Origin of the sequence: Scytonema hankhaensis NUACC26, assembly GCF_045865695.1 — a bacterium.
In the GTDB taxonomy this organism is placed as follows: domain Bacteria; phylum Cyanobacteriota; class Cyanobacteriia; order Cyanobacteriales; family Nostocaceae; genus Scytonema.
The window spans coordinates 114012-171682 of sequence record NZ_BAACAP010000253.1 but is presented as its reverse complement, the minus strand read 5'-3'; the positions used below and the strand labels follow the sequence as shown (position 1 = coordinate 171682).

At 41.3% G+C, this 57671-nt stretch carries 53 protein-coding genes, 1 tRNA gene and 1 pseudogene (1 of these 55 only partly in view); 30 read left to right on the top strand and 25 right to left on the bottom strand.

Annotated elements, in window-relative coordinates:
* Nucleotides 1-191: 191 nt before the first annotated feature.
* From upp to ACKTT2_RS50120, 3 genes are all read left to right on the top strand, one after another.
* On the top strand, nucleotides 192-842 hold the full coding sequence (upp, locus tag ACKTT2_RS50130; RefSeq protein ID WP_407900630.1) for a uracil phosphoribosyltransferase: 651 nt from the start codon (nucleotides 192-194) through the stop codon (nucleotides 840-842).
* Between the two features lie 168 nt (nucleotides 843-1010).
* On the top strand, nucleotides 1011-1364 hold the full coding sequence (locus tag ACKTT2_RS50125; RefSeq protein ID WP_407900600.1) for a ssl2009 family thylakoid membrane protein: 354 nt from the start codon (nucleotides 1011-1013) through the stop codon (nucleotides 1362-1364).
* 151 nt (nucleotides 1365-1515) lie between these two features.
* Nucleotides 1516-1788, top strand: a complete 273-nt coding sequence (locus ACKTT2_RS50120) for a YggT family protein (RefSeq protein ID WP_407900599.1) — start codon at nucleotides 1516-1518, stop codon at nucleotides 1786-1788.
* 197 nt (nucleotides 1789-1985) lie between these two features.
* On the opposite strand, the gene ACKTT2_RS50115 is transcribed toward ACKTT2_RS50120, so the two are convergent.
* Complete coding sequence (locus tag ACKTT2_RS50115; RefSeq protein WP_407900629.1) at nucleotides 1986-2420, bottom strand: hypothetical protein; 435 nt, start codon at nucleotides 2418-2420, stop codon at nucleotides 1986-1988.
* 167 nt (nucleotides 2421-2587) lie between these two features.
* Here ACKTT2_RS50115 and ACKTT2_RS50110 point away from each other — a divergent pair, with 167 nt between their 5' ends.
* A complete protein-coding gene (locus ACKTT2_RS50110) occupies nucleotides 2588-3199 on the top strand; it encodes a hypothetical protein (RefSeq protein ID WP_407900598.1) in 612 nt (203 codons plus the stop codon).
* A gap of 145 nt (nucleotides 3200-3344) precedes the next feature.
* Here ACKTT2_RS50110 and ACKTT2_RS50105 read toward each other — a convergent pair whose 3' ends face one another.
* A complete protein-coding gene (locus ACKTT2_RS50105) occupies nucleotides 3345-5075 on the bottom strand; it encodes a DUF1565 domain-containing protein (protein ID WP_407900597.1) in 1731 nt (576 codons plus the stop codon).
* 255 nt (nucleotides 5076-5330) lie between these two features.
* Here ACKTT2_RS50105 and ACKTT2_RS50100 point away from each other — a divergent pair, with 255 nt between their 5' ends.
* Nucleotides 5331-6452, top strand: coding sequence for a thiamine phosphate synthase (locus ACKTT2_RS50100; protein WP_407900596.1), 1122 nt, complete (start codon nucleotides 5331-5333; stop codon nucleotides 6450-6452).
* Complete coding sequence (gene thiS / locus ACKTT2_RS50095) at nucleotides 6445-6657, top strand: sulfur carrier protein ThiS (protein ID WP_407900628.1); 213 nt, start codon at nucleotides 6445-6447, stop codon at nucleotides 6655-6657. The genes ACKTT2_RS50100 and thiS overlap by 8 nt, the downstream gene beginning before the upstream one ends.
* Here thiS and ACKTT2_RS50090 read toward each other — a convergent pair.
* Nucleotides 6654-7892, bottom strand: a complete 1239-nt coding sequence (locus ACKTT2_RS50090) for a glycosyltransferase family 4 protein (RefSeq protein WP_407900595.1) — start codon at nucleotides 7890-7892, stop codon at nucleotides 6654-6656. The two genes, thiS and ACKTT2_RS50090, sit on opposite strands and share 4 nt — an antisense overlap.
* Before the next feature lie 894 nt (nucleotides 7893-8786).
* Between ACKTT2_RS50090 and ACKTT2_RS50085 the strand changes: the two genes are divergently transcribed.
* On the top strand, nucleotides 8787-9770 hold the full coding sequence (locus ACKTT2_RS50085; protein ID WP_407900594.1) for a DUF1517 domain-containing protein: 984 nt from the start codon (nucleotides 8787-8789) through the stop codon (nucleotides 9768-9770).
* A 336-nt stretch (nucleotides 9771-10106) separates the two neighbouring features.
* Here the strand turns inward: ACKTT2_RS50085 and ACKTT2_RS50080 are convergent, their stop codons facing one another.
* Both ACKTT2_RS50080 and ilvA read right to left on the bottom strand, forming a co-directional pair.
* Nucleotides 10107-11882, bottom strand: coding sequence for a bifunctional serine/threonine-protein kinase/formylglycine-generating enzyme family protein (locus ACKTT2_RS50080; RefSeq protein ID WP_407900593.1), 1776 nt, complete (start codon nucleotides 11880-11882; stop codon nucleotides 10107-10109).
* 113 nt (nucleotides 11883-11995) lie between these two features.
* Nucleotides 11996-13507, bottom strand: a complete 1512-nt coding sequence (ilvA, locus tag ACKTT2_RS50075; protein WP_407900592.1) for a threonine ammonia-lyase, biosynthetic — start codon at nucleotides 13505-13507, stop codon at nucleotides 11996-11998.
* 307 nt (nucleotides 13508-13814) lie between these two features.
* On the opposite strand from ilvA, the gene ACKTT2_RS50070 reads away from it, so the two are divergent.
* The 3 genes from ACKTT2_RS50070 (at nucleotide 13815) to ACKTT2_RS50060 (ending at nucleotide 16155) form a co-directional block, all read left to right on the top strand.
* Nucleotides 13815-13994, top strand: a complete 180-nt coding sequence (locus tag ACKTT2_RS50070) for a hypothetical protein (protein WP_407900591.1) — start codon at nucleotides 13815-13817, stop codon at nucleotides 13992-13994.
* Nucleotides 13995-14145: 151 nt separating this feature from the next.
* Nucleotides 14146-14445, top strand: a complete 300-nt coding sequence (locus ACKTT2_RS50065) for a hypothetical protein (protein ID WP_407900590.1) — start codon at nucleotides 14146-14148, stop codon at nucleotides 14443-14445.
* Between the two features lie 9 nt (nucleotides 14446-14454).
* A complete protein-coding gene (locus tag ACKTT2_RS50060; RefSeq protein ID WP_407900589.1) occupies nucleotides 14455-16155 on the top strand; it encodes a tetratricopeptide repeat protein in 1701 nt (566 codons plus the stop codon).
* A 58-nt stretch (nucleotides 16156-16213) separates the two neighbouring features.
* Here ACKTT2_RS50060 and ACKTT2_RS50055 read toward each other — a convergent pair whose 3' ends face one another.
* Nucleotides 16214-17818, bottom strand: coding sequence for an alpha/beta hydrolase (locus tag ACKTT2_RS50055; RefSeq protein WP_407900627.1), 1605 nt, complete (start codon nucleotides 17816-17818; stop codon nucleotides 16214-16216).
* A 206-nt stretch (nucleotides 17819-18024) separates the two neighbouring features.
* Between ACKTT2_RS50055 and ACKTT2_RS50050 the strand changes: the two genes are divergently transcribed.
* Entirely contained in the window at nucleotides 18025-18453 is a 429-nt protein-coding gene (locus ACKTT2_RS50050) for a hypothetical protein (RefSeq protein ID WP_407900626.1), read from the top strand.
* A 457-nt stretch (nucleotides 18454-18910) separates the two neighbouring features.
* Nucleotides 18911-19321 (top strand): peptidoglycan-binding domain-containing protein, encoded by a 411-nt coding sequence (locus ACKTT2_RS50045; protein WP_407900588.1) that lies wholly within the window; start codon nucleotides 18911-18913, stop codon nucleotides 19319-19321.
* Here ACKTT2_RS50045 and ACKTT2_RS50040 read toward each other — a convergent pair.
* Nucleotides 19307-19429 carry a family 1 glycosylhydrolase gene (locus ACKTT2_RS50040; RefSeq protein ID WP_407900587.1) on the bottom strand — a complete coding sequence of 41 codons (123 nt, stop codon included), beginning with the start codon at nucleotides 19427-19429 and terminating at the stop codon, nucleotides 19307-19309. The two genes, ACKTT2_RS50045 and ACKTT2_RS50040, sit on opposite strands and share 15 nt — an antisense overlap.
* A gap of 136 nt (nucleotides 19430-19565) precedes the next feature.
* Here ACKTT2_RS50040 and ACKTT2_RS50035 point away from each other — a divergent pair, with 136 nt between their 5' ends.
* Both ACKTT2_RS50035 and ACKTT2_RS50030 read left to right on the top strand, forming a co-directional pair.
* Nucleotides 19566-19772: a hypothetical protein gene (locus tag ACKTT2_RS50035; protein ID WP_407900586.1), complete on the top strand. Its 207-nt coding sequence runs from the start codon at nucleotides 19566-19568 to the stop codon at nucleotides 19770-19772.
* Nucleotides 19773-20020: 248 nt separating this feature from the next.
* Nucleotides 20021-20182 (top strand): hypothetical protein, encoded by a 162-nt coding sequence (locus ACKTT2_RS50030; protein WP_407900585.1) that lies wholly within the window; start codon nucleotides 20021-20023, stop codon nucleotides 20180-20182.
* Nucleotides 20183-20246: 64 nt separating this feature from the next.
* Here the strand turns inward: ACKTT2_RS50030 and ACKTT2_RS50025 are convergent, their stop codons facing one another.
* Entirely contained in the window at nucleotides 20247-20561 is a 315-nt protein-coding gene (locus tag ACKTT2_RS50025) for a hypothetical protein (protein WP_407900584.1), read from the bottom strand.
* 279 nt (nucleotides 20562-20840) lie between these two features.
* On the opposite strand from ACKTT2_RS50025, the gene ACKTT2_RS50020 reads away from it, so the two are divergent.
* Together ACKTT2_RS50020 and ACKTT2_RS50015 are read left to right on the top strand one after the other, a co-directional pair.
* Nucleotides 20841-22058, top strand: a complete 1218-nt coding sequence (locus tag ACKTT2_RS50020) for an FG-GAP repeat domain-containing protein (RefSeq protein WP_407900583.1) — start codon at nucleotides 20841-20843, stop codon at nucleotides 22056-22058.
* Nucleotides 22059-22953: 895 nt separating this feature from the next.
* Nucleotides 22954-24837, top strand: a complete 1884-nt coding sequence (locus ACKTT2_RS50015; protein ID WP_407900582.1) for a cyclase family protein — start codon at nucleotides 22954-22956, stop codon at nucleotides 24835-24837.
* A 160-nt stretch (nucleotides 24838-24997) separates the two neighbouring features.
* On the opposite strand, the gene ACKTT2_RS50010 is transcribed toward ACKTT2_RS50015, so the two are convergent.
* On the bottom strand, nucleotides 24998-25162 hold the full coding sequence (locus ACKTT2_RS50010) for a hypothetical protein (protein ID WP_407900634.1): 165 nt from the start codon (nucleotides 25160-25162) through the stop codon (nucleotides 24998-25000).
* 336 nt (nucleotides 25163-25498) lie between these two features.
* On the opposite strand from ACKTT2_RS50010, the gene ACKTT2_RS50005 reads away from it, so the two are divergent.
* Entirely contained in the window at nucleotides 25499-26995 is a 1497-nt protein-coding gene (locus ACKTT2_RS50005; RefSeq protein WP_407900581.1) for an aldehyde dehydrogenase family protein, read from the top strand.
* Between the two features lie 25 nt (nucleotides 26996-27020).
* Here the strand turns inward: ACKTT2_RS50005 and ACKTT2_RS50000 are convergent, their stop codons facing one another.
* Nucleotides 27021-27791: an alpha/beta hydrolase gene (locus ACKTT2_RS50000; RefSeq protein ID WP_407900580.1), complete on the bottom strand. Its 771-nt coding sequence runs from the start codon at nucleotides 27789-27791 to the stop codon at nucleotides 27021-27023.
* Nucleotides 27792-28448: 657 nt separating this feature from the next.
* Here ACKTT2_RS50000 and ACKTT2_RS49995 point away from each other — a divergent pair.
* The 6 genes from ACKTT2_RS49995 (at nucleotide 28449) to ACKTT2_RS49970 (ending at nucleotide 34021) form a co-directional block, all read left to right on the top strand.
* Nucleotides 28449-29804: an acetyl ornithine aminotransferase family protein gene (locus tag ACKTT2_RS49995; protein ID WP_407900579.1), complete on the top strand. Its 1356-nt coding sequence runs from the start codon at nucleotides 28449-28451 to the stop codon at nucleotides 29802-29804.
* Between the two features lie 233 nt (nucleotides 29805-30037).
* Nucleotides 30038-30952, top strand: a complete 915-nt coding sequence (locus ACKTT2_RS49990) for a DUF1338 domain-containing protein (RefSeq protein WP_407900578.1) — start codon at nucleotides 30038-30040, stop codon at nucleotides 30950-30952.
* Between the two features lie 150 nt (nucleotides 30953-31102).
* Nucleotides 31103-31402: an ArsR/SmtB family transcription factor gene (locus tag ACKTT2_RS49985; RefSeq protein ID WP_407900577.1), complete on the top strand. Its 300-nt coding sequence runs from the start codon at nucleotides 31103-31105 to the stop codon at nucleotides 31400-31402.
* 171 nt (nucleotides 31403-31573) lie between these two features.
* On the top strand, nucleotides 31574-31840 hold the full coding sequence (locus ACKTT2_RS49980) for a hypothetical protein (protein ID WP_407900576.1): 267 nt from the start codon (nucleotides 31574-31576) through the stop codon (nucleotides 31838-31840).
* Nucleotides 31841-32082: 242 nt separating this feature from the next.
* Nucleotides 32083-32973 (top strand): ribosome biogenesis GTPase YlqF, encoded by an 891-nt coding sequence (gene ylqF, locus ACKTT2_RS49975; protein WP_407900575.1) that lies wholly within the window; start codon nucleotides 32083-32085, stop codon nucleotides 32971-32973.
* 583 nt (nucleotides 32974-33556) lie between these two features.
* Nucleotides 33557-34021 (top strand): Hpt domain-containing protein, encoded by a 465-nt coding sequence (locus tag ACKTT2_RS49970; RefSeq protein WP_407900574.1) that lies wholly within the window; start codon nucleotides 33557-33559, stop codon nucleotides 34019-34021.
* A gap of 17 nt (nucleotides 34022-34038) precedes the next feature.
* On the opposite strand, the gene cobA is transcribed toward ACKTT2_RS49970, so the two are convergent.
* The 4 genes from cobA to ACKTT2_RS49950 form a co-directional block, all read right to left on the bottom strand.
* Complete coding sequence (gene cobA, locus ACKTT2_RS49965; RefSeq protein ID WP_407900573.1) at nucleotides 34039-34824, bottom strand: uroporphyrinogen-III C-methyltransferase; 786 nt, start codon at nucleotides 34822-34824, stop codon at nucleotides 34039-34041.
* Nucleotides 34821-35576 carry a sirohydrochlorin chelatase gene (locus tag ACKTT2_RS49960; RefSeq protein WP_407900572.1) on the bottom strand — a complete coding sequence of 252 codons (756 nt, stop codon included), beginning with the start codon at nucleotides 35574-35576 and terminating at the stop codon, nucleotides 34821-34823. The genes cobA and ACKTT2_RS49960 overlap by 4 nt, the downstream gene beginning before the upstream one ends.
* A 93-nt stretch (nucleotides 35577-35669) precedes the next feature.
* The gene (locus tag ACKTT2_RS49955; protein WP_407900571.1) at nucleotides 35670-36350 is read right to left on the bottom strand and encodes a manganese catalase family protein; all 681 of its coding nucleotides are present in this window, start codon (nucleotides 36348-36350) and stop codon (nucleotides 35670-35672) included.
* Between the two features lie 352 nt (nucleotides 36351-36702).
* A complete protein-coding gene (locus ACKTT2_RS49950; RefSeq protein ID WP_407900570.1) occupies nucleotides 36703-37083 on the bottom strand; it encodes a DUF4359 domain-containing protein in 381 nt (126 codons plus the stop codon).
* 111 nt (nucleotides 37084-37194) lie between these two features.
* On the opposite strand from ACKTT2_RS49950, the gene ACKTT2_RS49945 reads away from it, so the two are divergent.
* Both ACKTT2_RS49945 and ACKTT2_RS49940 read left to right on the top strand, forming a co-directional pair.
* Nucleotides 37195-37267: transfer RNA gene (locus ACKTT2_RS49945), tRNA-His, on the top strand.
* A gap of 813 nt (nucleotides 37268-38080) precedes the next feature.
* Nucleotides 38081-40501, top strand: coding sequence for a sucrose synthase (locus tag ACKTT2_RS49940; RefSeq protein ID WP_407900569.1), 2421 nt, complete (start codon nucleotides 38081-38083; stop codon nucleotides 40499-40501).
* A 71-nt stretch (nucleotides 40502-40572) separates the two neighbouring features.
* Here the strand turns inward: ACKTT2_RS49940 and ACKTT2_RS49935 are convergent, their stop codons facing one another.
* The 5 genes from ACKTT2_RS49935 to cax all read right to left on the bottom strand — a co-directional run bounded on the left by ACKTT2_RS49935 (nucleotide 40573) and on the right by cax (nucleotide 44171).
* A complete protein-coding gene (locus ACKTT2_RS49935; RefSeq protein WP_407900568.1) occupies nucleotides 40573-41163 on the bottom strand; it encodes a peptidoglycan-binding domain-containing protein in 591 nt (196 codons plus the stop codon).
* A gap of 220 nt (nucleotides 41164-41383) precedes the next feature.
* Nucleotides 41384-41605, bottom strand: coding sequence for a peptidoglycan-binding domain-containing protein (locus tag ACKTT2_RS49930; RefSeq protein ID WP_407900567.1), 222 nt, complete (start codon nucleotides 41603-41605; stop codon nucleotides 41384-41386).
* Nucleotides 41606-42202: 597 nt separating this feature from the next.
* Nucleotides 42203-42457 carry a peptidoglycan-binding domain-containing protein gene (locus ACKTT2_RS49925; protein WP_407900566.1) on the bottom strand — a complete coding sequence of 85 codons (255 nt, stop codon included), beginning with the start codon at nucleotides 42455-42457 and terminating at the stop codon, nucleotides 42203-42205.
* A 103-nt stretch (nucleotides 42458-42560) separates the two neighbouring features.
* Nucleotides 42561-42863 (bottom strand): peptidoglycan-binding domain-containing protein, encoded by a 303-nt coding sequence (locus ACKTT2_RS49920; protein WP_407900565.1) that lies wholly within the window; start codon nucleotides 42861-42863, stop codon nucleotides 42561-42563.
* A 231-nt stretch (nucleotides 42864-43094) separates the two neighbouring features.
* Entirely contained in the window at nucleotides 43095-44171 is a 1077-nt protein-coding gene (gene cax, locus ACKTT2_RS49915) for a calcium/proton exchanger (RefSeq protein ID WP_407900564.1), read from the bottom strand.
* Between the two features lie 539 nt (nucleotides 44172-44710).
* Here cax and ACKTT2_RS49910 point away from each other — a divergent pair.
* Nucleotides 44711-47443: a DUF3536 domain-containing protein gene (locus ACKTT2_RS49910; RefSeq protein ID WP_407900563.1), complete on the top strand. Its 2733-nt coding sequence runs from the start codon at nucleotides 44711-44713 to the stop codon at nucleotides 47441-47443.
* 153 nt (nucleotides 47444-47596) lie between these two features.
* Here ACKTT2_RS49910 and ACKTT2_RS49905 read toward each other — a convergent pair whose 3' ends face one another.
* The gene (locus tag ACKTT2_RS49905; protein ID WP_407900562.1) at nucleotides 47597-48118 is read right to left on the bottom strand and encodes a KGK domain-containing protein; all 522 of its coding nucleotides are present in this window, start codon (nucleotides 48116-48118) and stop codon (nucleotides 47597-47599) included.
* Nucleotides 48119-48788: 670 nt separating this feature from the next.
* Nucleotides 48789-48986: pseudogene (locus tag ACKTT2_RS49900) on the bottom strand (hypothetical protein); the annotation flags it as partial.
* Between the two features lie 423 nt (nucleotides 48987-49409).
* On the opposite strand from ACKTT2_RS49900, the gene ACKTT2_RS49895 reads away from it, so the two are divergent.
* Nucleotides 49410-49871: a PPC domain-containing DNA-binding protein gene (locus ACKTT2_RS49895; RefSeq protein WP_407900561.1), complete on the top strand. Its 462-nt coding sequence runs from the start codon at nucleotides 49410-49412 to the stop codon at nucleotides 49869-49871.
* Between the two features lie 24 nt (nucleotides 49872-49895).
* On the opposite strand, the gene ACKTT2_RS49890 is transcribed toward ACKTT2_RS49895, so the two are convergent.
* The 4 genes from ACKTT2_RS49890 to fni all read right to left on the bottom strand — a co-directional run bounded on the left by ACKTT2_RS49890 (nucleotide 49896) and on the right by fni (nucleotide 54548).
* On the bottom strand, nucleotides 49896-50855 hold the full coding sequence (locus ACKTT2_RS49890) for an RsmB/NOP family class I SAM-dependent RNA methyltransferase (RefSeq protein WP_407900560.1): 960 nt from the start codon (nucleotides 50853-50855) through the stop codon (nucleotides 49896-49898).
* 310 nt (nucleotides 50856-51165) lie between these two features.
* The gene (locus ACKTT2_RS49885) at nucleotides 51166-51417 is read right to left on the bottom strand and encodes a hypothetical protein (RefSeq protein WP_407900559.1); all 252 of its coding nucleotides are present in this window, start codon (nucleotides 51415-51417) and stop codon (nucleotides 51166-51168) included.
* 133 nt (nucleotides 51418-51550) lie between these two features.
* Entirely contained in the window at nucleotides 51551-53386 is a 1836-nt protein-coding gene (gene sppA, locus ACKTT2_RS49880) for a signal peptide peptidase SppA (RefSeq protein WP_407900558.1), read from the bottom strand.
* 97 nt (nucleotides 53387-53483) lie between these two features.
* Complete coding sequence (fni, locus tag ACKTT2_RS49875) at nucleotides 53484-54548, bottom strand: type 2 isopentenyl-diphosphate Delta-isomerase (protein WP_407900625.1); 1065 nt, start codon at nucleotides 54546-54548, stop codon at nucleotides 53484-53486.
* Nucleotides 54549-55327: 779 nt separating this feature from the next.
* Between fni and ACKTT2_RS49870 the strand changes: the two genes are divergently transcribed.
* From ACKTT2_RS49870 to ACKTT2_RS49860, 3 genes are all read left to right on the top strand, one after another.
* Nucleotides 55328-55960 carry a hypothetical protein gene (locus ACKTT2_RS49870; RefSeq protein ID WP_407900557.1) on the top strand — a complete coding sequence of 211 codons (633 nt, stop codon included), beginning with the start codon at nucleotides 55328-55330 and terminating at the stop codon, nucleotides 55958-55960.
* 85 nt (nucleotides 55961-56045) lie between these two features.
* Nucleotides 56046-57293: a hypothetical protein gene (locus ACKTT2_RS49865; RefSeq protein WP_407900556.1), complete on the top strand. Its 1248-nt coding sequence runs from the start codon at nucleotides 56046-56048 to the stop codon at nucleotides 57291-57293.
* A gap of 309 nt (nucleotides 57294-57602) precedes the next feature.
* A protein-coding gene (locus ACKTT2_RS49860) for a glycosyltransferase family 2 protein (protein WP_407900555.1) crosses the window boundary here: on the top strand, nucleotides 57603-57671 show its start. It continues 903 nt past the right edge of the window; the window shows 69 of its 972 coding nt (coding positions 1-69); the start codon lies at nucleotides 57603-57605; the stop codon falls past the right edge of the window.

The window sequence follows — 57671 nt, the reverse complement described above, 5'->3', positions numbered from 1 at the left end:
CCGTTTGCCGATCCTTAAAGAGAGGAGAACACTGAATAACAATATACCCTTGATTGAGAATTCTTGTCAACTACTAATGCAATTAATTATCAATAAATTTAAAGCAGTTGTCATACTGGAAACTTGCTATCGGCAAAAAGTATTATGATGTTTCAGTCGTTAACTATTACAAAAAGCGGCTATTTCCGGCTATGACGCTACAATTGCGCGTATACGTTCCCCCTCATCCTCTCATAAAGCACTGGTTGGCAGTTGCTCGCGATGCTGGAACTCCCTCAGTGCTGTTTCGCAGTGCTATAACGGAGTTAGGAAGGTGGTTGACTTATGAAGCAGCTCGAGAATGGTTGCCTACTCAAGAAACAACAGTACAATCTCCTCTAGATGCCTGTCCGGCAACTTTGATAGATCCAACGGTACCTGTGGCAGTTGTACCAATTCTACGAGCCGGATTGGGGTTGTTGGAAGGGGCGCAAACAGTTCTGCCTCTGGCATCGATTTATCATTTAGGCTTGGTACGAAATGAAGAAACTCTACAACCTCAGTGTTACTTAAATAAGTTGCCACAAAAATTTCAACCCCAAACACGAGTGTTGGTTACCGATCCAATGCTTGCAACGGGTGGATCTATGATGGCAGCTATGGCAGAATTAACACAACGGGGTGTCGATCCAACTCTGATTCGGATTATTAGCGTAGTGGCAGCTCCACCAGCTTTGCAAAAATTAAATGATGCTTATCCCGGCTTAATTGTTTACACTGCTACTATCGACCCAATGGTTAACGATCGCGGCTTCATTGTACCTGGTTTGGGCGATGCTGGCGATCGTATTTTTGGAACTTAAGCTAGTATGCACGTAGGGGCAGCGACCAGTAACCAGTGACCAGTAACCAGTGACCAGTGACCAGTGACCAGTGACCAGTGACCAGTGACCAGTGACCAGTGACCAGTGACCAGGGAATAATAATAAATGATGACTGATAACTGTAAAGGAGTATGAGGTGGTAAAGATATGAGTCAGCGAGATGGTTTTGCAAGTGGTTTTTTAACTGGAGCAATTGTTGGTAGTCTAGTAGGAGGGCTTGTGGGTGCGCTTGTTGCTTACAAGCGAGAACCTGAAGAATTACCAGAAGAAGAGCGTCAGTTAACTTCTAGTGCAACAGAAGTTAAAAAAGCAGCGAAAAAGCGTCCTATCAAAGCTTCTGAGGAAGACAATATGGAGATGGAGATGGCACGGCGCTCTCTAGAAGATAAAATTGCTCAACTCAATGCCACAATTGATGAAGTGCGTCAGCAATTGGGTCAGGTGAATGGCAATGTCCATCAATCTCCACACGATCGCTCTTCTCGCGCTGAGATACAGTGACCAGTGACCAGTGACCAGTGACCAGTTGGTTAACGACTTAAAACTGGGAAATAAGGTTGATTGTCGTATTATCTGCACCCGTTGTGGCAAGCGCTAAATTAGAATCAAAGATAAGACTGCTTTTAACACTTAATAGGAATCTAAGCCATCCATGAATCTACTGATTACCACGCTCTATCAATTCGTACAGATTTATAGTATCCTACTGATTATCAGAGTTCTCTTGTCATGGTTCCCTAACATTAGTTGGGGTAGTCAGCCATTTGCAGCCCTCAGCCAAATTACAGATCCTTACCTCAATCTGTTCCGTTCTATAATTCCCCCTTTAGGTGGAATGGATTTTTCTCCAATACTGGCTTTCCTACTGCTAAACGTCTTGAGTTCTTTACTCATGTCTCTAGCACGCCTTCCCATAGTCGGTTAAATTTGGTCGTTGCTTCAATAATCGTCTTAAAAGAACAATGTAGAGACGAGCCATGGCTTGTCTCTACAGAAATTGTCTACAATCCACAATCTACAATTAATTTAATTTCTGTAAATTTTTATTAGAGACGATCGCTAAAAAACCGTCTCTACTTTTTTGCTAATGGTCACTGGTTACTGGTTACTGGTCAGTGTGAATTACTTCCGAATTTGAGCGCTGAATCCTGATGCCTTAAATTGCTTGAGTTTTAAAGGCAAAGGTTGATTCGCTGCTACGGAAATTCGCAATTCAAAATCACTTACACCGGGCGGAATTTCATCAATAGATCCAAGGCGCGTGCGGTTTTGCATCACTGGATCGTTGTTAGCGTCATAAATACGACCAAAAATATCCGCATCATAGACAGTCTTATTAGTGTCATTTTTAGCTTTACCTGTCACGAGAAAGCAGTTGGCTGCCATAGTCGTTCCACCACTTGTTACTGCACCTTTTGCTAGTTCTGGCGGACATTGTTGGTAAGTGAGATCGTATAGCTTAACTTGTGTCAGTGCTTCAGCAAAAGGGGAAAATGCTGATGATAGTACCCAAATGATACAGGCAATAAGAATAACTGTGAGCGCTCGCAACTGCATAAAAGACATCGTGGATAAATAGAATCATAAGCTACACTTACCTCAGCTTACAGGAATTTCGCTCTATAGGTATGGAAGACTTCTTTTTTAATTTTGTAATAATTATTAAATAAAGCTCTCAGCAACTTGCTAAGAGTTCAATTTAGTCCTCAATTGCTGTACCACCTATGAGTCCAGATGAGATTCAAGTAGCTTTGCAAGCGGCGTTCTACCGTTGCGATGCAGTTAGCTGTCCTCTCAACGATACACAAAAGGAGATCCTCCTACAAGTCGTAGAAAAACTTAAGGAAAACTCTCAACTAGAAGTATCAGATGTTTTAAATCCATTAGACGAACTGATTCAAGAGGAAAGACAAGCACTGTTAGAATTTGTCAAAGCCCAAGAAGCGCAAAACCTTTCGTGGAAAGCACAGCTACTGAACGATTGGCTGCTTGAACAGGACTCAGGTGCAGTACAGTTTATTCGCGATCGCTATGGCTTACAATGGCTCAATCGCGTTGAAGAGCGTCATTTCCAAAAGTATACAAGTGAGTCCGTGCCAAAGTTAAAAGTTGGCGATCGTATTGAAGTATGTAATGCTTTGTGGGAGTGGGTACAAGACGATGGTCCGTGCAGTCGTCAATGGTACAATTGTATTGTTATCGGATTAGATGAAACGCATCACAGTAGTGGGTCGTCAACCAACTGCATTATTCGCTTCAACACTGGAGAAGAATACGAAATTCAAGGAATGTATGAATGGAATCGGTATTATTGGCGATTGGGGACTGGGGATTAGGGACTAGGGACTGGGGATTGGGAATTGGGGATTGAGCAATAGGAGAAAAAGGAAAAATTAATAGTAACTTATTTCATAATCGCCAATTGCTAATCGCCAGTCCCCAATCGCTAATCGCTAATCGCCAATCCCCAATCGCTAATCGCTAATTAACTGGCTCAACAGAGGCTCTTAACCCATTGTTGTTAAATATATTTACCATACTATCGGCATTGTAACGGGTGCTGAAAATACCTGCTTGCATAACATTACGACCTCGCCAGAGAGTCCGAAAAGCACCGGGTGCAAGAAATTTTATGAGTTCTTGGTCTTTCTCATTCTGTATTTCAACAATAACTCGATAACGTAAATTAATGCCTTCTTGCGCTGATGATACTGATGCTGTGTTATAAACTGTCGCTGATGAATTTTGAGGGCGTGTTTTTTGCCTACCGCGACTGTTACCTAAAGGAATAGTGGCGTCGGGAACTGGTAGAAGGGCTGACTCACCTACAGGGGCTGCTTCTAAACTAGGTATTGATGCTGCTTGAGACCGGGCTCTTTGTACTGGCGCGGGTGCCAGTATGGTATTTGACACTTGAGAATTGGCTTGGGGGGCGGCAAACTCGATAGTATCAGGAGAAATTTGCGTAGAATTTGATTGTAAAGACTCTGAAGAATTACTGATTGGGAGTTGAGTGGCTCTGCTAGGAAAAGGTACCCTTTGACGTAAGATCGTTCTGTTTGGTAATGGTTGTCCTCGATATGCTGTCCTGGAAATAGGGGTTAGGGGGTAGGGAGTAGGGGGTAGGGAAGAGAAATTTTCATACTTATGATTTACTTCTCCTCCAAGACCTGATGCGATCGCGACATTACCTGTAAAATCGACTTTACCAGCAATACGGTTTTGATTTATTTTGTTACCAAAAGCTGGAAAAATTTCTTTGGCAGCACTAGCGTTGATATCGTGACGAGTGTTGTTGCGAAACTCGTTACCGCCCGGTTCGGAAGAACTTCCCAAGTTGGGAAATGCTAAGGCAAGAGCAACTAAACCATCTTCTTTGCTACCCTGAATCAGATTATTTCGCAATACTGGACGAGCTTTGGCTTGTACGACAACACCAACCCTGTTGTACTGAATCTGGTTACCCACTATGAGTGGCTGGGAGTTTTGAGCAACGTTAATGCCAAAACCTGTTTGTTGAAATACGTTTTCTCGTACTTCAGGACGCGAGGAGCCAGAAATTGTAATTCCGTTGGCTCCATTTTCATAAAAGAAATTATTACGAATAACAGGTGAACTGTTACCTGTGACAATAATCCCATCTTGGGTACTGCCAGTAAAAGTATTTTCTACAATTAACGGATTACTATATTCAATCCACAAACCATAACCGCGTGGATTGGGATTGCTGAGAGTTACTCCAGTCAAGCCTGCTTGGTTTGCACCCACGATAGTGACGTTCTGACCTCCAAAAGTACGGCTGAGGTAATTACCTCCTCCGGTAATTACGATACCACGACCTTTGTTGCGATTGTCTCCTTGAATTGATACATTTGGTTTGAGAACTAAAGGAAATTTTTCTCCTGTCTCAGTACTGTAGGTTCCTTTTGATAACATAATAACTGTATTGGAACCAGCGACTTGTAATGCTTGAGTAATTGTTTTGAAAGGAGCGTTTTCACCACCGTTTCCTACTTTGTCATCTCCGATACCTGGGTTGACAAAGAGTACATTTACCTGAGACATTGTTTTGACACCGGGTTGTTCTCCATTTCTAATTTCGGTGGAGGGTAACTGACCGAAAGCGGCGTTCCGGCTTGCATCTAGCAATCCTGTTAGTGCCACTCCTAGGCTAACGGTACACAATAAAATTGAAGAACGAAGTAATGACATTATTGATACATGAATGAAAGAATTTGACTTGTAGCTCTCATTCATTAATTTTGCCGACAAGGCATAGATCCAACAAGGCTTGCTTATAACGTGGGGGCAATTCACTTTGGCAAACTCCTTTAACTAACTAGCATTTTCTATACTTTTTTAGATGTAGATATGGCCATAATATGACTCGTATGTCAATCGACTGGGGATTATCGGTCCAACGTAATTTAAGAAAAAACTTATTGAAATACCAAGATTCTTACGAATATGAAAGAGGCAGGCTGTTACGATGAAAGCACGAATGGGGTTGTTGTAATGGTCGGAGCCTATAGCCAAAAGGAACATATTCAGCAGGTGGTTTACCGGATACTAGATGCCAATTTGGATCGCGCTCGCGAGGGCTTGCGTATCATTGAAGAATGGTGTCGGTTTGGCTTAAATAGTTCCCAACTGGTTGAGGAATGTAAGAAAGAGCGACAAGAACTAGCAACCTGGCATACTCCAGAATTACGGGTGGCGCGAAATACTCCTGATGACCCCGGAACAGATCTGACTCACCCTCAAGAGGAACAGCGCACCGATATTAAGTCGTTGTTACAAGCAAATTTTTGCCGAGTGCAAGAAGCTTTGAGGGTTTTGGAAGAGTATGGCAAGCTTTATAACCCAAATATGGGTAAAGCTTTTAAGCAGATGCGCTATCGTATTTATACCTTAGAAAGTCGTCTGATGGGATATCAGAGGCAGCAACTTTTATTGCGATCGCATTTGTATCTAGTGACCTCCCCAAATGAACGGTTACTCGATACTGTGGAAGCTGCTCTGAAAGGAGGATTAACTCTAGTGCAGTACCGCGATAAAGTAGCAGATGATACTAAGCGTCTGGAGCAAGCCAAGAAATTACGGCAGCTATGCAACTCCTACGGTGCTATTTTTATTGTCAATGACCGAGTGGATTTGGCTTTGGCAGTAGATGCAGATGGAGTTCATCTCGGACAACAAGATTTACCTATTGCTGTTGCCCGTCAGTTACTCGGACCCCACCGCTTGATAGGTCGTTCTACCACAAATTTGCAAGAATTGCAAGCCGCTATTGCTGATGGTGCAGATTACGTCGGTGTCGGACCCGTTTATGAAACTCCGACGAAGGAGGGCAAGGCAGCTGCCGGGTTAGAATACGTTAGCTATGCTGCTAAAAATTGTCCTATCCCTTGGTTTGCCATAGGTGGAATTGATACGAGCAATATCAACGACGTTATCGATGCAGGCGCAAATCGCGTAGCTGTGGTACGCAGTCTCATACAAGCGGAACAACCTACCTTGGTAACACAATTTTTTATCTCTCAGCTGACAAATCGCGTGAGGCCAGAACATGGTAAATCCTATATCTGACCCAATTACACTTCAAGTGAATGGCGAAACCCGCAATTGCCCGCCTCAAACTGCTTTGCCAGACTTACTCCAACAATTGGGGTTTAATCCCCGTTTAGTTGCAGTAGAATATAATGGTGAAATTTTACACCGTCAGTTTTGGTCTGAAACGAGAATTGAAGAAGGCGATCGCATTGAGGTAGTGACTATAGTTGGTGGGGGCTAAGTCAATACACTCGAATAGTAGGACTCGGAAGAGTAGAGCGATCGATGGAGAGTTTTTTGACCTGCTAACTGTTTCCCTCGACGCCCTAATGCTTCGCGCAAATTTCGATCCTGACAAAGACGCTTAAAGGCTTGGAAAACATCATGCCCAGAGTTAGGAGCGACGAGAATACCATTTTCCTCATGGTAAATGATATCTGATACGCTGCCAAAATTGGAAGCGATCGCGGGCTTACCAAAGTAACCTGCTTCCAAGCAAGCCACACGACTATCATCAAAAGAAGAAAGTTTCTTATTATCGCACAAACTCACCATTGCAAATATATCGCAAGCGGCATAATAACTTGTTAATTCTTGGTCAGAGAAACACTGGGCAAAATGAACTCTTCCCTGTACCCGTAAGCGATATGCCAAAGATTTCAGTTCGGACTCATAAGAACCCCGCCCACACAAGATGTAATGTACGTCAATCCCACAAGTTAGCAGGAGTGTTAAATTTTCAATAACACGGTCAAAGCCCTTACGCTTTGTTAAGTGTCCTACTGAAAGAATAACCACTGCCGTCTCTGGAATTTTATATCCAACTCGAAGGTTAGCGCGTAAATCCCTGATACTATCTGGAGTTCTCGCACCAAATTTCTCTCCTCTAACAGCAGGCTTAATGGTGTGGGTAGGTGTATTAAAATTAAAATGAGTCGCCAAAAAATCTCGTGTATGAGAACTGCTACATACAATCCCTTGGACTCTGTTTAATGTAAGTTCAAACAGAGGACGCAATATAGGGTGACGCGATCGCCCAATAATATCCTGACCGTGTAGGTAGATGAAACAACGAATGGGTAGAAGGTAGCTTAAGAGCAACAGAGAAAGAAAATGGTAGCCATGACCCCATTCAATGTAGCGGTAGTGATAGCGAAAGTAGAGTTTAATGGCTAGTACAAATGACCAAATGGTATTGAAGAAAGTTTGTACTAGATTTCCCATAAGACGATGGCACCACAAATGGAAAATAGGCCAACGATATATGGGAAACTGTTGAGCTTTATCAAACAAGCGATCCCCGGTGCAACTAGCAGCTAAAACAATCACTCGTTCTGGATCTTGCAGACAACGATTGTAAACGTACTCTTCAATCCCGCCCTCTTGAGGTTGAAAGGAACGAGATATGACTAGGATGTCCGGGTAAGATGCAGCTTTAGCTCTAGTGGGAGCACTGATTCGTGAAATATTGTCCATCAGACATCTGAATAATTCAACATCAGGAAAGCTGAAAAACGAAATATTATCAATAAAATTGAAAAATGTATTTTTAGCTTGCTGGGTAACGTTTAGCTCAAACTAACCACTAGTTTAGTGAGTTCCCGAGAAAATTCCGTTCTATCTAAAGGATTAGTTCGAGAGTTCATAGGTTATCCCTTGCCCTTTAGTCGATATTAAAGTACTAGCTGCTGGATAGTCGTTTTATGGATTTAAACCAAAAAAACGATCCTAAATTGTATAATATACGGCAACCAACTTATGTTGAAATTACCTTAGTTAGCTACTGTTCTTAGAATATATGAATACCACTAAAATGTTATGCCAAAATGCCGAAAAGCTATCTTTCTTAATTATCTCTATCTAAAAAATAAAGAAATTATTTGATTTTTCTTGGTAGAATTATGTGCTGCTTTAAAAAACCAGATTTTGCACAAAAAAATTTATAATTACTAGAGATATTTAACTATAGCGCTCAAAATTTATTTTGTAGGGTGGGCACTGCCCACCATTCGCGCTTTGGTGGGCAGTGCCCACCCTACCTGAAATTTTTAATGAAGAATTTAGAATCTTAAAAGAGAAGTAAAAAAATCACTGGTGAAGAACAAGTAGATGTAAGATATAGAACCAAAATCATACTTAGATTCCCCAATACCCAATGCCCAATTCCCGATCCCCAAATAGTTCGGTTATCAACTCCAGAAATCCGCCCAAGGTTTGCTGTTGAGTTGATAGGGAAAACAGTACATTGGAAATGTACCTTGTTATCAAACCAGCAACCCCTTAGAAGATCGGGCTGACATCACCCACAGACCTCCATAATTTAGGATTGGGAGAAAAGATAACCAATACTGTTTTTCAAGTGACTGGATTATGCATAAAAAATTACAACAAGCTATCAAACCTGTTTTACAATCCCTATTCCTCCTAAGCCTTGTGTTCGCATTAGCATTCGGTCAAGCTAATGGAGCGTTAGCTGCAAGCGGAGGTAGAATCGGAGGCGGTTCTTTTAGAGTACCGTCAAGCCGTCCTTACTCATCTCCTCGGACTTATGCACCTCCTGGTGGAGGATATTATGCTCCATACCCTGGTGGTGGTTTTGGTGGTGGTTTTGGCTTTCCTTTCCTGCTTCCCTTCTTTGGATTTGGGGGTGGAATAGGTACTTTGTTTAGCGTTCTGATATTTATAGCGATCGCAAACTTTTTTGTTCAAACCTTCCGACGCATCGGTGGTGGTAGTGAAACAGAAGTTGGTAGCAACCCAGATGTTTCCGTTACTCGCCTGCAAGTTGGTTTGTTAGCTAGCGCTCGTGGTTTGCAAAACGAACTCAACTACATTGCCGAAACTGCTGACACCAACTCTCCTGAAGGTAGAGCAGAAGTTTTACAAGAAGCAAGCCTCGCCCTATTACGCCATCCAGAATACTGGGTTTATGCTGGTTCGGGGACGCAACAAGCGCGTTTAAATGCTGCTGAGGCACAGTTTAATCGTTTATCAATAGCAGAACGCAGCAAATTTAGTGAAGAAACTCTCACTAACGTCAATAACCAACTCAAAGCAGCAACACCTAAAGATGCTTTACCTGCTGCAGGGGGTGAACTCGACAATCCCACTAAGTTGATTACAGAAGGTCCTGGCGAATATATTATCGTTACCTTACTAGCTGCAACGCTGGGTAAATTCCAACTTCCAGAAGTTAATAGCCCTGACGATTTGCGTCAAGCTTTACGTGCAATGGGTAGTATTCCTGGGGAACAACTACTAGCAATGGAAGTACTTTGGACACCACAAGCCTCTGGCGATACCCTCACCTCTGATGACATCTTAGCTGAGTATCCAGATTTGAAATTGGTGTAAAGATTTTTATAGTCTGAAGTATGACTTCTTCATTAGGTGGGCAGATTGCTCACCTTTTTTGTTTTATCAGATCCTTTATGTCCTTTAGATCCCCGACTTCTCAAAGGATACCGTTGGCGAATGATGGGTCAGACCCCACACCTCGTTCCCAGGTTCTACCTGGGAATGCCTTACCGGAGGCGGAGCCTCCTGATTAAGTTCGCACGCGAGGCGGAGCCTCGCAGCCTGCGTTCCCAGGCTCCGCCTGGGAACGAGAGACGATCGAGTGAGGGGTGTCACCCCCCATTGACCAGCTGTATCCTCAAAGAAGTCGGGGATTTGAGAATTAGTAACAACTCAAGTTAACGAAGATAACGCAACTCGAAACCCACAAGTTCCATATTCTCCTGACTCATTTTTACGACGATTGGCACTGCGACATTTTGCAGGATGATCTGACCAAGAGCCACCACGAAGCACCCAGCGATCGCAATCTCCACCTAATTCCCAAACACTGCCATCATTGGGCGCACCAAGATAATTTTCATGCCAAGGATCGGCACACCATTCCCAAACTAACCCATGCATATCATACAAACCAAATGCATTGGCAATGTTGAAGCTACCTACTGGTGTTGTTTGCTTGCGGTGTTTACCAGTTGTTGACTTTTTAAAAGTATGAATTCCAGCGTAAACATAATCTCCATTATAGTTAGCTAAATGAGTCGTTATCGTCTCGCCAAAATGGAAAGGTGTTGTTGTTGTAGCACGACAAGCATATTCCCATTCGGCTTCGCTAGGTAAACGGTAATTTCGTTTAGTTATTTGCAATAGTCTAGCGCAAAATTCTTGAGCATCATACCATAAAATATTTTCTACAGGTCTATTAGCACCTTTAAAACTTGATGGATCTGGATTTAATTGCTTATTAACTGAAGGTAAAGCTGCAACAGCTTGCCATTGTGCTTGAGTTATGGGAAATTTACTCATAAAAAAAGGTTCTACCGTAACAATATGTTGCGGATATTCATCATGAAATCCCTCATTTTCAGGCGCTCCCATCATAAAGCTACTGCCAGGAATTGCCACCATTTCTAAAGTGGCTTCGTTACCCAAGTCTTGAACAAAAAAGTTTGCATTATGGAGAGCGCGACTAATTTCTTGACCTCGTGGATCTACATTCACTACATAAAAATCAAAGGATTTGAATTCAAGTTTTTGTTTTCCTTGTAAATGCTGTAAAGCTTCTTTAGCAGATTGATACCTATCTTTAGCAAAATGTTGCAGCAACTTATCTAAAACTTCCCCTAAATCCTTGCTAATGCTAATACCTTTTTCTTGCAAATATTCCCGCCACAACCATTGAGCATTATACGCATCATAGAGCTTATCAAAGAAATTTCCAGTGACATCTGCTGAAGGTAAACATTGAGTTAATAGACGCACGCAAGTTACACCCAAAGCATATAAATCGCTAGCTTCACAGACATATCCTTGTATTTGTTCTACAGGTGCGTAACCAGGAGTATAAATAACAGTACCAGGTTTTAAAGTTGTTTGAGTGACTTGCTTAGCACCGCCAAAATCAATCAATACGAGTTTGCCATCACTTTTGCGACGAATGATATTTTCCGGTTTTATATCTCTATGGATAACATTACGTTCGTGAATAAATTGCAGAACGGGTAATAAATCCAATAAAAGCTCGCGAATATGACTTTCTTCAAAAGAATGTTGTCGAACTTCCTGTACGAGAGTTTGTCCCTCGATAAATTCCTGTACGAGGTACAAACTTGTACTTTGTTCAAAGTAAGCAAGCAATCTTGGAATTTGAGGGTGGTCTTCTCCGAGTTCATAAAGCCGCTTGGCTTCTTCCTTAAACAATTCAGCCGATTTAATCCGTGCTGTTCCTTGTATGGGTGGGAAAAATTGCTTGATAACACAGGGCGCATCTAGTCTGTCAACATCTGTAGCTGCATATGTTTTGCCAAAGCCCCCTTCTCCAAGCAATCTCTTCACACGGTAGCGATGTCTCAGAAGATTGCTAAAATGGCTTTGTCCGCAGCTAGTACAAAATTTATTGCCATCAGAGTTAAACGGGTTTGAGCATTCAGGATTTTGGCAGATCAGCATAGAGAGCCTGTATTGGCATCGGATGTGAAGTTAGCCTCAGTACTATCGAGTTTAACTCACTGACCTAGTAAATACACCTTATTTTCTTGTGGTATGCACTACGAATCTACTCCCTACCCCAAAAATAATTTATAAGCAGGATTCTGACTTTCATCCCAATAGCGATAGCCAAGTGAATCGAGAAACGCTTGCCACTCCTCCATTTCATGAGGAGGCACTTGCATTCCTACAACAATTCGCCCGTAATCTGCTCCATTATTGCGGTAATGGAACAGGCTGATATTCCAGTCAGGACTCATAGAACTGACAAATTTCATCAATGCACCGGGACGTTCGGGAAACTCAAAACGGTAGAGTAATTCATTTTGAGCGAGGGAAGATCGCCCACCAACCATGTGCCGCAAGTGCAATTTGGTGAGTTCGTCATCAGTTAAATCAAAGGTTTTAAATCCACAACCATTAAAAGTTGTCAGCATCTTTGCTGCATCGGCACGGTTTTCAATTTGCACGCCTACAAAAATATGTGCCTCTTTGTCATCAGCAATGCGATAATTAAACTCTGTGAGATTGCGTCTCCCTATGCATTCACAAAACTTGCGGAGGCTGCCTCGTTCTTCAGGAATTGTAACGGCAAAGATAGCTTCGCGACGTTCGCCTAACTCTGCTCGCTCTGCTACAAAGCGGAGGCGATCGAAGTTCATGTTAGCACCGCAAGCAACAGGAATTAATGTTTGTCCCTGGATTTGTTCTCGTTCTACATAGGCTTTGGCAGCCGCGATCGCTAACGCCCCTGCAGGTTCTAGAATAGATCGCGTATCCTCAAACACGTCTTTAATTGCCGCACAAGTATCATCTGTATCAACCAAAATAATATCATCTACGTACTGCTGACACAGACTAAAAGTCTCTTCACCCACGTGTCGCACTGCAACGCCGTCTGCAAATAAACCTACTTGAGGCAAACGCACTCGATATCCGGCTTTTAGCGATTGATGCATAGCATCGGCATCAACTGGTTCAACACCAACAATCTTAATTTCCGGACGTATCCGTTTTACATATGCTGCAATCCCAGAAATTAATCCACCCCCTCCAATTGCCACAAAAATAGCATGGATAGGTTGCTGGCATTGCCGCAAAATTTCCATTCCAATAGTCCCCTGTCCTGCTATCACATAGGGATCGTCAAAAGGGTGAATAAAAGTCAGCCCTTTTTCTGTCTCCAATTGACGAGCAAAAGCATAAGCATCATCGTAAGTATCTCCATACAACACCACTTCTCCCCCACGGGCTTTGACTGCATCTACTTTCACCTGAGGTGTGGTAACTGGCATAACGATAATAGCTCGCGTATCCAGCCTCCGCGCGCCAAGAGCAACACCTTGGGCATGGTTTCCGGCAGACGCTGCAATGACTCCTTGTGCTAGCATATCTGGTGGCAAATTTGCCATCTTATTATAAGCACCTCGCAACTTAAAAGAAAATACCGACTGCATATCTTCCCGCTTCAGTAAAACTTTGTTGTTTAATCTTGCAGATAGATTAGGAGCATACTCCAGTGGAGTTTCTTGGGCAACATCGTACACGCGGGCAGTCAGAATGAGTTGCAGGTAGTCGCAGAGCATGGGCGTCAATAATTTATGATAGATGCGGGTTGGGTACTCATTTTACCGCTATTAGCGTACTCTTGAATCAAACAGACTTCATTTTAATTGTTTGAAGTATTAAAGAATGTAAAAATTGTCGGAAAATGTCACATAAGGTCATAGCCTTGTCAATCTTACCTTAACCTTTGCGAAAAGGTTCTATTGGTGGATGAATCCAGATATAGAGTCAAATCGGAAAAGAAAATTCCAAACAAAGCAAATAAAAGTTAATAACTAAATTTGGAATTCATCAAAATTAAATTTATCTGACAAGGAGACGCGCATCATGAAAGTTGATAACCAAGGTTTATATTACAAAGCTACTTCTCAAATTCATGAAAACATTGAAGAAGTTTTTGCTCAAAATGCAGGTTTTACTGCTAGTACCAAGCGTAAGAAACCTACTTTGGTTGCTCGATGGTATAGAGAGAATGGCAAAATGGTTTGTCATTGGGAAACTCTCTAGAAACAATCGGTTAGCAGTCTTCAATTTCGTGGCTCTTTATATTTTTGAGCTAAATAATTGTCAATGCGGGTAATGTGTAATGGGAATTGGATAATTCGTTACAATGCCCATTGCCCATTGCCCTATTCCCTACTTCCTACTCTTAAGACAAATGAATAAATCTCCTATATCTTGGTCAAAATATAAACAACTAGAGTTGATTTCTTCTCAAGAACCAGAGGAACCAACTCGCCAACAAACTTTGAAAGAGAGGATATTATCTATTTGGGAATCCTTAGTGGTATCTTTGATGCAACCACAGGAATTGCGCGTTTGGTCTACGAGCGATCGCCATGGCAACATTTCGTGGAGTGCTTACGATCCCATAACCCATCAGTCTATCCATAAAATCTCTGAGGAGGAAATCTTTGTTTGGATAGAAAATCTTCATAGCCGAAGGGAACAATTTTAAGAGGTTTTGATGAACAAAAAATTTATTTTATTTACTTTGTCTCTGCTCATCACAATTGGATTGTTAACATATCCTACTAAGCTGTTCGGTCAAGTTTTGGCAAACGAGCCTAGTAGCATTTCTACTCAAGGAACTCATCTCTCAGTACCTCTTTTGAAGAATATTGGCAACTACCATCATCCCATATCAACTAGCTCAAAACTTGCTCAACGTTACTTTGACCAGGGGCTTGTCTTAGCTTATGGATTCAATCATGCTATGTCAGTACGCTCTTTTCAAGAAGCTACAAGATTAGATCCTAATTGTGCGATGTGTTATTGGGGACTTGCACTCGTACAAGGACCAAATATTAACGCACCGATGGATGCAAAAGTTATCCCATCAGCATCTCAAGCATTGCAAAAAGCAGTTGATTTAAGCAAAAATGCTAGTGAGAAAGAACGGGCTTATATTAACGCTTTAACAAAGCGTTATTCTTCACAACCTGTTGAAGATCGCAAGCCTCTAGATATTGCGTATGCTAATGCAATGAGAGAGGTACAAAAACGCTATCGAGATGATTTGGATGCGGTAACTCTGTTTGCTGAAGCTTTAATGGACACAATGCCTTGGAATTATTGGACGAGAGATGGAAAGCCAAATCCAGGGACAAATGAACTTCTTGCCACTTTGGATTATGTCCTAAAACGCAATCCCAATCATCCTGGTGCTCTCCACTTACATATTCATGCTGTTGAAGCATCTCCCCATCCAGAACAAGGGGTCAAGAGTGCAGATGGTCTCCGCAATTTAGTTCCAGGTGCTGGACATTTAGTACATATGCCCGGTCATATTTATATTCGAGTCGGTCGCTACCATGATGCTGTTGTAGCGAACCAAAAAGCCATTGCTGCTGACAAGCAATCTATGTCCTTAACTCCATGTCATACTAAAGCGCTTTACGAATTGGGTTACGTACCCCATAATTACCACTTCCTGTTAGCAGGAGCTATGATGGGAGGAGAAGGTCAATTAGCTATTCAAACAGCTCGCGTGACATCGGCAATTGCAGATCGACAAGTGATGCGGCAACCTGGATTTGGTACTTTACAGCATTATTATGTATTACCACTGTATACTTTAACAAAGTTTGGTAAGTGGGATGAAATTCTTAAAGAACCAGCACCAGATGCAGACTTGACATATCCCAATGGGATTTGGCATTATGCAAGGGGAATGGCATTTACTGCAAAAGGTCAACTACAGCAAGCCGCCGAGGAATTGGAAAAAGTCAGAGCTATTGCTGCTGACCCTGCCTTAGAGAAAGTCACAGTTTGGGATATTAATTCCACTGTCAATTTGATGAAAATTGCATCTGAGGTTTTGGCGGGCGAACTTGCTGCAAAACAAAAGGATTATACACAAGCGATCGCTCGTTTGAGGACTGCTGTTTCATTAGAAGATAATCTCAGATACGATGAGCCAGCCACTTGGTCTTCTCCTGTTCGGCAATCTTTGGGAGCAGTTTTACTTGAGGCTAATCGCATACAAGAAGCTGAAACTGTATATCGGGAAGATTTAGAACGCTATCCTGAAAATGGTTGGTCGCTTTTTGGTCTGACAAAAAGCTTAGATGCACAGGGTAAGACAAAAGAAGCTCGCTTGGTGCAAAAGCGATTTGAGAAAGCTTGGAAGTATGCTGATATCACACTTGTTGCTTCACGAGTTTGAGTTTTATGACATTTCCCCCCTTAGAAAGGAGGGATTAAGGGGGGAAATCTAATTTGTGTTACAAATATCCTCTGAGGGACATCGATTGAGATAAGTTCAAATCTAAGGACTCGACTAAGCTGAGTGGTAATGGTTGCTGACTGATAGAATTAGCATAAGTTGCGCTAAGAAAACGACGGTAATTTAATTGATTAGCAACATAGGTTTGGAAAAAGGGAAGACTCAAAGCCGTGACATAGCGACGGGCTACAGCAGGGTTTGGACCTACTACTTGCTCTGGAACTGGAATAGCAGAATTTGGTGACTCCCCGATTGTTGAAAAGTGCGTGGCATTATTCATAAGAACTAAATACTTATTTGGAGTTGTTAACCACGTGAAGGGTTGAATTTGCTCTGGAAGCGCAGGAGCAACAGTATCAGAACCGCCAGAGACTATCATCACTGGAATGTTAATCTTGCTAAGGCTGGCTTGACCTAAAACAGTACTGTCAATTTGGTTAATTGCGATCGCTGCTTTTACCCGCGAATCTGATAAGTTGTAGGTAACAGATGGTAAATTAAGAGCCAAGCACTGAAGTAGCAAAGAGACATTGACTGCATTAGGTGAAGCTGGGCAATTTTTCTTAAGTTGGTCAAAATTGAGAGGCGCACCTGCTAGCACGAGTGCCGTGTAACCTCCAAAAGACTGCCCCACGACACCTACTTGCTCTAAATTCAAGCGTCCTTTAAAATTTTCATCAGATTGAGATAAGGTGTTGAGTCGATCCAGTAAGTACTTTATATCTAAAGGGCGATCTATAAACTCTCTAGGGCTAGCAACTTCATTTGCCCTACCTGAGAATAAGGCTTGTAACTGTTCGGCATTACTACCAGGATGTTCTGGAACCGCAACTACAAATCCATAGGAAGCAAGGTACTCAGCTAGGTAAGCAAAACTAGTTCGATCGGAACCAAGCCCGTGGGAAATCACAATAACTGGACGAGAAGTTGAAGTCAGTGGTAAGTAGATATCAGCCGGGAAAGTCCGGGTACGGGATACATCGTTAAGTGTAATACTACGTTTTTGCCATTTAAAGTTGCCCGGTTTTAACAATTCTCTGACTGAGACTTCTCCGGCTACAAAATTCTGAGTAACTGCTTGCGATGATTGTTGGTTGATAAGTGCGATCGCTCTTTGAGTTTGATTAACTAACCTCTCAAATACTGCTGCTATTTCTAAACTACGAGGTAAATTAATTGAAATAGTTTTAGAGGGAAATCTTTTTAGTACATTTAATAATGTTAATCCTTTCGGATCGGCAGCAGCAAGAATTAAGGATGCCCGAATTGCATAAAATCCACTAATGCCAGAATCCTGCTGTACCACTTCTCCAAGATTTTTCAGTAATGTTTCACCAATTGGCGTGTAGAGAAATTGGGATACCTGTACAGCTGTCAGAGGAATGGGTGTCAGCAAAACCTCGCGTAACTGAGTGAGTTGATTTTTATCAGCATACTGAGTATATGCAGCTAGTTCGTCATCAACTTTACCAGTTTGAGCATATTCTTCCAAAGAACCAATCGGGATAGAGCGTCCCAAAAGACCAAAAGAGAGCGTCAACCGTTCTGCACCCAAGGAGGGAAGGGGGGCTAGTAGCCCAAGACTGAGAAATCCCAACCCCATTTTTAACCAAACGAGCTGCTTGGCTTTCATACGAACATGATTCGGGCGGAAGCAGACACGGTTGGTGAGAACAGACAGAATTGGTGGGGAACTCATAACGATTGGTGAGAACATCGTTAGCAATTTTAGCTAAAACCAAGCAAAAGATTATACTAAAAATGAGTCAGATCCTCCTCTATAGAGCAGTTATCATTGATGGTAAACAGATGAGTAATGAGTTTTTCCACAAAATTCCCTGGCTACCTTTAGTTTGCCTGTGGCTCTCCTACACTTGGTTGGGATGGTACTTGTCTGCTCATGATGTTGTTTGGTTGGTAGGTGCTTTTGTTGCGGCTATAGTGTTAGCCATAGCTTGGAGAACGATTGCTTGGTTAGAACGATTGGTTCGATTTGGTTCTAGAGCTTTAACAGTTGTCTTATTTTTAAGCGCTTCTATTGCACTAGTTGCAACTTGGTCGATTTTCGTAACTTTTCTTGTTTTGCCTTTGACAACTACACTCCTTGCAGAGATGGAACTGCGGTTTTCTGGATTTAGTAAAAGAGATACGTTTTTACTTTTGAGCGCGATCGCTGGATGTGGCTTGGTAGTTGGTGAATTGATAGATATCAGTTTTCTACCGAGTAGTAGATATTAAACCTAACATTCTTAGATGGTAATTATTTACAAAATTATTTTTTATTGGCGCTTGCTTATTAAGAGCGAATTCTATTCGCTCTTAATAAGCAAAACCCGCCGACACAGTTTAGAATCTGGTTACTCGTTTTTCGTCTAAAGATTAAAAATTATCTTAGAGCGATAAAAAATTATTTCGCTAGTCGTAAAGTTAGTTACTATTTATTATAACCTATGACTCATGTGAAAATAGAAGGATTTCATTAACATACAGTTAGGTCAATGGATTTGCTCAAAAACTTCAAGTAGTATTTTATGGTTTTGGTTCTTAATTTATAAAATTTCCAAAAATATTTACCTATTATAAATTCAAACAAATAGTCGTTGAATTGACATAAATCATCAAAAAATGGTGACTTCAGAGTCACTCATTTAGAAATTAACAACTATTTTGTTTGTGTTTTCAAAAGGAGGAATTTATGAAGACAAAATCTATTCGCTCGCGTGTGTTATCTCTAAGTATTTTTTCAGCGATCGCATTTGCGGCTTTGCCCCTTACTAGTAACCCTACAGCTGCCCAAACTACTCGTAACGAGTACTTATCCCCAACACAGTTAGCATACATTAGCGATATCAGCCAATATTCTCCAGAAGCAGCACCAAAATTACAACTAGGGAGTGAAGGAGCACCAGTTAGAGACGTTCAAGCTTTTTTGAAACAGCAAGGCTACTACACTGGTACTCTTGATGGTGTTTACGGTGTTGCTACTGCTACTGCAGTCAAAGCTTTTCAGCAAAAGTACGATCGCTTGAATAATGATGGAATTGTTGGATATAGTACATGGAATGCGATGATTAACGTTAGTCGCAATCCCTCAGTCAATAACTAACGGTTGTTTCCCATGACACCCCCCTTCTTCACCCGCACCTTCAATTGGATAGGCAGCGGTAACGTCACCCCAACAAAAATCTTTCGGAAATTGGTAAAAATACGTCATTGCTCTACCTTGGAACTTTTTGTAAAGTTTCAGTAAGGAAATAAAGCTATCGAAAGACAGATTGTAAAGATTTGTTTAAAAAAGCGAAAATAACTATATGGGTAGTTGTAGTTATCTCACTACATAGGTTGGGAATATGATGTTAATCCGTGAGGTTGTTCAACAAGTCATAACAACTGGTTATCTTACCGTAACGGCGGAAGAACAGTTGAGAAAACTTTTGCAAACAAAATATGACGTAGAAGACTTTGATGCTTTTATGTCTTTGCAAGAAGCTGCTAGTCTAGGGCAAATTCGGCAGGAGTCCCGTGACTTAATGATTTGCGAGCAGCAAGCACAATAAATGAGGGAACAAGTTGTGATGCGATATTGCCTCTGTGTGTCCTCTAACTAGTGCAGTTATGTTACTCAATCAAATGTAGTTCGGTGTATCTCCATATCTATTTCTCTGGTTTTTCCCGGAAATTACCTCAGACAGAGCGAGAATTGATGGGAAATTGGGAATAATGATTAACGTTCGGGCATTAATGGTAAGTTTAATTGATGCGATGAGATTCACTAACCCCGATTGGCAACATAGAGGTAAATATTATGACAACTACACAAACTCGCCCCGATCGACAACAATCTTCTAAGAAGAGACAAAAATCTTTTTCTTCCTTGGATATTGGTACTCCTCTGAGACCAATACGTCCTCGTCCCATAAAACAGCAAGAGTGCGAACAACTTAGCGACTGGAAACACTCAAGTTAATGAAGCGGGATTTTTCAGCAAGCAAATACATACTGTAGCTGTGGTAGAAGCAATTCGGTCTTTCTCAAATTTCGGTTTTACATGGGCTTTTGCACTGTGAAACTATTACAATTGGCTGTAGGTTTTGACGCTGCAACTTATTACCACTGCTAACTTTGTATATCTTTGTTACGTCTGATTTTGAAGGGGTTTTGGAGAATCCTGTCTCTGGGCGATCGCCCGTTTCGAGACTAGCGGAAATCCTATCAATAGCAACATTGCGGGTATGGTTTTGTTGATTAAATGTATTTGTTGCTTTTGTTGCTTCGGCGGCTTGTATTCCAGAAGCGACGATAAGACAAATAGTTAAACATGAAGAAGTAAATAGCTTGAAATTCATAGTATTAGAGTATGTATATCAATAATGTTTGCTCTTCTCTGTAACTAAAGTTAAGCTATTTATTCTTTTAATGCAGTCCGAAAAAGTCCTGAAAACAGCCAAGATAAAGGGTTGGGTTAAGTCAGATTTTGTAATAAATGGTAATGCTATACTCCCTACTCCCTGCTCCCTAATCCCTCTCATAAATACACATCCGAATTTAGCAGATGTTACCTTTTAACAGAAACATTATAAAAAAGCAGTTAAAAAAATTATGAACACTAGTCGTAACCAAACGTTATGTTTGAATCTAAAACCGTCAATTCTAAAAGTACTAGTGAACTTTCGTCTCTGCTAACCTACGATAATTCTTTAGCTACAGATGCTTTGGATACTAGTTTCGATTGGGGGCGATCGTCACAAAATTTTCTAAACGATATGTTAGAGCCAATGTCTGTAACAGCAGCAGCTAAAAGTCCCAATCCCAATCCGCAATTCAATAATCCAGCAATCGTTCCTGATTTTAACGGTGATGGCAAAACTGATAAGTTTTGGCGTAATACCCAAACCAATGAAGTGTCTATTTGGCAGATGGATGGTACAAGGGTAGCAAATACATCTATCCCCAGACAGATAGATTTTTCTTGGGACTTTTCCTATGCAGATTTCAATGGTGATGGGAAAACAGATTTGTTTTGGCGTAACAAGTCAACGGGGGAGAACCTCATTTGGATAATGGATGGGGTAAACATTGCTTCTGAAGTCTACTTGGATAGAATCGATGCAGCATGGACTGCGAGTATTGCTGACTTCAATGGTGATGGGAAAAGTGACATTTTCTGGCGCAATACTCAAACAGGCGATAATGCGACTTGGTTGATGGATGACACGAGAGTCCTGACATCTGCTTTTATTGACGCAGCCGATTTATCTTGGACTGCGAGTATTGTTGACTTTAATGGCGATGGGAAAAATGACATCTTTTGGCGCAATACGGTATCTGGGGAAAATGCTGTTTGGTTTATGGATGGTACTAATACCTCAAAATATGGTCTGTCATCATTAGATCCATTATGGAATAGCTATACTCTTGGGGATTTTAACGGCGATAGCAAAACCGATCTTCTCTGGCGTAATAGTCAAACTGGTGAGAATACTGTGTGGTTGATGAATAGTATTTTCATTACTTCTGGTTCTGTACCAAAGCTCGACCTTTCATGGAAATCTAATGTAGGTGATTTCAACGGTGATGGGAAGACAGATATTCTCTGGCACAATGAAACGACTGGTGAGAACACTGCTTGGTTAATGGATGGCACAACAGTTTCTACTACCGCATTCTTGCCTACAACTGATGTAGCTAGACAGCCTAAAGTTGGAGATTACAACGGTGATGGTAAGACTGATGTGTTCTGGCGCAATTACAACACTGGAGAAAATTTCATCTGGACTGTTAATGGAACAACAACTTCTGAAACTCAGATAAGTACAGTTCCTCTAGAGTGGATTGCTTACTAGTACTCGATCGCATTGATTGTGACAATCTGTTATATCCCCGACTTTTAAAGAATACTGTTGGCGAATGATGGGTCTGACCCCTCACCTCGATCCGGTGGCTCCGCCTGGGAATGGCTTTGAGCGGAGGCGGAGCCTCCTGTTTGGTGTAAAGCGAGGCAGAGCCCCTCGCAGTCTGTATTCCCAGCCACAGGCTGGGAACGAGAGACAAGAGAGTGCCGAATGAGGAGTGTTGCCTCCTATTGACCAGCTGTATCCTTAAACAAGTCGGGAATCTAAACCAAATTAACCTATCAAAATTAATGCGATCGCTCCTGGCGGTTTTTTCTCACCTACCTACTTAAGTTGATAGCTTGTTATCAACCTTATAACTGTATCTATCAAATAATTGTCAGTAAAGGCACTAGTATACGCTTATTATTTGGCTACCAAGTTTTAACTCTAAACTACAGTTGGCCATATTAGTATATTTAAATACAATATAAAAAAGCAAATTGCCATTATTCAAACATTATGTTTTGACTTTTGTGAGTCAGAACTTAAAAAATAAGTACTCTTATGGAAATTTCTATCTTTTACCGTATTTCTTCAATTTTTACAACTATCCTGAGTAATACTTATAACATTTGTAAAATTAAGTACATAAAAAATATACAATTTTGAGAATTGCAGTGGCTCTTAAAGAATTTCTTTACTAAAAATTAACCGTTTTTTCATCTTAAATTTACTTTTGGACTGTTAACCTATTATTAATTCACTTTTTGCTGCAACATTTGAACCCTCCAAAACCTGGTATGTCAGGGACTAGGAGGTGTTCTTTACTGAAGAAATAGCAGTGAAAAATAAGAGATCGGAATTGGACATAACTAGGATTTATATTAGATCTCTCTAAATTTTTATGGATTATGTTGAACAAGAAACTCTAGACGATACTAATCCTCTTTTAAGGACAGCTCGGTCTTTCTTGCTTGAAGAAGTAGCACCATTAGCGAATGAGATCGATTGGAACTCGAACACTTTATTAAATGTATTGCAAAGTTTAGGAAAGTTAGGGCTGCTAGCTCTAAGAGTGTCGCAATGTTGGGGTGGAAAAGAGGTCAACGAGCAAGTATTCGGTAGCTTTCAAGAACTGGTAGCTCAATATTCTGGTGCTCTAGCTTTTTTGCAAACCCAACACCAAAGTGCTGCTGGTATGCTTGTTGCTAGCAACAACACCTCTCTTAAAGAGAAGTACCTTCCCTATATGAGTGATGGTCAAGTTCTACTGGGAGTTGGTTTTTCTCAGTTACGCCGTGAAGGGGAACCACTTGTTGTTGCAGTACCAGTACCTGGAGGTTATCAACTCAACGGAGTTGTACCTTGGGTGACGGGTTGGAATCTTTTTGGCGAGTTTATTGTTGCTGCTACTTTACCGGACGATCGCGCTGTCTTCGGTATAATACCCTTAGTCGAAACGCATCAAGAGTCGGGAGGTGCGCTCGCGTTTTCACCACCCGCACAGCTTGCAGCAATGACATCTACTAATACTGTCACCGCAACTTTGACGAACTGGTTTTTACCTATAGAGCATATTGTTTATATTAAACCAGCTGGCTGGATTCATGAAAATGATAAGAAGAATGTTCTTCGTGCGACTTTTCTAGCGACAGGATGTGCTCTTGGTGGTTTGGATATTTTAAAATCTGCTGCAAAGAAAAAATCGCTGCCTTTTATTACCAATGCTTTTGAAAGTCTTGAACGGGAACTTGGCGACTGTCGCGCTGCTATTCGCAAAGCACAACAAAATTCAGATTTGTCTTTTGCAGAAGGTCTACAACTGCGGGCTTGGTCAATCGATCTAGCAGCTAGAATTTCTCATGCAGCGATCGCAGTTTCTAGTGGAGCAGCGATTTACAGTCATCATAACGCACAACGAGTTTATCGCGAAGCACTCGTATTTACTGTGACTGGTCAAACTTCTGCTGTTATGGAGGCTACGTTAGAAAGGTTGATACGAAAGCAAGATTTTTTGAATGAATCATACAGACACAAAGAACACAGAGAGCATTTTTCTACCTTGTCCTCCTTGTCCCCCTTGTCCCACAATATCACCTACTCACGAGTCGTACACTTAAGCCATGCGATCGATACAGGTATTCCTCTGTGGGAAGGCGATCCGCCTGTTGAATTTGAGACGGTGGCGGAGTTAGATCGGGATGGTTATTACCTGCGGCGGTTTTCTTTAGGGGAGCATAGTGGGACTCACATGAATGCTCCTAATAGCTTTTACGTTGATGGTGTAGGTAGCGATCGCTATCCTGCTGAGTCATTGATTGTACCAGCTGTGGTTATCAAGGTTTGCAAGCAAGTCGTTGGTAATTCAGATTACGTTCTTTCTGTTGACGATATTCTAGCTTGGGAGCAACACAACGGAGAGATTCCCTCGAATTGTGTAGTACTGCTTTATACGGGTTGGCAAGAAAAGTGGTTGGATGAAAGTGCCTTTTTTAATCGAGATGCTGAAGGAGGGATGCACTTTCCTGGGTTTGGAAGCGATGCGACAAGGTTTTTGCTGGAAGAGCGTCAAATTGCGGGAGTAGGAATTGATACTCATGGAGTAGATGCAGGTCAAGAAACTACTTTTACAACTAACCACTTAGTCTTGAAAGAACCGCGTATTGTGTTGGAGAATTTGACCAATTTAGACCAGTTACCGCCAAGGGGAACTACACTGGTCATTGGCATTCTTAGGCTAAAGGATGGCTCTGGTTCCCCAGCTGCAGTGATGGCGTTGATTCCGTAGTAACTGCACTTAGGGATTTCCAAGAAATAAATTATCCATCTTGTGGAAAATTATCCTTCTTGTGGAACGGGCGTCCTCGCCCGTTCTATACTGGTGGCGGGCGGGACGCCCGCACCACAAGAAAAATATGATTATTTTTTTGTTTGGAAGTCCCTAAATATTAAATATCTAAGTCCTCTAGTTTTACACCTTTACCTTCACGTAAACTTTGCCGTGATTTCTGAAGTTGACCATTGTTAATTATCACTATTTCTTCATTTTCAGCTAACTCTAAATATCTAGATAAATCATTCTGAATTTCCACTAGGGCTATTTCCTTCATCAAATTCCCCTTGTTGTGCTATTACTTTCGCTGCTACAAAATTTGATCTGCCTGACTCCAGTCTTCAATTTCTAAGCCTTCGATTTTCTCGAAATCTCTCCGATTATTAGTTATACCAATTCTCTGCATTAAAGTAACAGATTGAGATCCCCCCTAGCCCCCCTTAACAAGGGGGGGAAAGTCTTTAAACTCCCCCTTTTTAAGGGGGATTTAGGGGGATCTTGATACAACAGTAGTGCTAATGTTAAAATTTTTTGTTGAATTTATTGCTAACTTGACGATAATCAATCATACAAGTCACACTGGAAATAGCACATCTTACAACCGGAGGTGTGAAAAATGAGCCATCCTTTAACTTGCCGTAATTACATCGCCGGAGAATGGTCAAACGCTGCATCGAGCGCTACCTTAGAAAGCCGCAATCCTGCTGATCGTCGTGAAGTCGTTGCCACTTTTCCTCGTTCGACTGCAACTGATGTTGAAACAGCGGTTGCAGCCGCTCGTCATGCATACCGCAGTTGGCGGCTCGTTCCTGCTCCAGCTAGAGCAGAATACATCCAACGAGTTGGAGAACTCTTGCGAAAGTATAAAGAAGAACTGGCTCTCTTAATGAGTCGAGAGATGGGCAAACCTCTGACAGAAGCACGGGGGGATGTTCAAGAAGGTATTGATTGTGCCTACTACAGTGCTGGTGAAGGACGGCGGTTATTTGGGCAAACTACACCTTCTGAAATGCCCAACAAGTTTGCAATGACAGTCCGAATGCCAGTTGGGGTTTGTGCTTTAATTACACCGTGGAATTTTCCCGTCGCTATTCCTTGCTGGAAAGCAATGCCAGCTTTAGTATGTGGTAATACTGTAATTTTCAAACCCGCAGAAGATACTCCTGCTTGTGCTACAAAACTCGTGGAAATTTTTGCAGAGGCGGGTTTGCCTGAAGGTGTTATCAACTTGGTACATGGAGTGGGAGAGGAAGCGGGGAAAGCTTTAGTTGAGCATCCTGATGTTGACTTAGTTTCTTTTACTGGATCTTCTGAAACGGGCGCTTTTGTTGCTTCTACGTGCGGGCGCACTCACAAACGGGTGTGTTTGGAGATGGGTGGGAAAAATGCCCAAATTGTGATGGAAGATGCGGATTTGCAACTTGCTTTGGATGGTGCTATTTGGGGTGCATTTGGAACTGCTGGTCAGAGATGTACCGCAACAAGTCGTCTGCTGTTACATCGCGATATTAAAGAGAAATTTACCGATATGCTGAAAGAACGTACCAGTCGGCTACGCTTGGGCGCTGGTACTGACCCCAAGACTGATGTTGGTTCGATTGTGAATCAAAAGCAACTCCAACGGGTGAGTAAATATTTAGATATTGCTCGTGAAGAGGGCGCAAAGGTTTTAATCGGTGGAGAAGTCGCGACTAAGGAAGGTTTGCAAAACGGTTACTTCTTTCAACCTACTATTCTAGATTTTGTCACTCCTCAAATGCGTGTTGCTCGTGAAGAAATATTCGGACCTGTAGTGGTATTGATAGAGGTAGACTCTTTTGAGGAAGCGATCGCAATCCTGAACGATACACCTTACGGTCTTTCCTCTTCTATATATACTCGCGATATCAACCGTGCTTTCGCTGCCATGCGCGACATTGAAGCAGGCATTACCTACATCAATGGTCCCACGATTGGTGCTGAGGTGCATTTACCATTCGGTGGTGTCAAACAAACTGGAAACGGACACCGAGAAGCTGGTACTGCTGTCTTAGACGTATTTACGGATTGGAAGACTGTGTATGTAGATTTTTCTGGAAACTTACAACGCGCTCAAATTGATAATCGGAGTTAGGTGAAAAGTTATATGAGTTTGAGAACTAAGATAGCAAATACTTTAGCAAGGTTTCGGCGTAACGTTTGGGATCGCGCAGATACATTAGGGGACTACCGTGTAGAACCTTGGTGGTAGAATGGGGAACAAGTCGGGCAGTGTCTTCAATAAAAGGCGTGAACATAGTGTCTTCCATTGCCCACATGAGTAAAGTCGGTATCGTCAGGAGTGGTAAACGGCTTGCTTCTGAGTAACTCAAGACAGCTTCTATCCCCTCGTAGGTGCGCTCTTGCCGAGACATCACTTCTTGGAAATAGATGTCAAAGCATTCAGGGGGATAACCAACACATAGTGATTTTATCCGTTGCCAATTGGCGCTGTAGTGGCTGCCATCCTCTTTTACCTCTGGTGGTCCGTAAAAGAATGGAGATCGGCGCAAATCTTGACGTGCTGCTGAGTCTTTCCAACGAGGCATTCCAAAGAGTACCAGCTTTTTAATTCTACTCGAACAAATAACTGCCACTTCACAAGCAATTGCAGCTCCGGTGCTGTTGCCCACTAAGTAAAAATCTTCGACTTTCAGTGTATCCAGTACCTCCAATAAATCTGCCGCATACTGCGGGATAGTCCACTGAGTGGGTGGATTTTCTGACTCGCCTTGACCGGGAGAATCCGGTACAATTACCCGAAAATGGGGAGCTAATAGCGGCATGACTCTAATAAAACTACGAGAAGAAAAATAAGTTTTGTGGGTAAGTACCAGTACCGGACCATTGCCTGCTGTCCGGTAATGCACTTGACCCCAGGATCTATCCACAAAACCTCTTTTAATTTTGATTACCTGTTCTTGAATCATTACTGTTAAATTATCTTCAATTATCTAATAATAAAGCATCAATATCTACGTAGGTAAGGTACGAATTGACGAGCAAGAATTTGAAATTCCTATCCACGTTGGACAAGGATTATCTGAAGTATTACTTGGTCGTCAATGGTTACAAACTCGAAAATTAGTGGTAGATATGCCATCGCGAGTGTTGACTTTAGAATCAATCAATACTGGAAAATCATACACAAGTTTTGTGACTAGAGAAGTCCTTGTCTTGCGGACTTGGTTTGTATAGCCCTAGAATTCTATTCTGAGGGCAATGTTGTAATGCAACCATTAAATTCTACAAAAATCTTTAGTAGTATTTTTTTGTTTTAGATTATTACAGTAGATGTACTGCGTTTAAATTAGCATATTTTGTATAATTTATATAGAATATAAGAAAAAGTTTCTTAAAACCTCAAGTTTCGATTGTAATAGTTGACATAATGTATGACCAAGAATAATAAGTGTTAATTTCAAATAAAGCTAATACTCACTCGGTAATTTTGCCCTGACACACTCTTTCAATATTTGTATCATCGAATACACATAAAACTATTCCAATCGAAGAATATTAAAACTTATTTAGATATCAATCTTTTTATGCTACAGCTTTCACAATCCAAAATCCAAAATCCAAAATCCAAAATATCTTTACCTCGCAAACCTCATTTAATCACTTCCTTACCCGGCTCAAAAGCTAAAGCTATTGTAGAACGCGATCGCGCTGTGACTTCCCCTTCTTATACCCGCGATTACCCCTTAGTCGTAGCTCGTGGTGAAGGTTGCATGGTAGAAGATGTGGATGGGAACGTATTTCTAGATATGACGGCTGGTATTGCTGTCACCGCAACGGGACACTCCCATCCAGAAGTTGTCCGGGCTATTCAAGAACAAGCAGCAAACTTGCTCCATATGTCAGGGACTGATTTTTACTACGAACCTATGGTGGAACTCGCAGAAAAATTAGCTTCCCGTGCGCCCTTTCCACCTATTGTTGAAGAGGGAACTAGAAAAACTTTTCCGGCTAAAGTGTTTTTCACAAATTCAGGCGCAGAATCAAATGAAGGAGCGATTAAACTCGCTCGATACTATACGGGACGTTCTTTAATTATTGCCTTTCTAGGAGCATTTCATGGACGCACTTATGGGGCAATGTCTCTCACTGGTTCTAAAACTGTACAAAGGGCAAATTTCGGTCCTCTCGTTCCAGGTGTAACTCACATTCCCTATGGCACTCACGCTAGTTTGGATTACTTGGAAAAACAATTATTCCCAACTATGCTTCCACCTAAAGAAGTGGCTGCAATTGTTGTTGAAGCCATCCAAGGAGAAGGCGGTTATATTGTTCCAGAAGATGGATTTTTACAACGAATTAGAGAAATATGCGATCGCTACGGTATCCTGATGGTTGTGGATGAAGTCCAAGCAGGTATGGGACGTACTGGTCGTTTATTTGCCATCGAGCATTGGAACGTCATGCCAGATATCATCACTACGGCTAAAGGTATCGCTAGCGGTCTTCCTTTAGGGGCTATTCTCTCCCGCCCTGAAATTATGACTTGGCAACCCGGTTCTCACGCAACGACCTTTGGAGGAAATCCAGTTGCTTGTGCAGCAGCTATTGTCACCCTCGAACTGTTAGAAAACGGTTTGATGGCAAATGCAACTGCTATGGGAGAACTCTTACAAGCAGGTTTGTATCGTTTGTCGCAACAATTTCCGCAGATCTCTCCACCACGAGGTAAAGGTTTGATGGTGGCTGTGGATTTGTTAGATCGTGAAAGGAATTATGATTCGTCGTTGCGCGATCGTATTGTTCAAGCAGCTTTCTTAAAAGGATTATTATTACTTGGTTGTGGTAAAGCAGCGATTCGCTTCTGCCCACCTTTAACGATTGATAAGAATCAGATTGAAATTGCTCTTGATATTATCGCTGAAGTATTGGCAGAAATTTAGTATTAGTGACATTTATTACACTAATTTCTTGTGGTACGGGCTTATTACACTAATTTCTTGTGGTACGGGCGTCCCCGCCCGTCTTTTTCTCAAGTACGGGCGGGGACGCCCGTACCACACATACCACAAGATTGAGTTCATTAATCCAACAACTGCTGTAACTAAACCTTCTGCCTTCAACTTTCTACCTTTACATAAGGTTATTATGAGTTGAAGATTCAATTCTAAATTTTATGAAACCTGAAATTGCCCATCATCTTTGGGACTTACTTTGGAAAGACTATAGCAGCAGGGTTCCTTATGCCCGTATCTACGCGCAAACGATCGAGAAAGCGGGTGGAACTGTTGCCAATGACCACATTGCGTTTAGATCTTTACGCATGAGTGTAGATAGTCCGCAGCGGAGAGTAAACTTAGGAATTGATTATTTAGAACAAATCGTCCAACTTTTAGGTTATGAAGCAGCAGGAGAATACTCGTTTCCTGAAACCCATCTTTACGCCCGTCACTACCTCCATCCTCAACAAGAAGAATTCGATTTACCCAAACTGTTTATTAGTGAATTAATTGTGGATGAGTTACCGGATGATATCTTGCAACTCATTCATCAAACAGTGACCAGTGTAAATTTACTTATTCCCTCTGCGATTTTTAACACATTTAATACTAATACGGCTCGTCTTGTCAAAGAACTTTCAAGGATTTTTTCTACTCCTTGGCAACCTCCAAAACGATCTGTAGTAGAACACGTTAATGAAGTGACACAATATGGTGCGTGGGTATTGCTACATGGTTATGCAGTCAACCATTTTACGGGATACGTTAATCGCCAAAATACTTCAGCTTATCCGGATATTGAAACGACTGCCCGTGCTTTGGCTAACTTAGGCGTACCCATGAAGGAGCAAATTGAAGGTGATGTTACATACGGATTGCGACAAACAGCAACTCAAGCAGTGACTGAAATCGTATCAGTTCTTGACGATTCAACAGACGCGGAAATTCAAATTCCTTGGACTTACGCCTATTACGAACTCGCTCAGCGTTACGTCGTAGAAGTGGAACCCGGTAAGCTAGAACTTTTTGATGGTTTTCTAGGAAAGAATGCTCAGCAGTTATTTGAAATGACGCGATTAGTTAATGGTTAGTTGTGAGTTGTTAGTAGCCATGAAGTCCTTTCGGACACTACAATACAGGACAATTTCTTACCTCCTACTCCCCACGAACTACCAACCACTAACAATTAACTAGAATTACAATTTGACATATCGCGAAACTTCGATATAATAAGTATAGGTATGGATACTAAAGATATATTCAAAGTGCTTTCAAATGAAACTCGGCTTCAAATCCTGCATTGGTTGAAAGAGCCAGAGGAGTACTTCCCAAACCAAGATGTAGATCCTTACACTATAGGAGTCTGTGTTAGTTGCATTCAAAAGAAAACAGGTTTGGCTCAGTCCACTGTGTCCCATTATCTATCTATGTTAGAAGCTACAGGTCTGATAGTAGCAACCCGTCAGGGACAATGTACTTACTATCGAAGGAATGAAGAGGCGTTTTCTCAGTTCGCATCTCTTGTAGCGAAGGAATTGTAAAATTTTACAACTTTCGCTCGGAAACTGTATTTATCCCCTTGTCTAATATATCTTCTATCTGTTTATATCGAATTAGTTCGATATTTGCATATTGATAAATTTTTTTATCCTATCGCAAACCCACACGGGTTTGGTACAGCAATTAACTTACAGTATATTTGAGGAATAACTATGCTATTCAGCTATTTTGCCTTACTCATCATCGGTATAAGTAGTATTTGGTTCGGACTCAGAATAACTGAAGAGGTTTACCGCATTGCAGTTGTGTTTGCTGGCATCATACTGTCATTGATGGGATTCATTTTGGTTCCATCAGTTGTACAAATAGGAGTCTTATTGCTTTTATTAGGATTGCACCAATTATATACTCCACAAAAGATCTTAGGCAAAGTCGTTACGACTACTGAAAAAGCACGTACACAGCCAACGCGGTTATAATTTAAAGCAGTCGATAAGCTGGGTACAGCTTGCGCTTCGCGAACGCAGGAAAACCCCACAACCAAACATGAAAAAGGGATATTTCCAACTCCCTTTTTCATGCTCAATACCCGTTGACAACAGTTCACAACGAGGGCAGAAAAATAATTTTTCCCAATGCCCAATGACGCCAGGTGCTTCAACTGGTGGTAACCACAAGCTAGCACTGGCTCCCCAATGCCCTATGCCCTATTATCATCAGAATGGCACTTACTCAAAACTACAAGTTAAACCTGATCCAATGGTACCCAGGTCACATTGCTAAGGCGGAAAAAGCATTAAAAGAACATCTCAAACTTGTAGATGTGGTTCTTGAAGTACGCGACGCCCGTATTCCTTTGGTAACCCACCATCCTCAAATCAATGAATGGATAGGAAGCAAACCACGAGTGTTGGTAATGAATCGAGTAGATATGCTTTTGCCTCAAGCAAGACAAACATGGATAGAATGGTTCCAGCAACAGGGAGAAGTTCCTTACTTTACCAATGCCCAGCAAGGTAAAGGAGTTGCTGCAGTGTCAAAAGCAGTGCAAGTAGCTGGAGTAGCAATTAACGAACGTCGGAAAAATCGTGGAATGTTACCCCGTCCAGTACGTGCTGTAGTCATTGGTTTTCCCAATGTAGGCAAATCAGCATTAATTAACCGTTTGTTAGGACGGCGAGTTGTGGAAAGTGCTGCACGTCCTGGTGTAACTCGCCAATTGCGATGGGTAAGAATTTCCGATCAAATAGAATTGTTAGATGCACCGGGTGTGATTCCTAGTAGATTGGAAAATCAGGAAAATGGAGTCAAATTAGCCATTTGTGATGATATTGGCGATGCCTCTTACGATACTCAAATGGTATCGGCTGCACTAGTGGATTTACTCAAAGAATTGGAAGCGACAGCACCTCATTTATTACCAAAACAACCCTTACTTGCCCGTTATACGCTTGACCCAACGCCTTTTACTGGAGAAGCTTATTTACAAGCTTTAGCAGAACATAAATACAAAGGTGATGTAGAACGAACCTCAAGACAATTATTAACAGATTTTCGCAAAGGGTTACTTGGTGAAATTCTTTTAGAGTTGCCACCAGGTTACGAAATATAAACAAATCCCCTTTCGCGATCGCATCAGGAATTTCCCAAAAATCAATTCTTCATCATTGTGGGATGGGCGTCCTCGCCCGTCCTATGTTGAAATTCTTCATCATTGTGGGATGGGCGTCCTCGCCCGTCCTATGTTGAAATTCTTCATCTTGTGGGATGGGCGTCCTCGCCCGTCCTATGTTAATAGCGGGCGAGGACGCCCGCACCACGAAATTTTGATTTGGGAGGTTTTTTTTACTTGGAACTCCCTAATTCTAACGCGCAGCAAGAACCTCACTTCATTCCCAAGTTCTACCTGGGAACTAAAGACAAGGGACTCCACTTTTGAGAATTATTCTTGGAATAATGCTCATAGCGAGCAGTTTTAAAATGTTCTCTGGCTCCAAAATAGATCGTGCTATTGAAAAAGTTCCATACTTTCTCAATTAGTAGTTATACTAAGTCCCCATCCCCTCACGTTGAAGGTGTTATTTCAAGTCTAATTTGTACCGAAATTTTTCGCTCCCAATAAGTACACTCAAGGAAGTTATTGTCGTTGCAATTAATTTTGTAAAGTCAATGACTCGTAATGCATTTCATACATTATGTTACGAAACAAACAACTAGAACTTCAAATGCAATTTTTAAAAAAAGCTACCGATGATATCAGTACTTTAGAAATTATTTTACTTGAAATCGAACTCAATCATCAGATCGCTTTACCAAAAATTAATGATGGACTGAGAGCAGTTCATTCCATAAAAGGCAGTGCTAATCTTATGGGATTTCGAGTACTCAGTCATTTAGCCCATTGTTTGGAAGATTATTTAATTTTTCTCAAAGAGCGCAAGAATTATTTAGAAATCGAGCCCGATCTCCTGAATTTGTTACTCTCTGGATTTGATTGGCTTTGTCAAATTGTCAAATTATATTCAGAAGATCGTGCTGTAGACGAACAGTGGTTAACAACTTTTTGCTACCCAGTTTTTCAAGAGATTCAAGAACATTTAAACAACCAGAACGGCTCAAATCATACTGCAATCTTATCGGCAGTGGTTAACAGTGACTAAAATTAACTGGTCACTGGTCACTGGTCACTGGTCACTGTTTTATACAGATTCACTACAGAACCAATAACAACAATAGCAGGGGAAGCAAAATGACTAGCTTCTACTTGCTCCACAATTGTCCCCAATACACCAATTAACTCTTCTTGTTCTGGTCTAGTTCCCCAACGTACCAAGGCGATAGGTGTTTCCAAACTTAATCCGGCTTCCCTCAACTGTTCCACAATATAAGGTAGATTGTGAATGCCCATATAAATTACAATGGTTTCCGAACCGCGAGCGATCGCATCCCAATTAACCGCAGGACGATACTTACCAGCAGACTCATGCCCGGTAACAAAAGTTACTGATGAACTATACAATCGATGCGTTAAAGGAATGCCAGCGTAAGCAGGAGCCGCAATACCGGATGTAATACCAGGTACAACCTCAACTGATACACCAGCTTGAAGCAATTCCTCCATCTCCTCGCCACCGCGACCAAATATAAAAGGATCGCCGCCTTTCAATCGCACGACAATAGCATTATCCCGTGCTTTATCAATCAACAACTGTGTCGTTTCCTCCTGTAACAGAGAATGACGTCCCCGCCGCTTCCCCGCATCAATCTTCTCCGCTTGAGGATTAATCATTGCCAAAATTGCCGGACTAATCAAAGCATCATAAACAACCACATCCGCGCACTCCAGCAAACCCTTTCCCTTGAGAGTCATCAACCCAGGATCTCCCGGTCCCCCACCTACCAAATAAACTTTTCTCAAACTCCTCTTCCCCTCTTTTACACTCTTCGCGTCTTCGCGGTTCATTGTTTTACCAAATCCCAAATCAAATCAGCTAACTCCGGACTTGCTCCCAAAGGATCGGCTAATTGAAAACTAACCTCTGGAAACAGTAATTTTAGCTTTTCTTGCGCTCCTGCGATCGCATCAGTTATTCCACCTGGGAATAGGAAATATGGCAAAATTGCAATGCGATGATAACCAGAAGTTACCAACTCCTGCACACGCGATTCCAAACTTGGTGGGTGCATCCAATAAGCCGTCACTGCACCCAAAGAGGTAGCCATTGCCTCCAATAGTAACTCAGAACCAGGACGACGGCTTCCATGTGCCAAAAGAATTTTCCCATCCAAATCCATAGAAGCCAACTGCTTAACCCATACCAATTCCAATCCTGGATGGCTTCCCAAATATGGTTGTAAATATATCTTTATTTCCTGACCTAAAGACAGTTGTGCCAAAGCCACTTCAGCCGGAATATCCTCCATCACGTGAACTCCAGGAAGAAGAAACAACGGCACTATTTTTAAACTACAATATCCCAAACTCAGAGCATTCTTACTAAATTTTCTTATTTGTTCGTGTAAGGGTTCGGGGTTCAGGTCTAGATACGCTGTCCCCACGAAAGATTCATCCAGCGTAATTGCGGTATCACCACTAACAAGACTAGGCGAATATTTTTGTATTTTATGACGTAACAGACCCGCTAAGCGATCCATAGCGATTTCTGGACGCGGATCGCGACTTCCATGAGACACTAGCAGATATGCTGTTGGCATGGGTTAAATAATAGATAGTAGTTAGTAGATAGTAGTTAGTAGTTAGGGGTTGAGCTACTAACTACTAACTACTAACCACTAACCAATAGCATATTACTTAGCTTGAGGATCGGCAATATAGCGGAAAGTTGGTTCTGAATTCCAAGGACCGCGTTCGTCCTTGCCATTACTAGATAAATTGTAGTAAATATCCACAGTGCTATCTGGTTGGATATTACCAAAGAACGGGTCTGTTAACTTACCCAAAGAATCTAACGCCTTCATAAACATCTGGGTATGAGAAATTTCCCGCGTGAGAAGATGAACGAGCGCCTGTTTTGTACCTTCTTCAGGAGCTAATTTAATTAACGCTTCATAGGTTTGACGCGCACCCGCTTCTGCAGCAAGGTTAGCCCGTAAATCGCGGACGACATCACCGCCTTCATTTACATAAGCTGCTGTCCACGCTTGTCCTTGACTGTCTAACAAATGCGGACCTACACCCCGAACAGCAAACAACGTGCTTTTGTAAGCTTCAGTTTGATCGACATTTTTGGTATGAGCTTCGATCAGTTTGCCAACCATTTCCAAATGGCTAAACTCTTCAAGTGCAATATCCTGCAACATATCGCGAATTCCAGCATTCTCACAATGTAAAGATTGCGTCCAATATTGCAAAGCAGCTGTTAATTCTCCAGTAGCACCACCAAATTGTTCTAGAAGCAGTTGAGCAAAACGTGGGTTTGCTTCGCTAACGTTAACGGGTTGAATCGTTTCTTTCTTATGTAAGAACACAATGCACGCTCCTTATTTTTCTATTGCTTCGTCACCTTGTCTTAAGGAGATACTTCTCTCAATGTGTTTATCGCCTCAAGCAAGAATTTATTTGCACCTAATAGAAATCCTAAAGAGACTTATCAATTTCAACCTGTTTCTGGAGAAAGACTTGTGCTTGAAGACAGTTCTCTCTTTGGTCACTAGTTATTTGTCACTGGTCACTGGTCGCTGGTGAGTCCAGCGCTGCAGGCGGGTCTCCCGCCGTAGGCGACTGGCGAACCCGTAAGGGTCACTGGTCACTGGTGAGTCCAGCGCTGCAGGCGGGTCTCCCGCCGTAGGCGACTGGCGAACCCGTAAGGGTCACTGAACATTACTGCTTCTCCATGCTGTAAGTATAAAATTTATCAAATGCTCCTACCGTTTCAAATTTGTAAGAAGGTATCCAATTGTTGAGTGTTAAGTCAGTGCGGTAAATGCTAAAAATCAGAAAATCTTGCCTTTCGGTTCTTACTGCAATAATTTCCCGTATTTGTGGATTGGCTGCTTCTATCAGTTCGGTGCAATTAAACTTAATGATATTCTCGAAGATATTCCGAGTTTTCTTACATACATTATCTTTCACGTATTCCGATAACTGTTCCACTGCATATTCTTCATACTGCTCCTGCTTGGGGTTTGTCCTTGCCATTGCTAACCCTATAGTTGCTAGCCCTAGGACTCCTACACATACAATAATGGATAAGACTCTCATTTTTTTAATTGCTAGTAGCTTTAGCGATCGGACTTTAGATTAGCGGAACCTGTTCCTTAAAAAAAGGACTAGATCGTTTAATGTAGTTATGCTATAATTAAAAATATGATGGCGAGCGTAGCCAAGTGGTTAAGGCAGAGGATTGTGGTTCCTCCACTCGTGGGTTCGAACCCCATCGTTCGCCCTTAAAGCAAATTGTAAAATCTATAAAGCAGGAATGGCAATGGATAAGATACTTCTCTGGGAAGACTAAAACTCAATATCCATTGCCAATGTATTGGAATGTAATGTAAAGATTTTTTAATCAGATTGATAATTTTCAAGCCCTCCTAGAAAATTCCTAGCAGAAAGATAAAAGTTAAACCGCATAAGGCAAGAAGAGAAACGATCGCTATGTTGCCTATGCTGCGATCGTGAACGGTAGGGTGTGAAGGTTGGCTCATACGAGTTCAAACCTCTTTCAAAACTACAATCGTAATTATAGATAACTAAATAAGAATTTTTCTTTGTAGAATAAGATACTTGATTTTTATTTATCTAAGTTTATTTTCGCAATAACTTAAGTCAATGAACTTTTGTTTCATTACGTCAAAAGACTGAAAAGTTCTGGCGAATGGAATTCGCAACTATACAAACGAAGTCCCTCTTGTGCGGACTTACGAAAAAAATTAACGTTGTGAAACCCACGGAGGTGGGTTTTGTTTGTGTAGCTGCGAATTCTATTTGCGCTCGGCAGCTCTTATGGTTAATGTAAATTAAATAACATTCAAGAACCTAAATTTTTTTATTAAAAAATAAAAACTATTACGTCTTAAGTTGGAGGAAAAAATACTTATTAATTAAGATAACCGTAAAAATGTAAACTAGTTGAGGGCTAAAGCTAGTTGTATATGACTAATTGTTAATTTTTGAGAAAGATTTGCAATGAAGTCAAAACTATTATCTATTAGTCACGAATCAAAACAAAGCTCAATTTTAAATATAAATAAGAATTGCCATGTCAGAATTACTTCAAGCCATCTTGGATAGTGAAGAGAAAAATGATTTGCGTTCTTTGATAAGCGAGTTACGCCAACAGGAAAAGAAATATCTGCTGCGAAACGATATCCTCAGTTTGTACGGTGAATATTGCTCAAAGTACGAAAAGTCAGAACGGTTTTACAAAGCTTCGCACTTGGGTAAGTTAATCTATTACACTCAGGAAATTATTCAAGAGGAATCTAGTCTCTGTTTTATCATCCGTCCTAAGATAGCTAGTCAAGAAGTTTATCGACTGACTGCAAGTTTAAATATTGAGCCAATGACGGTACAGGAACTGTTGGATGTGCGCGATCGCTTGGTCAACAAATACAATCCCAATGAAGGTGACTTACTAGAGTTGGATTTTGGTCCGTTTTATGACTACTCACCCATCATCCGCGATCCAAAAAATATTGGTAAAGGAGTACAGTTCCTCAACCGCTATCTATCTGGTAAGTTATTTGCAGATGCCAAGCAAGGTCTAGAATCCTTGTTTAATTTTTTGCGCCTCCACCAGTATAATGGGGTGCAACTACTGATTAACGAACGCATCAAATCGCAACAGCAACTTTCAGACCAAGTTAAGAAAGCGTTGGCTTTTGTAAGCGATCGCCCCAACGAACAACCATACGAAGAATTCCGGTTTGACTTGCAGATAATGGGCTTTGAACCGGGCTGGGGGAATACCGCCATGCGAGTTAGGGAAACGTTGGGTATTCTGGATGAACTCATGGATTCTCCCGACCCCCTAACTTTAGAAGCCTTCATTTCTCGCATTCCAATGATTTTTAGAATTGTGCTCGTGTCCGCCCATGGTTGGTTCGGACAAGAGGGAGTTTTGGGGCGTCCTGACACTGGCGGTCAAGTGGTTTATGTTCTGGATCAGGCGAAGAATTTAGAGAAGCAATTGCAAGAAGATTCCATGTTGGCTGGTTTGGGTGGATTGAATGTTAAACCCAAGGCGATCGTTCTTACTCGCTTAATTCCCAACAGTGATGGTACCTTGTGCAACCAACGATTAGAAAAAGTTTACGACACAGAAAATGCTTGGATCTTGCGAGTTCCTTTGCGGGAATTTAATCCCAATATGACTCAGAACTGGATTTCACGGTTTGAGTTTTGGCCTTATCTGGAAACATTTTCCATTGATGCAGAAAAAGAATTGAGGGCAGAGTTTCAAGGCAGACCAGATTTGATTGTTGGTAATTATACGGATGGTAATTTGATTGCATTTTTACTGTCGCGTCGCTTGGGAGTGACTCAATGTAACATCGCTCATGCTTTAGAAAAATCAAAATATTTGTTTAGTAATTTGTACTGGCAAGACTTAGAGGATAAGTATCATTTTTCACTACAATTTACTGCAGATCTGTTGGCAATGAATGCTGCTAATTTTATTATTAGTAGCACTTACCAAGAGATTGTAGGGACTCCAGATAGCGTAGGACAGTACGAATCTCTCAAGTGCTTTACGATGCCAGAACTGTATCACGTTGTCAATGGGATCGAACTGTTTAGCCCCAAATTTAACGTTGTACCTCCTGGAGTTAACGAAATTTGCTATTTCCCCTACACGCAGACTGAAGATCGAATTGAGAGCGATCGCGCCAGATTAGAAGAAATGCTGTTTACACTGGAAGATCCGGCGGAAATATTTGGAACTTTAGACGACCCCAACAAGCGCCCGCTTTTCTCAATGGCGCGTCTCGACCGGATTAAGAATTTGACTGGTTTAGCTCAATGCTTTGGTCAAAACCAAGAATTGCAAAAACATTGCAATCTCATATTAATTGCAGGTAAATTGCGAGTTGAAGAATCAGGCGACAATGAAGAACGCGATGAGATCGTCAAACTTTACCGTATTATAGAAGAGTACAATCTTCAAGGTAAAATTCGCTGGTTGGGAGTGCGCTTGACCAAAAATGATTCGGGGGAAGTGTACCGAGTGATTGGCGATCGCCAGGGAATATTTGTACAACCAGCTTTATTTGAAGCTTTTGGTTTGACCATTTTAGAATCAATGATTTCAGGATTACCAACTTTTGCTACTCAATTTGGCGGACCTTTAGAAATTATTCAAGATCGGGTGAATGGCTTTTACATCAACCCAACCAATTTAGAAGAAACAGGTGATAAGATTTTGGAATTTATTAAGCGTTGCGAAGAAAATCCCAATTACTGGAATCAAATTTCCCAAAAAGGAATTGAAAGAGTTTACAGCACTTACACGTGGAAAATCCATACCTCTAAGCTCTTATCCTTAGCCAGAATCTATGGTTTTTGGAACTTCATTTCCAAAGAAAATCGAGAGGATTTGTTACGTTACATAGAGGCTTTATTCTATCTAATTTACAAACCGAGAGCGCAACAGCTACTAGAGCAACATAAGTACCGATAGAAATTATGAATTATGAATTGTGAATTATGAAAAATTTTATAATTCATAATTCATAATTCATAATTCATAATTCATTGTGTTAATGCTAACCAAGTTTTTGTCCCAACAATGCCATCTACCGATATGCTGCGCTGATTTTGAAAAGATTTAACAGCCGCTTCTGTTAGCGCACCGAAAACTCCATCAATTTGAACAGCGTAGCCATTGTAAGATAACAGTCGTTGTAAAGCTCTAACAGCAATACCTTCATTGCCAAAACTTAAAGTTGGCAAGGCTTGATTAGTATAATCGTAAGATATGGCAGTTACTACTTGGTAACCACTTCGTCTACTAGTGAATCGTCGCCTGTAACGACGAGAATTAACCGTAGGGGTATTTTCTGACGCTACAAACAACTCAGCAGAAGAAGGCGTCTGAGCTTGATTCACTATATTGTTATTTTCTGTAGTTTGTTCTAATGGGGAGACATTGACTGTCTCATCATATTGCATGAATTCAGGTGGTGTAACTCGAGCAGGTGAAACTATCGGAGATAGCTGCTGGTCTTGATTTGACTCTTCCACGCTGCTCTCTAACTGAAGAAATAGCTCATTTGCTAAACTCAGCAAAGAAAATTGTCCTGTTTGCAATACGCCCGTCATCAGCAGGGCAATATCTGTCATTGTGTCACTTTTTACGCTAGGCCCATGCTCTATTTGACATCTACTACAGCTGTTGTTCCGGATTAAACAGTAATTACAAAATAAAAACTGTAATAATTTTTTCCAAAGATTCCGTAAAATGGGTCTTTGCCGTTCTTTATAAGTATAAATACAGAAGATGGGTAAGGAGTCATTATGTCTTAAACTCCTTACCCAAATAGTTAATAGATGTCGTATATTATTAACCAGTTAATTCAGCCCAAGTTCTAGGACCAACCACACCATCGGGGTTGAGACCTCTTCCACTTTGAAAAGCCATCACAGCAGATTCTGTGAGAGCACCAAAATTCCCATCAATTCTTACAAAATAGCCGTTGGAAACTAAAAGTCGTTGTAAAACTCTAACAGAATGACCGGAGGAGCCAAACCTTAGAGTTGGTAAACCAGACGCTCGTGCTGACATAAATTGTGCTTCGGATTGTTCCTCAAATTGTTTTTCTTCCAGTTCTGGCTCAATTTCTCCTTACGGTTGTTCTTGAGGTTGTACTGGATCTGTGGATTCTTCCATACTAATTTATTTATAAATTAATTTTTAGTTTTTAATTTTAAATAACTTTCAAAAAATGTAAAATGTTAATGGCTAACGGTTAGTGGCTAGGTTCGAGATAATTAGAGCAAAGTTTTAGCGCCAGTTTTACCCCACCCTAACCCTCCCCGATGGATTGGGGAGGGAACTGGAAATTCAATTTCCCATTTTCCAAAAGGGGACTCAGGAATCAGAAATTCAATTTCCCATTTTCCAAAAGGGGATTCAGGAATCAGAAATTCAATTCCCCATTTTCCAAGAGGGGACTCAGGAATTCAGAAATTCAATTCCCCATTTTCCAAGAGGGGACTCAGGAATCAGAAATTCAATTCCCCATTTTCCAAGAGGGGACTCAGGAATCAGAAATTCAATTTCCCCCCTTTCCAAGGGGGGACTAAGGGGGGTAATTTCGACTTGTTTGTATTGCTTTCCACTCCACAAGAAAGTTTGGGAGTTTCTTTTATTTATGAGTTCTTATGGAGCTTGTTGCTGACAAAAATGATTTGCCCAGTTTGCCAATGCTAACCAAGTATTGGGACCAACAATTCCATCATCTTTTAAGTTCTGGTCGCGTTGGAACTGTTTTACAGCACCTTCTGTAGCTGGACCAAATTTTGAGTCAAAACTACTACTGCCTAGATATCCAAAAGTAATCAATTGTTGTTGTAACAATCTTACAGCGTCACCATTAGTGTCCCTTTTGAGTTGGGGCAATTTTTGCTCAGCCATGATTTACTGTCCTAAATTTTTTAAATGATGTTGATTTGGCTCTTCTTCGTTGTTAACTGGTAACTGGTCACTGGTAACTGGTCACTGGTTACTGCTCACTGAATTAGGGGATACACTTCAATACACCAAAATCGCCTAAAGCCCGCCAAGTTGCAGGACCAACTTTTCCGTCAGCAACCAAGTTTATATTTTTGGTATTTACTGCTGTGTATTCTTTTTGGAATTGGGCAACAGCTGAGGAAGTGTTACTACCAAAATTTCCGTCTACTTTCAGTACTGGTATAACGTTTCCATTCCCAATCTTGCTTCTGTAAGCATTCAACAGTTGTTGTACATATTTTACGGCGTCGCCAGTATCACCTTGCACTACTGGTGGCAGACCAATAGAAGCAGCTGCTTGTGTCATATTCACCCTCCGTAAATGATTTAAAGTGTAAAATTTCTCTTCTATCAAACTAAGGTAGTATTACACCCTTCACTCTGACATTACCCATTTAGGGTGATATTCCCTCAAGGAGAAGCAAATTTACCCCATTAATTTGCTCTAGAGTGCTAGATTTATTTGTCACTACCAACCAGATATAGTTGTAGCGAAAAGAATGCTGATTTGGTGGCTTTTTTAACGTTATCTTTAGATCTACGTAACAGGAAGGTAGTAAAACGCGAATCCCAGTACTGTATATGCAGCTAATAACAAGATGCCTTCAAGCCAGTTTGACTTTCCATCAGAACTAATGCTGTTCGCAATTAAGACTGATACACTCACAGCCACTAGTTCAAAGGGATTAAAATTTAAATCCATGGGTTGACCGAACACCCAACCTGCTAAAACTAAAACAGGAGCCACAAACAAGGCAATCTGCATACTCGATCCCACTGCTACCGACAGCGAAAGATCCATTTTGTCTTTCATAGCGACTGTGACGGCAGTTGCGTGTTCTGCGGCGTTACCAACAATAGGTACGAGAATAACCCCTGTAAATAGTGCGGTTAGTCCTAACTGGGCTGTAGCTACTTCTAATGATGCGACTAGCATTTCTGATTCTAATGCGACTAGAATAGTACAGACTAGCAACACACTTGCCCACAACCAAATGTTAGGTTTGCTATGATGCTCTTCTTCCACTGTTTCTACAACCCCCACTTCATAAAGATAAGCGTGGGTTTTCATAGAAAACAGCAATGTTAAAGCATAAACAATTATTAAAACAATGGCAACAGCTAGGGAAAGATGTTGCAATGCTTGGGCGCTGACTGCTTGAGAACCGAATCTCATAGCTGTTGGTAGCAAAATAGCAATGACTGCCAAATTCATGGAAGATGCATTCACCCGTGCTACTACTGACTGAAATTTCTGTTCCTTGTGACGCAGTCCGCCTAAAAACATTGCTAGACCCATGACTAGCAGTAAGTTTCCAATAATCGATCCCGTAATACTCGCTTTGACGACATCCACTAATCCAGCTTTTAAAGCAATGAGAGCAATAATTAGTTCTGTTGCATTACCAAAAGTGGCATTTAACAATCCTCCTAGGGTTGGACCGACTACGACAGCAATTTCTTCTGTAGCTGTTCCCATCCAAGCAGCTAGGGGCAAAATAGCTAAACAGGCAGTTCCAAAAACAGTGAGTTCTCCCCACTCCAAATAATGTGCTGCAAAGGAAACCGGAATAAACAAAGACAAAACCAAAAAAATGGTGTTTTTACCTGACATGTGTATTTTGGGCTGAAAGAGTTAACAGAAACGGAGTTAAGGGTTAAAAGTGAAGATCGCACTTGTATATATATGTGCTATAGCACGTCTCTACTGTCCTCAACTTCTTATTTAGGATACTCCCAACCCTCTAGTAGAATGGTTCCGAAATTTTACTGTTTCCTTTAAGGAGCTTTATTTGTAAAATAAGATTGCGATATAAATCGTCTTCGTAATCTTTCGTTGCAAAAGTTTCGATGAAGTGCTGAATTTTACAACAAAGATGCAGGTTAATATATTAAAAGACAATTAAGTTTTTAGCACCGCCAACGATGAAACCTGCTAACCCCGCTTTTATCAATGGTTACTTAATTGGAAGGTTGTTTAAAGAAGTGCAAATTACTCCAACATTTAGACCGCAAAGAGCGGATTTTGTTCGCATATCATAGTTGCTCTATTTTCCCTATTATTGTTGCAATGCCAATGCCAGAAAGGTTTATAGAAATTTTACTCACGAGTGCAATTGCAAATTTATCTATCCTATTTGGAATCATAACTCCATGACCTCAGCAGCTGAATTACCAGCTAGTACTGGTACAAATTTGACGACACATGAAACTGTGAAAAGCACCCAAATGCTCGATCCCCTGAGACAAGCTACGGGAGTTTACGTAACGGTTCATGGGCATTTTTACCAACCACCACGGGAAAACCCATATTTGGACGCAATTGAGCGTCAACCTGGTGCGGCACCTTTTCATGATTGGAACGAACGCATTCACTCCGAATGCTATCGTCCCAATGCCTTTGCTAGGGTGTTAAATGACCGAGGCGAGTTGGTGGGGATCGTTAACAACTATGAGTATTTGAGCTTTAACATTGGGCCAACGCTGATGTCATGGTTGGAACGGCACGATGTGGAGGTTTGCCAACGTATCTTGGAGGCAGATCGCAAGAGTTGCGAAAGGTTGAACGGGCATGGCAATGCGATCGCGCAAGTATACAACCACATCATCATGCCCCTAGCTAACGAACGCGACAAATATACCCAAATTCGCTGGGGCAAAGAAGACTTCCGATCCCGCTTTGGGCGCGATCCCGAAGGTATGTGGCTGGCAGAAACGGCTGTAGATTACGCAACCTTAAAAGCTTTAGTTGACGAAGGCATTCGCTTTATTGTACTGGCTCCATCGCAAGCACAACGCTGTCGTCTCATGCCAACACAAGATAATCCCAACCCACAATGGCATGAAGTCGGTGGCAGTCAAATCGATCCCACACGCCCGTATCGGTGTTTTCTCAAAGGGGACTGGGGACTGGGTACTGGGGACTTGGTGCAACGCAACCTCAATTCCCAATTCCCAATCGCCGATCCCCAATCGCCAATCCCCGATCCCCAATCCCTCCCCTACATAGATATCTTCTTCTATGACGGTCCGATCTCGCGAGATATGGGATTTAGTGATGTCCTTTATAATTCAAGCCATTTGGCAGGACGAATCGGTTCGGCAGTACGCGGGGATCGCCGAACAGCACAGTTAATTTCTGTTGCTACAGATGGGGAAACCTTTGGACATCATAAAGGCGGTACTGAGAAAACATTAGCCTATGCATTTACACAAGAATTTACTCATAGAGGTTGGACTGTCACAAACTTTGCCCACTACCTCAGTCTGAATTCTCCCTCTTGGGAAGTAGAACTCAAGCCTATCACGGCATGGAGTTGTGCTCACGGAGTGGATAGATGGCAAGATGACTGCGGTTGCGGTGGTGGTGGAACGTGGCACCAAAAATGGCGTCGTCCTTTAAGAAATGCTCTGGATTGGTTGCGCGATCGCTTAATCCAGGTGTATGAAGAACATGGCAGGCTATTGCTCCGCGATCCCTGGTGTGCAAGAGACGAATATATAGAAGTTATTCGCGATCGTACTCCCGAAAATGTCACTCGTTTTCTAGCTCGTCACCAAAACCACAAATTGACAGCCGCCGAACAAGTAGATGCCTTACGCTTGTTAGAAATGCAGCGTCATGCTTTACTCATGTTTACCAGTTGTGGATGGTTCTTTGAAGAAATCTCGCGCCCGGAAGGAACTCAGATCCTTCGTTACGCTGCTCGTGCTCTAGAACTAGCAGGAGATGTAGCAGGCGTACAATTAGAAAAAGGGTTCATCAAACGTTTGACTACAGCAATAAGTAACGTTGAGTTCTTTAAACATGGTGCTGAAGTTTACCGTCAACTCGTGCTGACAGCCCAAATCAGCTTTAAACAAGTTGCAGCCCACCACGTCATTACTTCATTATTCAACGGTCAGCGATCGAGCTTAAGTGAAAGATTGCCTTCAAACAGCGATCGAACTTCAGCAGCAAGTGTTTTCCAAAAGAGAGCTTATTGCTACACAGTCAACGAACTCGATTACCAACTCCAAAGAATGGGATCGCTGACTTTGGCTGTGGGGAATTTGAACTTAGTTTCTGAAATCACCTGGGAAAGCGAGCATCTGGTATTTGCAGTTCTTCATCTTGGAGGCTGGGATTTCCATTGTTGCATTCAACCTTTCCAAGGACGCCGTAGTTACAGCCAGTTGAAAGACAAACTGTTTGGCGCACTGCAACAAGCGAGTGCAGCACATACAATTTTGGCAATGATGCAATTGTTCGGTGAAGAAGCATTCAACTTACAGAATTTATTTACCGAAGAACGCCACCGACTCATGCACTTATTAAGTCAGGAAACCCTGACACGATTGGATCAACTCTACACACAAACATACAGGGATAATTACGGTGTCTTAATGGCATTCCATCGCGATGGAGTTCCCGCACCACAGGAGTTGCAGGTAGCAGCAGAGATATCCTTGGGGTATCGGTGTATGATGACCTTGCGTGCATTAGAGCAAGATATATCAGAACCGACATCCACTTGGAACCATATTTTAGAGTTAGAAGCAATTGCCACAGAAGCCAAACACATACATTGTCGGTTAAATATTCCTGAAGGCAAGCAGATGTTAGAGCAAATAGTACTCCATTCTCTCTGGCAGCTACTATACGATCCCAGTGGAACTTCAGATGCAGATATCCAACGCTTGGAACGTTTGATAGATGCGGCCTATCAGCTTAACCTTAGTGTGTGCCTTGAACGATCCCAGGAACTATACTTCAACCGTTTGCACAATCAAATTTTGCCTCAGATGGGAACTAAAATGGCAAATCGAGAAAATGAAACTTACAGCCATCAGTTGTTGAAATTGGGGCAAAAGTTGGCAGTTGATGTTAGCCATTGGTTGCAGTAAACAGTGACCAGTGACCCTCCGGGTTCGCCAGGTCCCTACGGCGGGAAACCCGCCTGCAGGACTGGACTCACCAGTGACCAGTGACCAGTAGTGGTCATTGGGCATTGGTTGTAAGTTATTCTTCCTTGTCTCCCTTATCTCCCTTGCCCCTTGCTACTGATAATCCGCTGCCATCCAATATACGTTATCGATCGCCTGCTCTAATTGATTGTTTGTAAAAGTTTGTTCAACTTCAATTTCATCTGACCAAAAATCTAACGAAACTTTTATCTCTATATTTTCCAAGCTTTTTTTGTCTTCAATAGATAGGGTATTATGTGCATCCTCATCCTCAAGCATAGAAAGCTCCTTTCTCTTCATAGGAGAAAAATTTATGATGACTGTGATTTCTAGTTTGCCTTTCTGCTTACAGTTCTTATTTGGAATCAAAAGTTCGCATTTGACTCCTTGCTTGAGGACAAAATTCCACTCCACTCGATTAAATATGCCCTGCACATTTTTCTGTTTAAAGTATTTTTTAATAAATGAATTTTTGCAAGATAAATTCAGATCGTTACCTTTTGGTTCAAAATTTTCAATTATACAATTAATAATTTGACTGGGATTAAATATTCTATTTTCTAAAAGAATGATTTCTTCTGTTCCTTCCAATTGTTTAAATTTATTGTTTAGCATATTGAGATGACCCTCCTATTTTTTACTTGTAACATTCTCATCGCTATTAAAAACTCAAAAATTATCATATGAATGAAAATGTGAGAATGACAATTAATCATTACATTAAAACATTTGAAAAAGCTAGACTATAGATAATAAGACATTATTATCATTCTCTTCATGTAGCTTTATTTTTTCTTTTATGTTAGACATTTTTCTATGCTTTGAACTTTATTCTCAAGTCGAAGAAAGAGAATAAGTGAAAAGACACAGATAGTCTAATGTACATTATGTCTTTGCATATTGTGTGTATTAAAGCCTACAATTTCCTAGATTTAAATGCACCATTTGACTCCCATAAACCATTTTCAGAAAAGAGCGGATTGACTTTTTCTGATTGTAATTGTTCAATAGAAGGTAATAGACAATCATACAATTGTACCGACTGTATGCATTCATTAATTGTAGTAACGGCTGAGTTATAAGTTGCTATCTTTTGTCTAAGAACATTTAATAAATGTCGTACTTTTACCATACTTTCACAATTATAGGTTTGGGATGTTTGTAATAAAGTCTGACGAAACTGATATATGGAAAAAATCCCTTCATTATAAAATCTAGGGCTTTCTCGCACGAAACGATCGCACTCTACTCTAGCCACACTCACTAAAGCATGAGTGACTTCTTTGAAAACGCGATCGCGAATTCCTGGCTTTTCTCGTATTGTTTCCAATAGTTCTGTTTCTTCCTTGGTCATATCACCAGCCGACGCAGGTTTTAACACGCAAATCACCGCTGAAGTATCAGAAGATCGAATTCTAGCATATGTTAAATGTGAATCTTTCTCAACCGGGGCATCAATACCTAGAGTATCGATAATGACACTACTTTGAATCGATCCTACATTGTAGGAATCTAAAAATGGCTCTTGTTGTATAAGTTGTAATATAAACTCTACTTGCTCCTGCAAATTTTTGCATTAAAGCGGTAACCCTTGCATATTCAGCATCCTGAAAGTATAAAAATATTCTTTCAGTACATTTTATAGAAAACAAGTGCCTATTTGCATCAGCAAATACACTAGGTTCTTTTTCTAAACTGTTACCATAATTTTGATAAAAATCGCATAATATAGCGCTTTTTAATTGGGTGCAATACATAAAAAAGTTATGGAACCGCAGCCTGTAGCAGCCCGTAGCAGATAAATTTGTACTTCATTCAAGTGAAAATTGCTATAATACAGGTTTCTTATTTGATTTGTAAAATACAAGTAGACTTTACAAATATCCTCATTATAGATTGATTAGACGTGAAAATATTTCCTCTTCGGCTAAAACCAGATGAAGATTTAAAACAAAGCTTAAAAAACTTTGCTAGTCAAGAAGGCATTAAAGCAGGGTTTGTTGTGACTTCCATTGGAAGTCTAAAACAAGCAAAAATTCGCTTTGCTAACCAAGAAAACAGCACGCTCTTAACTGACAAATTTGAAATTCTTGCCCTCAATGGAACAATAGCAACCACTGGAGTACATCTGCACATTACCATCTCCGACCAACAAGGAAACACTATTGGCGGACATCTTGACTTTGGATGTATTATCTACACAACTGCTGAGATAATTATTGGTATTAGTGAAGAATATGCTTTTCTAAGAACACTGGACGAGCAAACAGGCTACTACGAATTAGAAATTATCAGAAAAACAACTGAAAACTTCGATATAAAGCAGAGTGTACGCAGAAGTTACAAGGGGAGGGCTAGGGTGGAGTAAAACTGATGCTAAGATCTGAGTCTATTAATCTCTACAATTTATATTTCTCCAAACTGCAGGCAAAACCTCTACCTCCAAAACTTTTTCCTCACCTTCCTCCGTATTTTGAAACAACACTGTAAAAGCACCTGCACCCAATCCATCTTGAGGAAACATCCGGTAACAAGGCAAATTCGTTAAATTGGACTGATAGCCCTCTAAATGCTTCGCTTCTACAGCTTTGAATTGAGGAAATCTTTGTAAAAACCACTCACAAACTTCCTCATTTTCTTCGGGAGAGTAAGTACAAGTCATATAAGCAAGATACCCTTGAGGGGCAACGATCTGACCAGAATTTGCTATAATTCTTTTCTGTCTGTTAGCACTTTTATTAATAGCAGTTGGATGAAAACAACCTGGTGCTTTTTCTCCTTTCGCAAGTAAAGATTGCCCGGTACAAGGAGCATCGACCATAACTAGATCGCACGATAAAGGGATCGTATCAGCAAAAAAACTTGGATCTTTACTTGCGACAAGAGAAGGTTCAATTTGACAGCGTTTCAGATTAGAAATTAGCATTCCCAACCGTTTGCCAATGACTTCATTAGCAATCAGTAAATCCGGTTGCAGATTTTTCCAAGCAAAGACACTCTTTCCTCCCGGTGCAGCACACATATCAAAAACTTTATTGACAGGTTGAGGAATCGCTAACAATATAGAAGCTGCAAAGACGGAAGAAAAATCTAAACAGTAAAAATACCCTTGTTCGTGTAAGGAATGTTGTCCGGGTTTTTCTCCTAAAGACAAACGGTCTATAAATTTTGGTTGCCAAGGTGTTGCTACTTCAGTAGAAAAAGGATTGGATTCCGGTTTTTCTTTACACCAAAGAATACAAGGATTAAAAGGTTGTGGATGTGTTAAAGCTTCAACAAATTTTTCTCGCTCGTCTAAATTAGTAAATAAATGTCGTGACAGTTTGAGTAATAAATTAGAATAGTTTTTCATAATTTAAGGTGGGGAGCATCTCAATTTGGAAAAACACCAGGTGATTGAAAATCACGGCTACACAAACAAAGCCTGCCTACGCAGGCTATGCATTAGTCCGCGAAGGCGGTGAGTCCAGTCCTGTAGGCGGGTTTCCCGCCGTAGGGAACTGGCGAACCCGGAGGGACTTTGGTTTGTATAGCCCCAGAATTTATTCTGGGGGCAATGCCCACCCTACTAGTTATATAAGATGCACAACCTATAAGAAGTTTTTATAATGAACCTAAGTCAGGCAGCGCAACCTGACTCGGCTTTGTATCAGCGATTTACATCACTTTTCATGCCGATGTTGCCATGCTACACCAACAGCCGCACCTGCTCCAGCTATTAAGCCAGTTGCCATTCCCTCTATAGTTTTAACTCCAGGGTCTTGAGTTATGCATTCGCTGGTGACGGTGTTAGCTTGCAAGCACATATTGGTTTCCGCCCAAGCTGATGTGCCACCTACAATGACACCAGCTACACTACAGGAAACAACAAGAAGAAGAAGGCGTTTAGTTTTTATGTCTTTCGGCTGTTGCATAAAATTCGGTAAATTGTTAGTCGCTCAAAACTACTTTACACATCATTATCGTTTTTGTCAGTAGTTTTGACCCCACAATATCCAGTTATCTAAAATACCGTGGAAAAATTTACCTCTATTTGTTGCTTTCTGCTCATTCTAGGCGGAGATTAATAGGTATACGAGCATAAATACCTAGAGAATCATTCATTTTTTGTACGATCGCCAGTTCTTTTTGGAGTTTTTCAAATTCTTCCATCAATGGATCTGGAGCTTTAAGTTTCATTTTGTCTATTCCCAGAATAGAACTTATCTCCTGCGTCGTCCGCCCAAACAAACGCTCCTCAAGAGTTCCCAATCGAGGATATTCCTTCACCTCCCAATTGTTTCCCAAACCAGCGGCTGTTGCCGCATATTTAATAGCAGCATCCAAACCCCCAATCTCATCTATCAAACCTATTTTCTTGGCTGCAACACCCGACCAAACTCGTCCTTGAGCAATCTCCACCACCTTTTGTTCTGACAATTTCCGACCTTGTGCGACTTTATTGATAAATACGCTGTAAATGCGGTTCACATTGCGCTGATATATAGCCAGTTCTTCTGAAGATTTGGGACGAGCTACTGTTTGAACATCAGCGTACTTCCCTGTTTTCACTGAATCCCAGGTAATTCCATTATCATTTGCTAATTTTTGAGCATTGATCAGCACTCCAAATACACCAATAGAACCTGTGATGGTGTTGGGTTCCGCAAAAATCCGTTTGGAGTCAGTGGCGATCCAATAGCCACCGGAAGCAGCAATGTCACCCATCGACACGATAACAGGCTTCTGTTGATGAGTCAACCGCACTTCTCTTTGCATCACTTCAGAGGCGGTAGCGCTTCCACCTGGGCTGTTAATTCGTAGCACAACAGCTTTAACATCTTTATCTTGGCGCAACTGACGGAAGATTTTGGCAAAGCGATCGCCACCTATTTCTCCACTTTCACCTTGACCTTCGACTATTTCGCCTTCAGCATAGACAACCGCAATTTTGTTTTTCGATTCGCGTTCTACGCCTAAAGATTTGCCTGGAACTTCTGCATACTCATCAATGTCAATTTGGCGGAATGTTTTTTCATCTTTACCGCTATCAGTTAACTTTTTCAGGTCTGAAACCACTTCATCAAAATAAGCTATCTTATCTACCAAACGATTAGCTTTTGCTTGCTCTGCCAATAACAACGCTTGATTATCAACGATATTTTGTAATTGAGAAGCAGGTATTTTACGACTCGACCCTACTACTGTTCGCCATTCTGTCCAAACATCATTCAATAGAGTTTGGATTTGCTGACGATTTTCTGGGCTTAGCTTTGTAAGAACATATGGTTCAACTGCTCCCTTAAACTTACCGACTCGCACGACTTGAACGCCAACACCATACTTTTGCAATGCTCCTGCAAAAAACACGGGTTGTGTACTCAAACCATTAACTTCCATCGCTCCCAAGGGGTTAACCACAATGTTATCTGCCACCGAACTCAGGTAATACTCCCTTTCTCCCCAATCCGAGCCATAGGCGACAATCTTTTTACCAGAGGCGCGGAATTTCTGTAGTTCTTGGCGGATTTCTTTAAGAGTGGCAAAACCTGAAACACTGGCTTGTGATGCGCGACTGCCATCTAGATATATCCCAACAATGCGCTTGTCCAGACGTGCTTTTTCCAAAGCGTCCAGAACGCTACGAAGAGACATCCTATTGATTTCCTCACCCGATAATGCTTTCTCCAGCAATTCGCTCGTGCTAGGTTCGCCATCGGTAATGTTCATAGACAAGTCAAAAACTAACACTGACTTATCTTTTACTAGAGGACCAACATCTTTAGAGGAGGCAGCAGCAAATAGCAGCAAGAGTAGCCCGGTGGTACCCAAACCTAAAAAGATAAATAACCCCAAGAGGCTGCCAACTAAACTGGCAAAAGTTTGTTTGAGAAAATTACGCATTTTAGTTAATGGTCATTGGTCGTTGGTCATTAGTCATTGGTCATTTGTATATATTTATCTTCTTCCGCAAGAAGCAAAGCGCTGTATTCGTTCTTATTCAGCGTTGGGTTGTTGACCTTATGCGTTGTAAACTCTCGGAAGACCTTAGTTCATCTAGTGTAGCGTTGCCAGTACAAAATAGCACGGTCATTATTTCAGCAATGAGGACTTCTGCTAGTTCCCGAACAGCTACCTGAGAAACAGATGCAGCTTGTAGAAACGGCATCGCCAATCCTGCAATATCTGCCCCTAAAGCCAGTGCTTTTGCTACATCCAATCCATGACGCAATCCTCCCGACGCAATTAAGGGAACATGAGGTGCGATCGCACGAATACTGGTAATACATTCTGCAGTAGGCAAACCCCAATCGGCAAATGTGTTTCCTAATCGTCGTTGTAAAGCATTTTCTGCCCGTTCGCTTTCCACTTTTGCCCAAGAAGTTCCGCCTGCTCCTGCTACGTCAATTGCTTTCACCCCTGCCTCAATCAGCTTTTGTGCCATTTTATCTGAAATGCCGTTGCCAACTTCCTTGACAATAACTGGTACGGCTAAATCAATGCACAATTTATGAATTTTTTCAATTAATCCTTGAAAATTTTTATCACCTCTTGGTTGAATGCACTCCTGTAAGGGGTTTAAGTGCAAAATCAAGGCATCAGCTTCCAAAATATCAATTATTTTTATACATTCATCTAAACCATAATTGTAGTTCAGTTGCACTGCACCCAAATTAGCTAACAGAAGAACATCAGGAGCATACTTCCGAATTGCAAAAGTTTCAGCAACTTGAGGTTTTTCCACGGCTACCCGTTGAGAACCCACGCCCATCGCAAATTTATAGTGCTGAGCAACTTCCGCAAGACGACGATTGATAACTCCCGCCTGTTCTGTTCCGCCTGTCATGGAAGAAATCAGCACGGGCGCACCAAGTTGTTTGCCTAAAAACTGAGTTCTGATGTCAATTTCGTCAATATTTATTTCTGGCAAGCAGCAATGAGTGAAGCGGTAGTGTTCCAACCCATTAGTCGTTTGATTAAATTGAACATCTTGTTCTAAGCAAATACGGATGTGATCTGCTTTGCGGGACTGTGTTGCTGCCGAAGCGCTTGTTTGAGAGTTCACGAGTGATGTGACTTGTGGTAATAACTGCACTCCTATTCTCTCAGTCTTACTCTCGAACTGCCAAAAAATTACTTAATTTCATTATCAAAAGCATCAAACCTACTTGCAATATTCAGCAAACTATTATATTGTTTTAACTTGTTTGATATTCTGCGTACAGAATTAAATCAAAGCTCTGAACGCTTTCAAAACGAGTACAATAACTAAGTACTGCATTGGGTGCAAACAGTGTGGATGTGTTCCTAATCGATAAAACTGTTTGGTTGTCATCAGGGGGTTAAGGGTTAGACACAATCGGTTGTCAAAACCCAAGGCAAGTAATCTATTAAACAGCATCAACAACGGGTGCAATAAGCTGGGTACGGCTAGCGCCGAAGCGATCGCGCTAGGCTAGAGAGATTACATTGTCCAGAAAAGCATCTTTCTCAAATCTTTAATTAAACTGAGAGGAAAGTATCTCTATGTTTCCATTGAGATTTGCAGTTCTGTTTGCCAAAAAATTCGTTAATGGTAGAATAATAGGCTGTTTGTTTGATAACCTTTGATACTGAATTCGTTTTTATAACCCCTCTTACCTGAGCGATTGAATATCGCGGCTATACAATCGAGGGTATGTAAGACGCGGATTAAACTGCTATTCTTTCGCGTTTCTATAGAAAATTTGCATACCTGGCTTCTGTTTGTACTTACAGCAGTTTCCATCTGAATGAACCCTACCGTTTGTAAGGACGCGGCGGTCTTGCGCCCCGACTCTCTATTCCCACTCACACATCAAGATTATGAATGTTAGTCTTTTTTGGATTAGCACGCTTGTTCTGCCTATGTTTGCATCTATTACATCTATTAGTATGTCTAACTTTGCAACAGCACAACAGGCTCCAATCGCTCCTCAACAAAGGACACAGACAATACCGCAAAAGATTTGTTCTTTCGATGTTGTTGATAAGTTGTTACCTTCCACAAGTGAAAAAAGTAACTCTTTGCTTTCTTATCTCGCACAGCAAGGTTTTACACAAACTCAAGATGGTTCATGGGTTTGTTACGTCAGCGATCCTCGAAAATCGGGACGTTATTACACTCTGTTCAAGGTTCAGCAGATCGATAAAAGACTTGTAGCAAGTTCTTTTTTAGAAAACAATCGCATGATTGAAGAACAAAACAACCGCAGTTTGGACTTATTTCTCATGCTGATTCAAAATCACACAAGCACAAATTCGACGAACTTAAATAACATACGGGAATACATCGAAACCTTTATTACACTTGTCAAGCAAGAGAAGATAAAACCTTCAGAACGAGGTTATCTCTTTAATCAACCAAGTCGTGCATTTGTTTTTTACAACCGTCTTAGCCAAGGACAAATTAAAGGAACAGCAATTACGATTAATCTCGAGCTAAGGACTAATTCCTAATTACGAATTAATTTGGAGGTGGAGTTTGTTGAAGCCATTGGAAAAAAAGATTGCAATAGTATTTGTTTGTTTTGCGTCAGTACTTATGTCCGAGCGAGAAGCCTTTGCTCAGCTAAACCTTGGACGCTATGGAGTCCAACGAGGATTAGAAACAAATTATCTCCAATATCAGATTTCAGGACAAAAATTGAGCCAAATGCGAGGTATTCCTGCATGTGCGATCGGATACGGTCTCAACTGTAATAAAACGGCAGCAGTCATTGAGGAATTATTAGCAGATAGAAGAGGAATTAAATATCAAGACTTGTTGGTCAAAGCAGCTGGAGGAGAAGAAAACCTCCGCAAATTTGCTGCTTTTTACAACAACGATCGCAATCTTGCTCAAACTCCGTATGCATCATTTTGGCAAGATGACAATCCCCAAATCGTCGATGGATATCGATATCTTCTTGGGGGAACAGTGAAACAATCTCCCGTCTCAGGTTTAGGGCTTGTCACTAAAAATTTTTATTGGAGTCCACTGCAAGGATCTGGTAATTCACTCGATCTTCGTAGTGGATTGTTGAACTTGAAATATTCTTTTGGACGATTGCTGTATGAGGAGATGGCAAAAATCCCCAACATTGAGCAGCAGGTGCAATCTCTGAGTTTGCCACAGGAAATGACCCAATTTTATTTGGAGAAAATATCCATAGCAAAAAAGGCATTAAGCACAGGTAATAAACAACTACTTGAAAATAGTATTCTCAATGTACTCTCCGTTCCATTCCATACGGCAAGTACGCAATTTGGACGCCCAAATCTTGGGATTCCTCCAGAGTTCGACCAACTGACTGGTCAAGGTCTCTCCCCAGAGGTTTTTGTAGGAGTCAATCCAGTCTTCTTAGCTCCAGATGCGATCGCTCTTGATGTGGAGCCTTCTACAATTCCAGAAAGTACAATCCCAGAAAATACAGTTCCAGATAGTGCTGTTGTCCAACAAAGTTCTGGTAACTCCTCAACAGGTTGGTGGATTGGAGGTGGGGGGCTTGTTTTATTACTCCTTCTGTTATCTTTGGGTGGTGGAGGTGGAGATAGCAATCGCGCTTTCGGTCAACCACCATTAACTGTAGGAACAGCACCACCCGATACAGCTCCTCCAACAACCCCCAGTGGATGCGGTTTACCTGGAAACTCCAATCAAGTAACTGAGATTCCTTGTACTCCAGGTGTTGTCTACCCTCCAGGGAAAGTAGAAAGAGTCCCAGAACCATCAGCGATCGCGCCTTATTTGTTGCTGTTGATTGTCTTGTTTTTGAGTTCTGATGTTTGCAGGAAGCAAGTTCGTTGGTAGGGGCGCGGCGACCTTGCGCCCGTACAGTAGTTAGTAGTCAAACTAATAACCTGATAACTTGCCCTAGTGAACCTAATTCTTGTGGGACGGGCGTTAATTCTTGTGGGACGGGCGTCCTCGCCCGTCTAATTTTGCTCAAAGTTACGGCATAACTCTTCTTGGCATTTTGGCAATTTTTTTTTTGTAGGCTCATCACAATAAGGACTTAAGTTAAGCTGTCATGCTTTTCATCTATCGTATTGCGAACTCAGATCGCAATACATAGGCTTGGAATCTCTGTCTAAATACGTAAATCCTTCTTAATTTTGTATGAGCACTCATCAACCACTATTGAGCATTGGATTACCTGTATACAATGGCGAGAAATTTATCAAAGAA

What these genes read in the sequence shown, in the direction of transcription:
- upp (WP_407900630.1), top strand. Translation starts at nt 192, where the DNA reads ATGACGCTACAATTGCGCGTATACGTTCCCCCTCATCCTCTCATAAAG.
- ACKTT2_RS50125 (WP_407900600.1), top strand. Translation starts at nt 1,011, where the DNA reads ATGAGTCAGCGAGATGGTTTTGCAAGTGGTTTTTTAACTGGAGCAATT.
- ACKTT2_RS50120 (WP_407900599.1), top strand. Translation starts at nt 1,516, where the DNA reads ATGAATCTACTGATTACCACGCTCTATCAATTCGTACAGATTTATAGT.
- ACKTT2_RS50115 (WP_407900629.1), bottom strand. Translation starts at nt 2,420, where the DNA reads ATGCAGTTGCGAGCGCTCACAGTTATTCTTATTGCCTGTATCATTTGG.
- ACKTT2_RS50110 (WP_407900598.1), top strand. Translation starts at nt 2,588, where the DNA reads ATGAGTCCAGATGAGATTCAAGTAGCTTTGCAAGCGGCGTTCTACCGT.
- ACKTT2_RS50105 (WP_407900597.1), bottom strand. Translation starts at nt 5,075, where the DNA reads ATGTCATTACTTCGTTCTTCAATTTTATTGTGTACCGTTAGCCTAGGA.
- ACKTT2_RS50100 (WP_407900596.1), top strand. Translation starts at nt 5,331, where the DNA reads ATGAAAGAGGCAGGCTGTTACGATGAAAGCACGAATGGGGTTGTTGTA.
- ACKTT2_RS50090 (WP_407900595.1), bottom strand. Translation starts at nt 7,892, where the DNA reads ATGGACAATATTTCACGAATCAGTGCTCCCACTAGAGCTAAAGCTGCA.
- ACKTT2_RS50085 (WP_407900594.1), top strand. Translation starts at nt 8,787, where the DNA reads ATGCATAAAAAATTACAACAAGCTATCAAACCTGTTTTACAATCCCTA.
- ACKTT2_RS50080 (WP_407900593.1), bottom strand. Translation starts at nt 11,882, where the DNA reads ATGCTGATCTGCCAAAATCCTGAATGCTCAAACCCGTTTAACTCTGAT.
- ilvA (WP_407900592.1), bottom strand. Translation starts at nt 13,507, where the DNA reads ATGCTCTGCGACTACCTGCAACTCATTCTGACTGCCCGCGTGTACGAT.
- ACKTT2_RS50070 (WP_407900591.1), top strand. Translation starts at nt 13,815, where the DNA reads ATGAAAGTTGATAACCAAGGTTTATATTACAAAGCTACTTCTCAAATT.
- ACKTT2_RS50065 (WP_407900590.1), top strand. Translation starts at nt 14,146, where the DNA reads ATGAATAAATCTCCTATATCTTGGTCAAAATATAAACAACTAGAGTTG.
- ACKTT2_RS50060 (WP_407900589.1), top strand. Translation starts at nt 14,455, where the DNA reads ATGAACAAAAAATTTATTTTATTTACTTTGTCTCTGCTCATCACAATT.
- ACKTT2_RS50055 (WP_407900627.1), bottom strand. Translation starts at nt 17,818, where the DNA reads ATGGGGTTGGGATTTCTCAGTCTTGGGCTACTAGCCCCCCTTCCCTCC.
- ACKTT2_RS50050 (WP_407900626.1), top strand. Translation starts at nt 18,025, where the DNA reads ATGAGTAATGAGTTTTTCCACAAAATTCCCTGGCTACCTTTAGTTTGC.
- ACKTT2_RS50045 (WP_407900588.1), top strand. Translation starts at nt 18,911, where the DNA reads ATGAAGACAAAATCTATTCGCTCGCGTGTGTTATCTCTAAGTATTTTT.
- ACKTT2_RS50040 (WP_407900587.1), bottom strand. Translation starts at nt 19,429, where the DNA reads ATGACGTATTTTTACCAATTTCCGAAAGATTTTTGTTGGGGTGACGTT.
- ACKTT2_RS50035 (WP_407900586.1), top strand. Translation starts at nt 19,566, where the DNA reads ATGATGTTAATCCGTGAGGTTGTTCAACAAGTCATAACAACTGGTTAT.
- ACKTT2_RS50030 (WP_407900585.1), top strand. Translation starts at nt 20,021, where the DNA reads ATGACAACTACACAAACTCGCCCCGATCGACAACAATCTTCTAAGAAG.
- ACKTT2_RS50025 (WP_407900584.1), bottom strand. Translation starts at nt 20,561, where the DNA reads ATGAATTTCAAGCTATTTACTTCTTCATGTTTAACTATTTGTCTTATC.
- ACKTT2_RS50020 (WP_407900583.1), top strand. Translation starts at nt 20,841, where the DNA reads ATGTTTGAATCTAAAACCGTCAATTCTAAAAGTACTAGTGAACTTTCG.
- ACKTT2_RS50015 (WP_407900582.1), top strand. Translation starts at nt 22,954, where the DNA reads ATGGATTATGTTGAACAAGAAACTCTAGACGATACTAATCCTCTTTTA.
- ACKTT2_RS50005 (WP_407900581.1), top strand. Translation starts at nt 25,499, where the DNA reads ATGAGCCATCCTTTAACTTGCCGTAATTACATCGCCGGAGAATGGTCA.
- ACKTT2_RS49995 (WP_407900579.1), top strand. Translation starts at nt 28,449, where the DNA reads ATGCTACAGCTTTCACAATCCAAAATCCAAAATCCAAAATCCAAAATA.
- ACKTT2_RS49990 (WP_407900578.1), top strand. Translation starts at nt 30,038, where the DNA reads ATGAAACCTGAAATTGCCCATCATCTTTGGGACTTACTTTGGAAAGAC.
- ACKTT2_RS49985 (WP_407900577.1), top strand. Translation starts at nt 31,103, where the DNA reads ATGGATACTAAAGATATATTCAAAGTGCTTTCAAATGAAACTCGGCTT.
- ACKTT2_RS49980 (WP_407900576.1), top strand. Translation starts at nt 31,574, where the DNA reads ATGCTATTCAGCTATTTTGCCTTACTCATCATCGGTATAAGTAGTATT.
- ylqF (WP_407900575.1), top strand. Translation starts at nt 32,083, where the DNA reads ATGGCACTTACTCAAAACTACAAGTTAAACCTGATCCAATGGTACCCA.
- ACKTT2_RS49970 (WP_407900574.1), top strand. Translation starts at nt 33,557, where the DNA reads ATGTTACGAAACAAACAACTAGAACTTCAAATGCAATTTTTAAAAAAA.
- cobA (WP_407900573.1), bottom strand. Translation starts at nt 34,824, where the DNA reads ATGAACCGCGAAGACGCGAAGAGTGTAAAAGAGGGGAAGAGGAGTTTG.
- ACKTT2_RS49960 (WP_407900572.1), bottom strand. Translation starts at nt 35,576, where the DNA reads ATGCCAACAGCATATCTGCTAGTGTCTCATGGAAGTCGCGATCCGCGT.
- ACKTT2_RS49950 (WP_407900570.1), bottom strand. Translation starts at nt 37,083, where the DNA reads ATGAGAGTCTTATCCATTATTGTATGTGTAGGAGTCCTAGGGCTAGCA.
- ACKTT2_RS49940 (WP_407900569.1), top strand. Translation starts at nt 38,081, where the DNA reads ATGTCAGAATTACTTCAAGCCATCTTGGATAGTGAAGAGAAAAATGAT.
- ACKTT2_RS49935 (WP_407900568.1), bottom strand. Translation starts at nt 41,163, where the DNA reads ATGACAGATATTGCCCTGCTGATGACGGGCGTATTGCAAACAGGACAA.
- ACKTT2_RS49930 (WP_407900567.1), bottom strand. Translation starts at nt 41,605, where the DNA reads ATGTCAGCACGAGCGTCTGGTTTACCAACTCTAAGGTTTGGCTCCTCC.
- ACKTT2_RS49925 (WP_407900566.1), bottom strand. Translation starts at nt 42,457, where the DNA reads ATGGCTGAGCAAAAATTGCCCCAACTCAAAAGGGACACTAATGGTGAC.
- ACKTT2_RS49920 (WP_407900565.1), bottom strand. Translation starts at nt 42,863, where the DNA reads ATGACACAAGCAGCTGCTTCTATTGGTCTGCCACCAGTAGTGCAAGGT.
- cax (WP_407900564.1), bottom strand. Translation starts at nt 44,171, where the DNA reads ATGTCAGGTAAAAACACCATTTTTTTGGTTTTGTCTTTGTTTATTCCG.
- ACKTT2_RS49910 (WP_407900563.1), top strand. Translation starts at nt 44,711, where the DNA reads ATGACCTCAGCAGCTGAATTACCAGCTAGTACTGGTACAAATTTGACG.
- ACKTT2_RS49905 (WP_407900562.1), bottom strand. Translation starts at nt 48,118, where the DNA reads ATGCTAAACAATAAATTTAAACAATTGGAAGGAACAGAAGAAATCATT.
- ACKTT2_RS49890 (WP_407900560.1), bottom strand. Translation starts at nt 50,855, where the DNA reads ATGAAAAACTATTCTAATTTATTACTCAAACTGTCACGACATTTATTT.
- ACKTT2_RS49885 (WP_407900559.1), bottom strand. Translation starts at nt 51,417, where the DNA reads ATGCAACAGCCGAAAGACATAAAAACTAAACGCCTTCTTCTTCTTGTT.
- sppA (WP_407900558.1), bottom strand. Translation starts at nt 53,386, where the DNA reads ATGCGTAATTTTCTCAAACAAACTTTTGCCAGTTTAGTTGGCAGCCTC.
- ACKTT2_RS49870 (WP_407900557.1), top strand. Translation starts at nt 55,328, where the DNA reads ATGAATGTTAGTCTTTTTTGGATTAGCACGCTTGTTCTGCCTATGTTT.
- ACKTT2_RS49865 (WP_407900556.1), top strand. Translation starts at nt 56,046, where the DNA reads ATGTCCGAGCGAGAAGCCTTTGCTCAGCTAAACCTTGGACGCTATGGA.